Below are 57,671 nucleotides of genomic sequence, written 5' to 3'. Positions count from 1 at the left end.
TGCTCGGTCTCGGGGGCCACCATGACGTGCTCGCCGTCGGGGACGATGCGCACCCGTACGCCGTAGACCCTGTCGATGACGTCGGGGCGCAGGACCCCGGCGGGCGGTCCCTCGGCTCGGACCCGTCCGTCGCCGAGGACGGCCAGGCGGTCGCAAAAGCGGGCGGCCAGGTTGAGGTCGTGCAGGGCGACGACGGCGAGGCGATCGGTGTCGCGATGGCAGATGCGCCGCACGTGGGAGAGCACCGCCACCTGGCGGCGCAGGTCGAGGGCCGATGTGGGCTCATCCAGCAGGAGGAGCGTCGGTTCGCGCACCAGGGTCTGGGCCAGGGCCACGAGCTGGCGCTGACCACCGGAGAGCTGCCCGAGAGGCCGATCGGCCAGGTCGGCGACCCCGATCTCGTCGAGGGCGCCCCAGGCCGAGTCGATATCGGCTCGGCTGGTGTGCCAGGCCACTCCGCGCCTGGAGGCGGTCAGCACCGATTCCAGAGCCGTCAGGGCGGCGTCGCCGGGCAGACCCTGGGGCATGTAGCCGATCATCTCGCGCAGATCGCGCCCGGTGCGGTCGGCGAAGCTCACCGTCCCGGTGTAGCGGCGCAGTTGGGCGATGCAGGTCACCAGAGTGGATTTGCCGGCTCCATTGGGTCCCAGGAGCCCCACCATTTGACCGGTGTCCCACCGGGTGTCCACGCCCTCCAGCACGGTCCGCTTGCCGTAGGCGAAGTGCAGGTCCTTCAGATCCAGACTCATGATCCGCTCCTCGCCGCGGAGCGCCGCCGTCCGAAGATGATGAGCAGGAACACCGGCACTCCCACCAGGGCGGTGAGGATGCCGACGGGTACGGAAACCCCCGGGATGATCACCTGGCTGATGGCGTGGGCGGAGGTCAGCAGCGCGGCCCCGGCCAGAATGGAGGCGGGGACCAGGAACCGCTGGTCCTCCCCCACCAGGCCCCGGGCCATGTGCGGACCCACCAGGCCCACGAAGCCGATGATCCCCACGAAGGCCACGGACAGTGCAGCCAGCAGGGACACGCCCACCAGGCTCCACGAGCGCAGACGCGAGACATTGATGCCCATGGCGGCGGCTCGCGCCTCCCCCAGACTGATCGCGGTCAGACGCCAGCCGTTGATCCAGAACACGGGGGTGGCCGCCACCAGCGCCACTGCTGCGGCGCCGACCGCCGGCCAGGTGGCGCGCATGAGGGAGCCCATGGACCAGAAGACGATCTGCTGCAGACTCTCGGTGGAGGCCCGGTACTGCACGAGGGCCAGCAGGGCCTGGCAGCTGAAGACCAGCGCGATACCCAGGAGAATGGTGGTCTCCTTGGTGACCGAGGGCAGACGCGAGATCAGCGCGATGGACAGGGAGGCTGCCAGTCCGGTCGTCATGGCGGCCACTGCCAGGGTGGCCCCGGGTGCGATGGGCAGCGCCAGCCCCGTCACGATCGCCACCGCCGCGCCGAGGGCCGACGCGGCGGAGATGCCCAGGGTGAAGGGCTCGGCCAGGGGGTTGTCCAAGATGGTCTGCATCTGCACGCCCGCCAGGGACAGAGCCCCTCCCACCAGAACCGCCAGGAGCGCCGGCGGCAGGCGCAGGTTGACGACCACGTCGGCGATCCGGGGGTCGTAGCCGGGCTGGATCAGCGCGGAGAGCACCTGGCCGGGGGTGAATCTCAACGACCCCACCATGAGGGCGGCTATGAAGACCACGAGGAGCAGCGCCGTCAGGCCGAGCAGCACGGCCGCGCGCCGCACCGTGCGACGACGATAGGAGGCGTAGGCGGCCTCGCCCCCCGCTGGTCCCGCCGCCCCGTCCTCACCCGTCATCGGACGTCCCATCAGATGCCGGTGATGAAGACGCCCTGGGACTCCCACGGCATGTACTTGTCGTGGAAGTCGTCCCACACGCCCTCAGGATCCAGGTCGGAGAAGAGGTCGGGGTTCTGCCACTTGGCGAAGGCCAGGTAGGCGATGAAGTTGAAGGGGGCGTCGTAGAACTGGTGGTAGACGCCGAAGACGCGGCCCTCGTCGAAAGCCTCGACCTGCTCGAGGCCGGGCTGATCCTTCAGCTGAGCCAGACTGGCCTTGGCGGAGTCTTCGTCGGCCTCGTACCCGAGATGGACGTAGCTGGTCTTGGCGGTGTCCTTGAGCTTCTGGGCGCCCCACTCACCGCCGGTGGCGATGATGTTCTGGGGGGCCGATTCGATGATCTGCTCGACGGTGAGCACCCCCTCCTCGCCCGACAGCAGCGAATCGGCGATGTTGGTGCCCCCGGTCGCCGTGATCACGGCCCCCAGATTGGCCTTGGCATAGGTGGAGCAAGGATCGTTCAGGCCCGGGGCGCGCCACAGGAAGGTGGTGGGCCTGGGGTCGGCCGACGAGGCCCTGCCCACCACCGGGTCCACCTGCTCGTGGTAGAAGTCGAGGAAGGCCTGGGCGTCATCACGCCGGTCCATAGTGTCGCCCAGGAGCTTGACCGACGTCTCGGTGTTGTTCACCGGATCGCGCCGGAAGTCGGTGACCACGTAGCGCAGGCCCTGGTTGTCGAGGTTGTCGATGAACCCCGCCTGCTGACCGGCGTTGTAGATATCCAGGGTCAGGACGACGACGTCGGGCTGGTAGGCCTCCAGCGTCTCCACGCTGAGGTCGCCGTTGCTGACGGAGCCGATCTCGGGGATGTCCTTCGCGGCGGGGAACGCCCCCACCAGCATGTCGTAGAAGTCGGGGGCCGCCTTCTGAAGGTCCTTGCCCCAGGCCACCACCTTGTCGATGGGATTGTCCTTGTTGAGGAACAGCAGGGAGTAGATGTGTCGGGACTCGCCCAGCACCACCTTCTCGGGCTGGGAGTCGAAGCCGACCGTGCGTCCGAGGACGTCGGTGACCTCGAAGGAGCTCCCACCGCCGGCGCTGGCGTTGTCGTCGGAGCTCTTGCCTGCGCGGGAGACGGCCCCGCATCCGGCGAGGGGTGCTGAAAGGGGAAGAGCGAGGAGCAGGGTACGTCGACGCATGCGCATGAGACTCCTTTGCAGTCGGGTGGGATGCCGAATAACGGCGCAAGAGAAGATTAGGGACGGCTCACCTAACTGTTCAAGAGGCGTCAGGTCTCTTCTTCTGGTGTCGTTACGCGGGCCGGCCGCGGGCGAGGCTCCGTGCACCGGTCTGGCGCGGGCGGTCCCATCCGCACCGGTGGACGTCAGCCCGCTCTCATCCGTGCACCGGCCTGGCGCGGTGGTCCTCCTGCGGCCGGAGGCCGACGTCGTGCGCCCCGGCGCGGGCGGACAGCGCACGCCCGCCGACATCGCCGCGGCCGTCGCCTCTCCGCGGTCAGGCGTGCAGCCAGTCGGGCGTCGTCTCGGGGCGGCGCGGGTACAGACGCAGCTCGGTGGCGCAATCGGCGAGCGTGTAGGGCGGGTCGAGAGTGGGCGCGGAGTCGTAGTCGAAGTCGGTGGTCAGACGGTAGTCGTCTGCCTTCATGGCGAAGTGGCCCTTGGTCCAGGCGCCGCCTCCGAGTTGGGCCATGGCCGCGCGCGCATCGGTGGCTTCGCGCACGATGAGGTCGGGTACCTCATCGTCGATCCAGCGTCCCTGATAGAAGGCTCGAGTGCGGAACAGGACGCGCTCACCCAGGGCATCGATATCCATCACGGTCTCCTGCACGCCGGTCTGCTGCATCCACTCGCTCAAGTGGGTGGCGACAGTCTGGATCGCATTCATCTGGTTCTCGAAGGACCAGGTGCTCATGAGGGCTCTCCTTGTCGACGGGGTGCCGCGGAGGCGCCCGCGGCGCTGCGGTGTCAGTCTGCCGGGTCGGCGGGCGGCGGGCCAGCGCGTCACTCTGGCGCGGCGATGTTCGCCCTCCGCCCCGGTCGAACCAGCCCCGACTCGTCGACGGCCCTCGTAGGCGGCGACGAGCCGAGGCGCGGTTGTGCGGCGCCGGCCGGGCCGGCGTCGCGCAACCGCCCCTGGGAGCACTCAGCTCAATGCCGCGATGGCCTCGGTCATCAGCCGCCAGAAACCGGCGTGGTCGAGCTCGGTGGCCACCTGGGTGTGCACGTTCTCGGGAGCCTGACCGCGCAGATCCACCACCGTGGCCCCGGTCGTGTACTGACCGTGCGTCTCGATACGGACGGGGGCGCGGCGCGTGCGCACGATCGCGGGGTCGATGAGGTAGGCGATGGTGCACGGGTCGTGCACCGGCGGGTCATCGAAGTCCTGATTCTCCTTGTAGGCCCTGCGGAAGAAGGCCATGAGGCCGAGGAACGCCTCCGAGAGCTCCGACCCGATTCGCCTGATGCCCTCCTCCGCCTCCGCCGTCGCCAGGGCCTGGTGGGTCAGGTCGAGACCCACCATGGTGATCGGCCAGGACTCCTCGAAGACGATGCGAGCGGCCTCCGGGTCGACCCAGATGTTGAACTCGGCCGCCGGCGTCCAGTTGGCTTCGTGGAAACCGCCGCCCATGACGACCAGCTCGGCGATCCTCCCGACGATCCGCGGCTCGATGCGCGCCGCCAGAGCGATGTTGGTCAACGGACCGGTCGCCACGAGGGTGATCTCGCCGGGTGCGGCGGCCATGACGGTGTCGATGATGAAGGACACGGCGTGGCCGGGGGCGACCGGGACGGTGGGATCGGGCAGCTCGACGCCGTCGAGGCCGGACTCGCCGTGGATCTGCGCGGCGACCTCGACGTCGTGCAACAGCGGCCGGGAAGCACCCTGATGGACGGGAACGTCCTCGCGGTTGCACAGGCGCAGGACGCTGCGGGCGTTGCGGGTGATCTTCTCCACCGTCTGGTTGCCTCCCACGGTGGTCACGCCGAGCAGGTCGATGGCGGGGTTGCCCAGGGCGAGGATGATCGCGGCGGCGTCGTCGTGCCCGGGGTCGCAGTCCAGGATGATCGGACGCAGACGGGCTCGGGAGGCGTCGACCCGGCCGGTCGCTGCGGTTGTGCTGGTCGTGGTGCTGGTGCTCATGGTCAGCATGATGTCAGTCTTTCGCTGCGGGTTCGGCCTTGTTGACCGATGCGGGGGAGGGGATGAGGAAGGATGCCGCCAGGGCCAGGGCGACGACGACGATGGCGGTCACGAGCCCGCCGCGGTAACCGGCGGCCTCGCCGTGGCCCGACGCCAGCGCGGTGTTGACGGCGAACAGCAGCGCGTAGCTCAGGCCGGCCCCAATGTTGAAGGCGCCGGAGTTCATTCCCGGCAGGTAGCCGGCGTTGTCCTTCGGACTGAGGACGACACCCAGCCCGTTGAGCATGATGTTGACGACGCCCGCGTAGGCGATGCCGAGCCACACCGACACGATCAGGAGGGTGACCGCCGTCGGCACGGAGACGACGAGCAGGGAGAAGACGATCCCGCCGACCGTCACGATCATGCCGCCGCGCAGCACCGTCACGTAGCCGTACCGGGCGGCCAGGCGACCCGCGACCGGCCCGAAGACCAGTCCGGCCAGAGCGTAGGGGGTGAGCGTGACCCAGGAGACCGTGCCGGCGTCGAGGCCGGCGAAGGTCTGCGACTGGGCGAGGTTGGGGATCAGGCCGTTCATAATGGCGAACACGCCGGTCATGGTCAGGGTCGTGGTGGCCAGGAGACCCCAGGTGCGGCGCTGCTTGAGGTAGTGGGTCGCCACCAGCGGGGCCGACGAGGTGGACTCGATCCGCCAGAAGGCCGCGAACGCCACGGCTCCGATCACCAGCAGCACCGCGATGAGAACGAAGTCGGCCTCACCGAGCTTGCCGAGCTGGTTGAAGGCGGTGAGCACGGTGCCCAGGGAGACGACGAGCGCCGCCGAGCCCGGCCAGTCCATGGGCAGCTTCTGGGCTCCGCGGGTGTCCTCGGTGCCCATGAGCACGAAGACGACGGCGAGGACGGCGACGGCGGCCATGGCCCAGAAGACCGAGCGGAAGCCGAAGGCCGAGGCGAGCCAGCCGCCCGCCAGGGCGTCGACGCCGGCGATTCCGCCGTTAACGGAGGCGAGAACCGCCATCCACAGGGCGTACTTCTTATCGTCGTTCATCTGGGCCCGCAGCATGATGAGGGCCATGGGGACGATGGGGCCGGAGACGCCCTGAACGACGCGGGCGACGAAGAGCATGCCGACGTTGACGCTCAGCGCCGCGATGATCGAGCCGACCGCGGTCACTGCGACCATGGCGACCATGATCTTGCGACGGCCGACCAGGTCCCCCCAGCGCGGCAGAATGAGGGAGAACAGCGCGGCGGCGGTGAAGAAGGCGGTCTGGGTCAGTCCGATCCGGGCGGTGGTGGTGCCGAGCTCCTGCTCCATGGTGGCCAGCACCGGGGAGAGCATCGACGCGTTGAGTTGGAAGGCGAAGATCGCGAAGAGGAGGGCGAGAATCAGGCCAGCGGTGCTGGACGACTTCCTCATTGAAGTGACCATGCGTGTGTCCTTTGTCGGTATCGGGGTGGTTGGGGACTAGTGACGAGCGGCGGGCCGTCGACGGCGGCGCCGCGGTCGCGGCGCCGCCGTCAGTCGTCGGGCTCGGTGGCGCCGGGACTGGCCAGGACGCGCCTCGACAGGGCGTGCGCGGCTCGGACGTTGCGCTCGGGGTCCGGCCCGTCATTGACGAGGCTCGCGAGGAACCCGGCATTGAAGGCGTCTCCCGCACCGGTGAGATCCTTGATCTCCTCGGCCGGCTCGACGGGCACGGTGCACACGAGGCCGTCGCCGGTCAGGACGTGGGTCGCCTCGGCACCGTGGCGGGCCAGCAGCATCGTCTGCGGCATGCGGGCGAGCGCCGGCCCGGGCCGCTCGCCGTCCGCCAGAGCGAGCCGAACGGTCTCATCGGCGTTGGCCGACAGGTAATCGGGGGCGATGGCCAGCATCGTGTCGCAGAAGAGCTCCTCCCCCAGGGACTCGATGGTGAAGACGCTGGAGACGTCCAGGCACACCCGCCCGCCGTGGGCGTGCACTCGGGCGGCCGCCTCGATGACGGCGTCGCGCGGTCCCGGAGTCTCGAAGGAGTAGGCCGTCAGGTGCAGGAGGTCGACGCCGGCGACCCAGGCCGGATCGATCGTCGTGAGCATGGCGCTGGCCCCGCGCGAGGGGAACATGCTCCGCTCGCCGTCGAGATCGATCTGGAGGACGATCGTTCCGGTCGCGCCGTCGGCGCCGCGGACCTGATTCTTGACCTCAACGCCGTGGCTCTCCAGCTCCCTGGTCAGGACGAGCCCGGCCAGGTCGTCGCCCACGCAGCCGATGAAGCGGGTCGGCGTGCGGGGGCCGGCGAACGCCGCGACGTTAGCGGCCGAGCCGCCGCGCTGGATGAAGATGTCGGAGGCGGTGTCGGTGGCGGGACGCACCTTCTCGCGCTGCCACACGACGATGTCCTGGACAATGTCGCCGATGACCGCGAGCATCACTCGCCTCCATCGGTCAGAGCGCGGGCCACATGGGAGGCGAGCGCGATGTTGTTGCGGTAGAGGGCGACATTCGCGTCCAGGCTGCGGTCGCCGGTGGCCACGCGCAGGTAGTCCAGGAGGTAGGGGGTGATGGCCTGGCCGGTGACGCCGTCGCTGTCGGCTTGAGCCCATGCGCGTTGAAGGATCTCGTCGAAGTCCTCAGCGTTGAGCTGCTCGTCGACGGGCACGGGGTTGGCCAGGTTGATGCCGGCGGGGACTCCCAGAGCGCGTTGGGTGCGGAGCATCTGCGCGGCCTGCTCGGGGGTGTCCACCCGCTGGTTGAGGGTGAAGCCGGAGTCGGCCACGTAGAAGCCGGGGTACGCCGTGGTCCGGTAGCCGACGACCGGCACGGAGAGGGTCTCGAAGCGCTCCAGGGTCGCCCTGATGTCGAGAATGGCCTTGGCGCCCGAGGAGACCAGGATGAAGGAGGTCCGCGACAGGGCGACGAGGTCGGCGGACTCGTCGAAGGTGGTCGCAGCGCCGTGGTGGACCCCGCCCAGTCCGCCGGTGGCGAAGACGTCGATGCCCACGCGGGAGGCCAGGAAGGACGTGGCCGCGATGGTGGTGCCGGCGCTCAGGTCGTGGACGCGGGCGTAGGCGAGTTCCCTGACCGAGGCCTTGAGCAGGCCCTCGGATCCCGAGAGCTCCTCGATCTCGGCCTTCGACAGGCCGACGACCGGTTCGCCGCGGAAGACGCCGATGGTGGCGGGGACGGCCCCGTGACTCCTGGCGATCTCCTCCCCTTCGAGGGCGACCTCGAGGTTGCGGGGCCGAGGCAGCCCGTGGGTGAAGATCGTCGACTCCAGGGCGACGACGGGACGGCCCTCGTCCAGCGCGGCGCGCACCGGCGCGCTGACGCGGATGGGGCTCGTGGTTGCGGCTGTCATGGCGGCACTCCTTCGTGGTCGGCTACTGGAAACACGGTAGCGAGCCCTATATTCGAAAACAATATCAAGATTGGAATTCCAACATAGACTTTTACTATGTCGAGTTGCACCACCAGCCATGTGACCCTCCGCCAGCTCGAGGCCCTCGCCGCGGTCGCCGACGCCGGCGGCTTCACCGCGGCCGCCGAGCTGCTGGGCCGTTCCCAGCCGACGGTGAGCAAGGAGATCCAGACCCTGGAGCGCACCCTGCGCCATGAGCTGGTCACCCGGTCGGGCCGCAACACCCGCCTGTCCGAGGAGGGGCTGCGACTCCTGCCCCGGGCCAGGCGGGTCCTGTCGGAAGTCGCCGAGCTCGAGCTCACGGCGCGCACTCCTCAGCGACGGCAGACGATAACCGTGCGCGTCGCCTGCACCCCGAGTGTCTCCAACCGGCTCCTGCCCGAGCTGCTCCAGGAGATCGAGCGGTCGATGTCCCAGCTGGACGTGACGGTCAAGGAGGTCGAGACCGGCGGCGTCGAAACGCTCGTCGACCAGGGGGAGGCGGACCTGGGGCTGTGCCACCACCCCCGGCACACCCGCTTGACGCGCACCGACGTGCTCGGCTCCGACGAGCTCGTCCTCATCGGGCGCGACGACGTCCTGTCCGGTGTCCCCTCCCCCGATGATCTCAGCGCGCTCGCCCCGATCCCGCTGCTGCTGTGGCCGCGGGACAACCACCCGGAGTACTTCGATTCGCTGGTCTCCCTGTGCCGCACGCGCGGCCTGTCGCCTCTGCTGCTCATCGGAGCGGACCGGCTCTCGGGGGCGCGCCGTTACCTGCTGACGCAGGGCCGCGCTGTCAGCATCGTCCCGCTCGACGCCGCCCAGGCGCTCGAGTCGGGCCTGGCGCGCCTGCGACTCGGCGACGACGCGCGGGCACCACTGGGGGCGGTCCTGCCGCTCTCCCCCGCCCGGGTGGTCCTCGACGTCGTCGACCTGGCGCGCGAGCTGCACGAGGCCGCACGGACCCGGCCCGAGCGCGGGGCGTCTACAGCAGAAAGGAGGCGACGCCGGTGACGACGGCCAGGGACAGGCACGTCAAGCACGACAGCCAGGCGGGGGCCAGCCCCGTGAACTTCGAGCGCACGTGAGCGGCAACGGCGCACAGGAAGTAGCACACGACGCCGATGACGGCGGCCGCGGCGACGCCCGGGACCCGCAGGCCGACCACCAGGCCCGCGGCGGCCAGGATCTTGATGACGATGAGGGCCCACCACCATTCGCGGGGGAAGCCGACCCCCGTGAGGCAGGTGACGATGAAGGCGGGAGGGCGGAGCATGAGGAGGGCGTCGCCCAGTAGGACGACGGCGAGGGTCAGGACGAGCCAGGGCGCGCAGGGCTGCAGAATCATGATCGGTCCTTCTGGAGCGCGGGCATGAGAGGCGGGAGCGCCTCCCGGATCCGGGAGGCGAGGGCGCCGGCGTCGAGCTCGGTACCCGTGGCCCACTCGAAGACGGCCCCGATGTAGAGCAGGTGGATGCTGGCCGCCAGAGCATCGGCATCGACCCGACTCCCGGCGTCACCGCCCGCCGCCCGGGAGAGCACGGAGGCGATCTCAGCGATGAGGAGAGTGCGAAGTCCGCCGAAGACCTCCGAAGCGTGGGCACCGGAGATGAGAGCGGCGGCGTAGGCGCGCGACAGGTCGGGATGCGCAGCGAATAGGGAGATGAAGGGCTCAAGCAGATCGGTCACCTGCGCGGCGAGCGTCTCGGGCGGCACCGGGCCGGCCGCAGATCCGTCCGGCGTCGCAGACTCGACCGGTTCGACCGCCGCCGCATCCCGGGTCGCCGACTCACCGTCCGGAGCACGGAAGGCGCGAGAAGCGTGGACGGCCCCAATGGCCTCGTCGAAGACCTTCACGAGCAGGGTGCGCTTGTCCCCCACCGTCATGACGGTGCCCGCGCTCACGCCGGCGTCGGCGGCGATGGCCCGCACGGTGGTGGCGTTGAAGCCTCGGGCCTCGAAGAGCCGGCGGGCGCTGTCCAGCACGCGCAGACGAGTCGCTTCACGCAGCTCGGACCGTGTCGGCACGACAACCCTTTCACTGAACATGTTTAGTGAACATGTTCAGCGTAGAGGGTCGCCCACCATGCGCGCAAGAGCATCACGGCGATAGGGCCTCCCCGCTGCCGCATTCCCCCGCTCGAACCGAGCGGGCCGGCGCCGGTTCTCCGCCGGCAACCGCGAGCGATGACGGAACGGCGGGCGTGCCCGGCATCGAAGCCCGTGGCAGGATCAGGGCATGACCGAGCGCATCCAGCACCCCGTCGTCCCCTCTCCCGTTCCCGAGGAGTGCGTGCTCGCACCCGGAGACGCGGACCTGCTCTTCGGCGGGGCCCGCACCGCCTACGCCTTCACCGACGAGAGCGTGACCGACGCCGACCTGCACGCCATCTACGAGCTGGCCCAGTGGGCGCCCACGGCGGTCAACGCCCAGCCGCTGCGGGTGGTCGCCGTGCGCTCCGAGCCGGCCCGCGAGCGCCTGCTGGACTGCCTGCCCCGGGGCAACCGCGAGCAGGCGGCCGGCGCGCCGCTGACGCTCGTATGCGCCGCCGACCGCGCCTTCGCCGACGCCCTGCCCCGGCTCCACCCGCGCGGCGAGCGCTACCGGGACCTCCTGGAATCCGGCGGCGAGCAGATGCGGGAACGATGGGCGCGCACGAGCGCCCTGGTCCAGGTCGGCTTCCTCATCATGGCCATCCGCGCCATCGGGATGGCCGCCGGGCCCATGAACGGCGACGACGCCCAGGCGCTCGCGCGCGCCTTCTTCCCCGAGCAGGACGTGGAGATCCTCCTGGTCATCAACGTGGGGCGGCCGAGCGCCGACGCCTTCCAGAAGCGCAACCCGCGGCTGACCTTCGAGGAGGCCTACAAGGTGGAGTGAGGGAGTGAGGCGGAGCGAGACGGTCGCGCCTCCCTCCCCGCCCGGGCGGAGAACGCCGACTCCCCGGGTCGACACCGACGTCGATGACATCGGCCTCGTGAAGCGAGGCGCACCACTCGCAGCGGAGTCGGCCGGAAACCCTATTCTGAGGGCATGCACACGTGGCGCCTCGGCCTGCGCAGGCTGGGCCGCAGCCTCATCACCTTCCAGCCCGCCCCCGGGCGCGCCCGCCGGGCACTGAGGTGGGTGGCCGCCGTCGCCCTCGGCCTGATCGGAACCGTCCTCATCCTGGGACCCGCGCGCGGCTCACTGGGCCTGCTGGGGGCGATGGCGGCCAACGCCGGGCGCGAGGCGCCGCTGCGCCGTCGCGCGCGCATGCTGCTGACCGTCGGGGCCACGACCCTGACCTGCCAAGGCATCGGCATCCTCACCGCCCCGCATCCCGCCCTCATCCCCCCGGTCATGACGGTGATGACGCTGACGGTCGTGTGGGCCTGGCACGCGCTCCAGGCCGGGCCGCCCGGGCCGATCAACACAGTCTTCGCAGGAGCCTTCGGCACCTACATGGGCTCCCAGGGCTGGACGATCCCGACCCTCGTCCCGATCACCGCCCTGGCCTGGGCATTGGGGGCGACGGCGTCCCTGCTGCTGCTCGCCCTGGACCCGCACGCGCCCGAGCGCGAGAGCGTGGAGGTGGCCGAGCGGGCGGTCGACACCTACTGCGACCCGCCCGAGCCCGCCGGTGGCGGCGGCGAGGCCGCCGGGACCGCTGCCGCCGGGGACCCCGCGATCGGCCAGCGCGCCATCGCGCGCTCGCGGGCCTGGATCGACGTCGATGACGCCTGGCACGTCCTGCGCACCGGCCGCACCCCGGGCACCGTGCCGCTGAGCGCCCAGGGGCGGGACCTGGAGGAGAGGCTGCGCAGGGCCCACCTGCGACTGGTGTCGACCCTGCACGACCAGTCCTTCCCCGGCGATCACCTCGACATCACGAAGAACTTCGACCTGGTGCCCATGGGGCTGCCCAGCGCTCGCTACCTGCTGCGCACCGCGGCCCAGCGCGGCTCCCGCCCGCGCCTGGTGGCGGGACGGGCGGCGACGGCGGTGCTCCTGGCCTCCTCGGCCGCTCTCCTGTCGCCGGTGGGTCACCCCTACTGGGCGATCCTGTCCTCGCTCATCGTCCTGCACATGGGGGCCTCGCGCGCGGACCTGACGGTCCGGGCCGCTCACCGCGTCGTGGGCACGGCCCTGGGCACGCTCGTCTACATGGGGATCATCGCGCTGGAGCCGCCGGTCTGGCTCCGTCTGTGCCTGGTCATCGCCGCGGTCTACGGGCTGGAGAGCATCGTGACGCGGAACTACGCCGTCGCGGTCGTCTTCGTCACCGTCTTCGCGCTCATGCTCACCCCCACGGCCTCCTCTGCGCAGATCGCGGTTCTCATGCGCGACCGCGTGCTGGAGACCGCCATCGGTGCGGGGGCGGCGGTACTCGTGACCTGGTCCATGGGGCGCAGGGCGCCGGTGCTGCTCGTGCGCAGGCAGTATCGACTCACTCTCGATTCGATCGTCACGGTGCTGGCGGATCTCGCCGACGGGCTGGAAGACACCACTGTGCGCACCGGGGAGGCGGTAGGAGCGGGTCGCGACCGCCGATGGCGACCGGTCGGGCTGCTCGGGGCGGCCGGCCGAGTCGAGCGGCATCCGCTGACCTCCCTGGTGAGGGAGCATCGCCGCCACCTCGTGTTCGAGCTGGGGCGGGCCGGAGCGGTGCTGTCCTCCGCCCGGCCCGACGACCCCGCCGCCCTCGGGCCATGGCGGGGCGTCCAACGGGAAGTCTCCACCCTGGGCTACGACGTCGTCGCGGCCACGTGGCGGGACCCGGGCGCGAACCGGCGAGCGGCGGCCAGAGCGTACACCGAGCTCGTGTTCCTCATCGCGACGCTGCCGCCGATCTCCTCGAGGAACATCGCGCCCGGGCCGCTGGCGTCCAGGGTCGCCGCGGTAAGAGCGGTCTTCCTGACGTGCGGCTGACGAGTCGGGCGGCGTCGGCCAGACGGGCAGCGCGGGTGGGAACGGCGCCCCCGGAAGAGGAGCCCGCCGCACGCCCGAGCGTCCACGATGAGTCGCGGGGCCCCGTCCGCGCCGCACTACTGTTCGACGCCCGGCCGTCCTCACGCCGGCCGGTACGTGAATCTCTCCCAGCCCAGGGACCGGATCTCGCCGGCCATGCGCTCGCACTCGGCGTCCCAGCCCGGGACCGTCACCGCGAAATCGCCGCTCGTGCCCTCGGACCGCGCCTGCTGGAGGGCGTAGACCCGCGCCCCCGCCTCGTGCACTCTTCGAGCGACCTCGACGGCGTCGGCGGCGGTCATGTCCCCGGGCACGACCGTTGTGCGCACCTCGAACGGGACCTCCGCCTCCAGCAGCACCTGCAGACTCTCCCAGGCCTTCGCACCGCCGGAGGGACGGCCGACCACGGCCCCGTAGTGCTCGGGCAGAGCCTTGACATCGAGCCCCACCCAGGAGATGAGCCCGGAGTCGAGCAGGTCGCGCAGGCGCCGCGGATACGCGCCGGCGGTGTGGAGCCCCACGCGGAATCCCGCCTCGGCGACCTCGCGAGCGGCGTCGGCGAGCGCATCCTGGCGCAGCGCCTCGCCACCGGTGAAGACGACGCCGTCGAGTAGCCCGCGGCGCCGCTCCAACAGGGCGCGCACCCGACCCCAGGCGATCACCCCGGGCGTGCGCGTGGGAATGAGCGCCTGATTGTGGCAGTAGAAGCAGTTCCACGGACAGCCCTGCAGGAAGACCGTCGCGGTGAGATGGTCGGGCCAGTCGACGGTGCTCATCGGGACCAGCCCGGCGATGACCAGGGCATCAGCAGGACCAGTCGACCGGGTTCCCGCCTCCTCAGCCTCAGGCATCGAGGCCGAGGGCCGCCGCGATCTCATCAAGACGGCGCGTCTTGATCTCACCGCGCCGCACCGCCTCCGCGTCCGCCTTCAGCGCGTACGCGTACTCCAGGTCATCGATGGAGGACTCAACGGCCTCGCGCACATAGAACGTCGCCGGACGACCGGTCCGACTCCCCAGGTCATCGAGCCGGCGCTTGAGCTCCTCGGGCAGCCGAACGCTCAGAACCGCTGTAGACATGTTTACAGCGTAGGTGCCGGTCATTCACACCACAACTCCTCAGCTCAATATGGAATGGAGTCCGGGCATCCCCTTGCCCCTTTACGCAGAGGCGCCGGGGCGCCCACCGCGGAAGCGGCAGGCGCCCCGGCGCTTCTGCGGCCAGCTTCGCGAGCAGGCCCGGCATTATCACCGGTCATAGACATCCGCTGCGAGTCCTCAGGCGCTCACGGCGCTCAGCCGGGAGGTGGCGGCCCCGTGGGCGCCGGCGGCGTCCTCGGTGAACATCCGCCGCTCCATGTACTCGCCCTTCTTGCCGATGTTGAAAGACTTCACGGGGCGGAAGTAGCCCATGACTCGAGTCCATACCTCGCACTCGACCGGCTCGGCGTCCGGGTGCAGCTCGGCGCACTTCTCGCAGGTCAGGTGCTCCCCGACCAGATAGCCGTGAGTGGGGCAGATCGAGAAGGTCGGAGTGACGGTGATGTAGGGGGTGCGGAATGCCGTCAGACTGCGCCGCACGAGCTCCTTGCAGGCTGCGGCCGAGGAAATCCGCTCATTCATGTACAGGTGGAGGACAGTGCCCCCGGTGTACTTGGTCTGGAGCTCCTCCTGCATCTCCTGGGCCTCGAAGGGGTCGTCGGTGTGGCCGACGGGCACCTGCGAAGAGTTCGTGTAGTACGGATTGGACTCGGTGCCGGCCTGGAGGATACCGGGGAAGCGCCTGCGGTCCTCCTTGGCGAAACGGTACGTGGTTCCCTCCGCCGGAGTCGCCTCGAGGTTGTAGAGGTGACCGGTGGCCTCCTGGAACTCCACCATCTTGTCACGCACGTGATCCAGGATCCGCACGCACATGGCGTGGCCGCGCGGGTCGGTCAGATCGAACTCGTCACGGGTGAAGTTGCGGACCATCTCGTTCATGCCGTTGACACCGAGAGTCGAGAAGTGATTATCGAGCGTGCCGAGCCACCGCTTGGTGAAGGGGAAGAGACCGGCATCAATGTGGTGCTGAATAACCGTGCGCTTGAGCTCCAGACTGTCCCGCCCGATGGCGAGCAGCCGGTCGAGGGCGGCGGTGAGCCCGGCCTCGTCGCCGGCGTGCAGGTACCCCAGACGCGCCATATTGACGGTGACGACGCCAACGCTCCCGGTCTGCTCGGCGGATCCGAACAGGCCGTTGCCGCGCTTGAGCAGTTCGCGCAGGTCGAGCTGGAGACGGCAGCACATGGAACGGATCATGCCGGGATCCAGCTCGGAATTAATGAAGTTCTGGAAGTAGGGCAGCCCGTACTTCGCGGTCATGGCGAACAGGCGGTCGCAGTTCTCCGACTCCCAGTCGAAGTCCTTGGTGATGTTGTACGTGGGGATGGGGAAGGTGAAGACTCGCCCCTCGGCGTCGCCGGTGGTCATGACCTCCATGAAGGCGCGGTTGATCATCGCCATCTCGTCGGCCAGGTCCCCGTAGGTGAAATCGCACAGCTCGTCGCCGACGAGCGGGTGCTCGTCGGCGAGGTCGGCCGGGCAGGTCCAGTCGAAGGTGAGGTTGGTGAACGGCGTCTGGGTGCCCCACCGGGAGGGGACGTTGAGATTGAAGATGAGCTCCTGCATGCACTGGAGAACCTGGTCGTAGGTCATCGAGTCCAGGCGGACGAAGGGCGCCATGTAGGTGTCGAAGGAGGAGAACGCCTGGGCGCCGGCCCATTCGTTCTGCAGGGTGCCCAGGAAGTTGACGATCTGCCCGACGGCGGAGGAGAAGTGCCTGGCCGGCGCGGAGGCGGTCTTGCCGGGCACCCCGTTGAAGCCCTGCTGGAGGAGGTTCTTGAGCGACCATCCGGCGCAGTAGCCGGCGAACATGTCGAGGTCGTGGATGTGGAAGTCGCCGGCTCGGTGGGCGTCGCCCGCCTCCTGGGAGTAGATCTGGCTCAGCCAGTAGTTGGCGATGATCTTCCCCGAGGTGTTGAGAATCATCCCGCCCAGCGAGTAGCCCTGATTGGCGTTGGCGTTGACCCGCCAGTCGGAGCGGTCCAGGTACTCGGTGATGGTGGAGACGGCGTCGACCGTGGGCCGCGAGCCGTGGGCGACGGCGGAGTCGGCGGAGCCCCGCGCGACGAGCTCGGGGTGCGCGGCGGCGAGGTGCGCGGCGGTGGGGATCTGACTGCTGTCTGACACGGGCGTCTCCAGTACTTCGCTGAACGGATGCGGCCGCCGTCATCACGACGGCGGGTGCTGCCGCTCCGGTCCCGGACGGGGCGTCCGGAGCAGCACCACCAGGACCGACAGTACAACCGAACGACAGCCATGCAACACATCATGTAGGTGTATCACCCTTTTCCGACCACAATATGTTGTGGTTACAACGGCTCTCATCGATCCCATCGGTGGGTGCTTTCGGCACGATTCCGCCGCTCCCCGCGGCCCGACATATGTGTGTGCGGGATCACAACACCTGCATGTCGTGCACCGCGTCTCGCGTGTCGTCGGCGTGCGGCACGTGAGACGCACGCTCCGCCCGCGGCTCCGCCCCGCATCCCCCGCCGAAGACCGGGCCGCTCGGGCCGTCCGGCCCTGTTCGGCCCATACCGGCCCCGCCCGCCGCCTACCATGGCCGTATGGGGACGAAGGGGCTCGGCGCGGACCAGCTGCACCACGACCACGACGTCCCCGCCCGCGGCCTGCGCGCGAGCCAGTACGTCTACGCCATCGGCTCCTACCACTACAACTGGCACACGGCCCTGGAGCTGCTCGCCGTCGTCTCCGGGGAGGTCGACGTCTGCGCCGCCGGGAAGGTCGACCTCCTCGCGCCGGGCGACGTCGTCGTCATCAACGCCAACGACGGGCACGCCACGCTGGCCACCCAGCCGGGCACCGCCGTCATGTGCCTGCACGTCGAAGCCGACTACCTCGCCTCCTTCACCGGCGACGGCGCCATCCCCCGCTTCGAGTGCCGCTCCGCCGCGGCCACCCGCGGCGAGCCCGGCTTCGTCCGCCTGCGCGCCCTGCTGGCTCGCATGATGCTCGCCGCCCACCGCACCGGCCCGGGAGCGAGCGCCTCCTGGGAGGCCCGCCTGCTCGACGTCGTCGCCACGCTCTTCGACCACTTCCCGCCCGAGCCCGCGGCCGCCGGCGCCCCCGAACTGCCCGCGGCGATCGAGAACCATCGGGCGCTGCGCCGAGCGGTGGCCTACATCGACGCCTCCTTCCGCGAACGCATCACCCTGGAGCGGCTGGCCCGGCACGTCGGATTCTCCCCCGGCTACCTGTCCCAGGTCTTCTCGCAGCAGGTCGGCATGACCTTCTCGGAGTACCTCGCCCGGGTGCGGTTGCGGCAGGCGACCCGGGACCTGGGCGAAACCGATCGCCGCATCGCGGCCATCGCCGCCGACGCCGGCTTCCCCGACGTCAAAGCCTTCAACACGGCCTTCCGCCGCACCTTCGGACGCACGCCGTCGGCCTACCGGCGTCTGCTCACCGCCGAGACGGCCGCTGCGGACGAGGTCTTCCACCGGCGTTACATCTCCCGCGCCGACGAGGGGGTCATGCGGGTGCTGCGCGCATGGGCGTCGCGCGACGTCGTCGGCGGGATCCACGAGCCCTGCACTACGGCGGCGCGGCTGTCCCGGCCCTCCCCCGCCGAGGAGGCGCTCGACCTCACCCGGTCGCTGACGGCGCGCCTGGAGGAGATGGTCGACACCGGCGCCCGGTGAGCGCGAACGCCCGGCGACCGGCCGCGTCGCGAGGAGCTGCGCGGCGCGCGGAGCCGTCGGACCCGGTGTGCGGAACGCGGAGTGCGGCCGGCGCGCCGGGCGGATCTGCAGGCGCGCACCGGCCCGACGGGGCGGCGGAGCATCCCGCCGCCCCGTGAAAACCGCGTGACCGCACGGGTTCCTCGAATGGCCGCCATCGGGTGAATACCCAGGTGAGTGCGCACCGAGCGCCGGTCTCGCGACGGACGGAATGGGACGTGGGTCCCAGCAAGAATGCTGAGCTCGTGGACAGACGGCGACCGGTCTTCGGCGGAGCCTTGATCACAACGCACTCGATCACCGCGCACGCCGAAGGAGGACCGCCGTGACCGCCACACCCGCCGCCGGCACCACGGACGCAACCCAGGACACCAGCATCCCCACCCTCTCCGCCACCGCCCCGGGCGCCGCCGGACTCGCCGAGCTGGCCGACGTCGTCGCCCGCTTCACCGCCGTCATCTCACGTCGTCTGCCCGACGACGTCACCGCCCGCCTCAAGGAGCTGGCCGAGGAGGAGACCAACCCGATGGCGACGATGATCTACCGGACCATGCAGCGCAACCAGTCGTTGGCGCTCGAGCTCAAGCGGCCCTCGTGCCAGGACACGGGCCTGGTCCAGATCTTCGCCACCGTCGGCAGCCACTTCCCCTGCACCGACGGTCTGGCCGAGGCGCTCAAGGCCGCCATCGCCGAGGCCACCCGACTGGCCCCGCTGCGGCACAACACCGTCGAGACCTTCGACGAGTACAACACCGGCACGAACATCGGCACGAAGTCGCCCTGGATCTACTGGGACGTCGCCGAGGGCCGCGACGACCTCACCCTGCACGTCTACCTGGCCGGCGGCGGATGCACGCTGCCGGGTCAGGGCAGGACGCTCATGCCCGGTGAGGGCTACGAGGCGGCCATGAAGTTCGTCCTGGACGTCATGACCTCTACGGGCTCAATGCCTGCCCGCCGCTGCTGGTCGGGGTGGGCATCGGCTCGTCCATCGACGCTGCGAGCTACATGTCCAAGCTGGCCCTCATGCGGCCGGTCGACTCGCATGCGACCAACCCGAAGGTCGCCGAGTTGGAGACCAACCTGCAGGCGGCCATCGACTCCATCGGCCTGGGGCCGCAGGGGCTGGGCGGGACCCGCTCGACCATGGGCGTCAACATCGAGAACGCCGCCCGCCACCCCTCGGTGCTATCGGTCGCCGTCAACACCGGCTGCTGGTCGCACCGCCGCGGCACCATTCATTTCGATCATGACCTGAACTACGAGCTCATCACGCACAAGGGAGTCACACTGTGAGCACCACCGACACCACCGACGCCGCCAGGACCGGCGCCCGGACCGGCGCCACCCAGAGCGCTGAGCAGGCCATCGAGCAGGCCGCCGACGCCGAACGGCACGAGGCCGAGGCCGTTGAACGGACCGGCTCCGGTCGGGCCATCACCCTGAGCACGCCGATCAGCCGCGAGGACATCGAGGACATACGGGTCGGCGACGTCATCTTCCTCGACGGGCACATCACCACCTGCCGCGACGTCGCCCACCGTCGCCTCATCGAATACGGTCGCGATCTGCCCGTGGACGTCCGCAACGGCGCCATCCTTCACGCCGGCCCCATCATCCGGGTCATCGACGAGGAGGCGGACCGCTTCGAAGTCGTGGCGGTGGGCCCGACCACGTCGATGCGCATGGAGATGTTCGAGGAGGAATTCATCGCGCGCACCGGCGTGCGCCTCATCGTCGGCAAGGGCGGTATGGGTCCGGGCACCGAGGCGGGCTGCAAGAAGTACGGCGCCCTGCACTGCGTCTTCCCGGCCGGTAACGCGGTCATCGCCGCCACCTCGGTGGAGGAGGTCGAGGGGGCGCAGTGGCGCGACCTGGGCATGCCGGAGACGCTGTGGACCTTCCGGGTCAAGCAGTTCGGCCCGCTCATCGTCTCCATCGACGCCCACGGCGACAACCTCTTCGAACAGCAGAAAGTCGTCTACAACGAGCGCAAGGAGGCCGCCCTGGCCGCGCTCAACGAGAAGGTCCGGTACATCAGATGAGCGCCGACGACGTCCGCCGACCCACCCGGGACGCCGCCGATACGGGTGCCGTCGTTCTCGACGCGCGCGCCCCCCGCGACGCCGGCAAGGACGACCCGGCCTCCGCCGGCGGGAACGGCCCGGCCTCCGCCGGCGGGAACGGCCCGGCCTCCGCCGGCGGGAACGGCCCGGCCTCCGCCGGCGGGTCCGGAGCCGGGAATCACCGGCCCGCCGCGCCGGCGTCCTCGTCAGCCCCGCAGCAGGCGCCGTCGTCCGCCCCCGGACGGCCGGGCCTGGGACGCGAAACCAGGCCGACGGCACTGGCGGCGTCCCTCCTCGTCGGCGCGGCCGTCTGGATCATCCCGACACCGCAGGGCCTGGAGCCCGGCGCCTGGCACTTGTTCGCCATTTTCCTGGCCACCATCGTGGGGATCATCGCCAAGGCCGCGCCCATGGGCGCGCTGTCGATCATCGCCATGGCCGTCTGCGCCGCCACCGGCGTGCTGGCCCCCGACGGCGAGGCCGGGGACAGGGTCTCGGCGGCGCTGTCGGGCTTCTCCAACTCGACGATCTGGCTCATCGTCTCCGCCTTCTTCGCTGCCCGAGCCGTCATCTCCTCGGGGCTCGGCGAAAGGCTCGCCTACCTGTTCGTCAAGGTCTTCGGGCGTTCGAGCCTCGGCCTGGCCTACGGGCTGGGACTGGCCGACCTCGTCACCTCGCCGGCGATCCCGTCGAACACGGCGCGCTCCGGCTACGTGTACCCCGTCATGATGAGCGTGGCCAAGGCCTTCGGCTCGGAGCCGGAGCGGCCTGGCACCCACCGGCGGCTCGGCTCCTACCTGGCACTGACCACCTACAATCTCAACCTGGCCGTCTCGGTCATCTTCTTCACCGGAGCCGCGCCCAACGCCATGTCCGCGCGACTGGCGGCGGCCTCCGGCGTCGGCGTCGACTGGCCCGGGTGGTTGGCGGCCTCGGCAGTGCCCGGGGTACTCGGCGTCATCGCCGTGCCGTTGGTCGTCTACGCCCTCAACAAACCCGAGATCCGCCGCACCCCGGACGCTTCCGCCATGGCCTCGCGCGAGCTGGCTCGGCTCGGACCGGTGACGGCGCACGAGCGGGTCACATTAGTGGTCTTCCTCATGATGATCGTCCTGTGGATGATCGGCGAGTCCCTCATGAGCGCGACGACGGTGGCCCTGCTGGGCCTGGGCGTGCTGCTGCTGACCGGAGCGCTGACGTGGGAGCAGATGAAGGCCGAGCGGAGCGCATGGGACACCCTCACCTGGTTCGCGGCGCTGGTCATGATGGGCACCTACCTCAACAAGCTCGGCTTCATCGGGTGGTTGGGAGACCAGATCGGCGCGCGCATGGGAGGGCTCGGCACCGTGGCCGCCTTCGCCGCCCTGACAGGTGTGTACGCGCTGACCCATTACCTGTTCGCCTCGGGCACCGCTCACACGGCCTCCATGTTCGCGGTGTTCCTCGGGGTGGGGCTGGCGCTCGGGCTACCGGGGGTGCCGCTGACCGTGTTCCTCGGTGCGATCCCGACCCTCATGGGATGCCTGACCCACTACGGCAACGGGCCGGCGCCGCTGTACTTCGGATCCGGGTACGTGGAACTCGGGGCGTGGTGGCGGACCGGGCTCGTGCTGGGAATCGTGCACATGGCCATCTGGCTGGTGGTCGGGCCGATCTGGTGGAGCATCATCGGGGTGTGGTGAGCGGTGAGTGGTGCGGGGTCGGTCGGGTCGGAATGTGCGCGCCCCCGCCTCCGGCGGGTCCCGGACCGTGGCGGGTCCCGGCCTCCGGGGCCCCGGCGCGCCCAGGCCTCCAGGGCGCCCCGGAACGTGGCGCGCCCAAGCCTCCGGGGCCCGGGCTCCGGCGCGCCCAGGCCTCCAGGGCCCGGTCGGCTCCAATGGCCTCCGCTGAAGAGGCATCCATGTCCAAATCTGTCACAAAAGGGCTCACGAGCCCCTCACGTCGCCGGCAGAACCGCGGAATCATGCGGTTTCACATCGCCCGCCCGCGCCCAACCGCGGCCTTTGTGACAGATTTGGACATTCTTCAGCGATTGAGGGTCTTCAGAACGTCCGGAACGACCTGATGCGCGTAGACCTCCTTCCGCGTGAAGCGCAGAGGCAGGTAGCCGCGGGCGACGAGCCGGCGGTCGCGCCACCTATCGAGGGTGAATTGATACTCGTCGCAGTGATAGGTGTAGCCGTCGAGCTCCACGACAATCCGCCCCTCGACCACCAGGTCCACCTCACCGACACCCTCGACATCCACCCCGTCCTCGAGAGTCAGACCTGCGGCCTCGAGGTCTATTCGCGCCAGCGTCTCCAGGGGAGATCGCGACCGGGCACTCGCGCGATCGAGTCGGGCGAGCGCCCTGACCGAGCCGGGACCGCGCAGCAGCGCGCGGACCTGCTCGGCCGTGACCCGCTCGTCATGGAGGGCGGCGTCAAGAGCGATGAGCGGGGAGTCGTCCCGGGCATGGCAGCGCAGGAAACGCGCCAGGGCCTCGGGAAGCGACTGCACCGGGAAGGACGTGGGCGACGGCTGGGACTGGTTCCGGTCGGCATGGAGAACCTCGCGCCCCAGTGCGGCGAAGCGTCCCCTGCCCGGGACGACGAGATGAACTTGCTCGCGACCCTGAGCCACCGGCAGGCCGTAGTGGCTCATGGCGGCCTGGCAGGTGAGAAGTCCGCCATGAATACGGGCTAGAACGAGGGCGCGGTCGGTGCCCGGAATGCTGATGACGCCGTGCTCGTGGGCGGTGAGATCGCCCGCCTCGACGAGAGCGGCAAGGTGACGCCGTTGGGTGCGATTCAGTCCGAGGTCCCGTATGCGCACTGCGCCGTAGCAGCCGCGCACGAGGGCGAGGAGATCGTCGTGCATGAGTCCATTGCTGCGCACCGGGTAAGGGAGCGGCAATATTCCGGATCGAGCCCTGTGAACAGGTGGCGCGGAGCCCTGCTTGTGGAGCCCGGCTCGTCACACCAATCCGGGGATCGAGCCGCGCACACGCGGTTCAGCGACCGGCGGCCCCGGCTCAGGGCCCTCTCCACGAACCGGCGCCGGGCCCGAATCGGACCCCGGACTCACGCACGATGTCCAAATCTGTTGCAAAGGCGCCCGCGAACCCCATGCACTGGTGACAGAACCGCGGAATCATGCGGTTTCATCTCAGCCACCCGGACCCCGCAACGGCCTTTGCAACAGATTTAGACAACCGGCGACCCTTTCGGCCATCCACAGCACGCGACCCGCGACCTTCAACGAGCCCGAGCGCACCCGCTCCGGTCACCGCCCCGACCACGGGGCGGTGCGGGAGGAGAACGCTAGCCGCCCGGCCATCACTTGGCCGCCCTCGGGCCGGGGAGCGCGGATGAGCAGGGCCGCGAGCGCCGCGGCGACGAGGAGATGGCCGACGAGGCCCAGAACGCGACGCTGTAGCCGTGGACCGTCCCCGCGGCGGAGCCGCCGGACTGCCCGGCCCCCGCCGGGTGGCTGAGGAGCCAGGCGGCGGTCGCCGAGGTCGCGATGGTGTTCATCAGCGCGGTGCCGGTGGCTCCGCCCAGCTGCTGGAAGGTGCTGTAGACCGCTGCGCCGATGCCGGTGTCCGATGTCGCCAGACCGAGGGGTGGCGGTGTTGGACCCGGAGTTGAACATGATTCCCAGCCCGATCCCCGTGAGGGCGTGGGCCGGGACGACGAGGGCCCAGTACGAACTGTCCGGTCGCATCTGAGCGAACGGTGGCCTCGGTCTCGGGCTCGGGGATCTGGAAGACGCCGAGGCCCAGGATCGGCATCTCACGCCGTTGTTCAGGGTGACGTCCTCCGTGGGCGGTTCCTTTCAGCGGTCGGGCGACGGCCGAAACAGTCAGTGGGCGGAAGCGGGTCACCGGGCCGCGACGACCCGCCACCAATAACAGACCTTCGGTCTATTGAAGGGCAATGCAGCACGTTATGGAACCGCCGATCCATTGAGGAGAGGTGTAGCTTGCGCCGGGCGGGTGAGCGACCTCCGCCGCCTCGCCCTCACCGATCTCCGCCGACCCTCACCGACCCGTGCTCAGCCTCCCGCCTCCGGGGCCGCGCCAGGCTGACGGCCGAGCGCGGCGGCGAGCCCGTTGAAGTAGGGGTACGGCGCCCAGGCCGCGCGGTCGCCGATGACGTAGAGGCGCCGCTTCGCCCGGCTCACGGCGACATTGACGAGGTTGACGGTCGACGAGGCCCAGCCTTTCGCCCCGGGGGCGCTCGGGTCCCCTCCCAGAACGAGGAACACGACGTCGGCCTCCCTGCCCTGTGCGGTGTGGATCGTGCCGCCGCGCAACCCCGGGTACTGCCGCCCAAGGGACTCCAGCTTGTCGGCCACCACCCGGAAAGGCGAGATCGCGATCATCTGCGAGGTGGCGATGCCCTGATCCCCGAGGTCCTCGAGCAGGCGGCGCACCTGCACGATCTGTTCGTCCTGAAGATGTGTCCCGGACGTGGTCGCCGGGACATCGAACCACTGGCTCGCCAGAATCCTCGGCTCGCCGTCCGGCCCGTCGAAGAGGTCGGGGTGCTCGGGGTCGTCCAGACGACGATGGACCGCGCTGACCATCATGCCGTCATAGGCCATCCTGTTGCACAGGCTGAACATCGGGTCATCGCATCGGCGGTGCACCGTCAGCGGCATGCTCACCCACACCGACTCCTCGCCCTGACGCAGGGCGGTGCCGTCGCGCGACATGCGGTCAGCCAGGGTCTGGACCGACGCCCGCGGCGGAATCCATGTCGGGGAGACGTGGAAGGCGGCGGCGATGTCGCGCTGGGCCTTGCGCGGCATGGTGACAACCGGCTGCAGCTGCAGCGGGTCGCCGACGGCGATGACCCGCTGGGCGCGCCAGATCCCCCCGACGGCGTACTGCGGGGGCGCCTGCCCGGCCTCGTCGATGAGCAGCCAGCCGAGGGACTCGGCCCCAAGACCCGCGAACATGCGGCCGACGGAGGCGAAGGTCGTCGAGACCATCGGCACGGCCAGGAAGAAAGTCTGCCACGCCGCCAGTAGCTTCTCGGGCTCCAGGTTGCGCGGGTGGGCGCCGGACACCACCTCGATGGCCGCGCGCAGCCCCTTCAGCATGTCACCGGCCGCGTTGGCCAGGAAGTCCTCGTGGAGACGCATGGCCGCCAGGAACAATTCAGAGCGAGCCTCGTCGAGCCGGGCGTCGAGCCACGGGGTGCTCTTCTCACGGGCCTTCCCCGCCCGGGTCCGCTCAGGGTATGCGGGCCCGTACGCATCACGGTCCGCGGCCACCCGCGAGCGCAGTTCGGTCGCCTCCCGGACCGCCTGCAGGCGCCTTGCTTCGAGAGTCGTCACTTCCTCCGACAGCCGGCGCGCCCGTCCGTCGAGGTACTGCGCATGGTCGCGCGTCTGCCGCCAGTGCTGCTCCGCCGCTCGCAACCGGCCCTCAAGCGGCTCCAGCCGCGCCCTCCACTCGCGGACGGCGCGTCCCAGGGTGAAGAGCGTCTCGAGCGCCCCGGGCCTGGTCTCGACCTGCCGGTCCCGGACCGTGCGCGCCTCGGAGCACTCCGCCGCCGCGCGCTCGACGGCGGCCGCGTACGCGCGGCTCTCGCCAACAGCCGCGGAGACCTCGGCCCCCCGCCCCTGCGCCTGCGCGGCGAGCTCGTCCTCCTCCCGGAGGATGGCCTCCAGACGGTTCAGGCGATCCTGGGCGGCCCGCCGCTGCGCGAGGAGCTCATCGACGCGCCGCTCGGCCCGGCGGAAGTCCTCCCGCGCCCGCGACCAGTCGGTGCGCGGCGCCGTCCCATCCCGCCACTGACTCAAACGCGTCTGCATGCGCGGGGCAGCTGCCGGGACGCGCTGCCTCGTGCGCGGGTCGACGGCGTCGAACCAGAACGCCGACCGGAAGTCTGCCCGGTTCCGTTTGTTGCCCAGTCGGGCGGCGACCAGTCCCCAGGCCCTCCGGTCTGATCCTTCTGCTCCTTCTGTCCGCTCTGCTCCTTCCGGCGTCTCCCCCTCTTCTGCACCGGCGACGGCGGTCGCCAGGATCGCGGAGGCGATATCCGCGAAGTAGTCGGCGTCGTCCCTCCACCGGGCGGCGATCGCCTCTCGGGCGGGGATCTCGACGCTGATGTTCTCGACGGCGGCGTTGTTCGCCGAGGCGACGACCATCTCGAATCCGGTGAGCTCCGGGCGCAGCTGGCGGATCGTGCGCGAGTATCCGTCGCTGGACGACCACCGGTGCGTGGTCGCCGTGAAGGCGTGCTCGGGGCGCTGCAAGGAGGCGAGACGTCGTGCGCGCTCAACGACGTTGCCGGCGAGGATGTCGCGCAGCATCGTCGTCTTGCCGGTGCCGGGCGGCCCGTTGACGCCCATGAGGCCGCGAGTCCCGGACAGGTCGTCCAATGCCCGGTTGACGGCGAACTGCTGCCGCAGCGCCAGTCCGTGCTCGGGGTTGGAGGGCCATCGCCCCTTCGGCAGCCGGTCGATCCCGACCCCGGCGTCGACGACGGCGTGCTCCGTCATGACGTCCGACCGCAGATCGGTGGGGAGCAGGGCGTCGGCGGTCAGGTACTCCGACAGCGCCGGCGAGCAGCGGCCGTTCGTCAGGGCCACCTGCACGGCCGCGAGGTCGTCGAGGAAGAAGCTGTTGAGGAAGTCGATGTCCGCAGCGGCGCCGCCGGTGCGGCGATCGGAGACGGCGACCGATGAGATGACGATCCGCTGGCCGGCCAGCCGGGGCGTGCCGGCGATCCCCGAGGCCTCGTGGGCGATGTGCAGCAGCGTCCACAGAGAGTCCTCGTCCTGGGGCGGGGCCTTCTCGGCCCGGGCCGCCTCGCGGCGGAGTCCCTCGACGACGTCCACCTCCTCCTTGAACTCCTGGGCGGCCAGGGAAAATCCGCCCGCCCATTGCGGGCTCGGCGCCGCGCCGGAGTCCCTGATCCGAGCGACGGCCCACAGCGCCGAGGAGAGCGTCGCGGAATCGACCATCAGCACCCCGCGGTCGTCGAGCATGACCGCCGCGCAGGCGCTGACCCCGGCACGGCGCTCGTCGTAGGCGTCCCGGTCCTCGGCGAAGGCGTGATGCAAGTACTGGTAGACGTCCTCGAGGTCGTACAGGCCGAGGTAGACGGTGTGCTGCCACCTCCGTCTCGTTCTGCCCACCGGTGCCGGCGGGCGCAGGGACCACCACGGCAAGGGCTCACCTGGCCGCCACTCGATGACCTGGCGGCCTTCCGGACGTGTCGATTGTTTGATTGGCTTCGGCACCTTCTGCGGGCTGAACAGCTCGAGCATCCACCAGTACTGCAGGGTCCGAAGGCGGTCATCAGGGGCAGGGTCCATTCCCATACCAGGATTCTGCCTCGCGACCCCGGCCCGAGGGGACGATTCGCGTGGTTCGGATGCACTGGACCGCATGATGACCGGCCCGGGGATGACGACCGGCCCGGGGCGGAACGATGCACCGCTCGTCGCCGCCCATCGACGCCGCCCGCCAGGCAGGCTGTGCTCGCCGTCCAGGAGCCGGGAATAGATGGCCGCCAGATCGCCTCCCGGCTCAATAGACGTTCGGGCTACCCCTTCCCGCCGACCCGCTCGTAGATCCTGACGTCCTCCAGGGCGCGCATCTGGTCCTCGACTGCGCGAGCGAGGAGCGGATCGTCGATCCGCAGGCCCAACTCGACGTTGCGCTCCTCTGCGCTCAAGGAGAGATTGGCGCTCGTCACGACGAGGATCTGGTGGTCGACGACGAGGAACTTGGCGTGGTTGCGCATGCGCCGGCCCTTGTCATCGACGGCCGGGCGTAGGATAACGGCCTGCTGCATCGGTTCGGGGCGAGGCGCACGCCTGCAGCTCTGCGGCGGCGAGCCCTCGAGGGAGAGGCACTGGCGGTAATCCGGCCCCGAGGCCGCATTGGGCGCCAGAATCGCTCTGGTGTCCAAATCTGTCACAAAGGCCACGATTGGGCGCGGGCGGACGACGTGAAACCACATGATTCCGCGGTTCCGTCGGCGACATGAGGGGCTCGTGAGCCCCTTTGCGACAGATTTGGACAATCACCGTCTAATCACCGCCTGCACGACGAGGCACGGCTCGACGGCACGCGACTCGTAGCACGAGTGCGAGCGCTCCCGACCCCGATCGGAAGCAGAAACCACCGCCGACTCCTCTTCGCCGACCCCCGCCAGTTCTCACCGACTCGGAGAGCACAACCACGCAGACGACCTCGGTGCCACGCTCCTGCGCATAGGATCCCTCGCCAATCCGACGGAAGCCCGCACTAAACGGCCCGCACTAGTCTTGAGTCTTCATGATTGGCGGAAGACCCGCGCCCCGAGGTCACGGATCGGTTCCGCCTCAGCAGCGGCTCCGCCGTGTCGGTGGTCCTCTCTAGGATCATGCCTGTGACTACAGCCGTCCCTCCCAACGCCGCCTCCACTGCGCCGTCCCCCGCAGCTCCGCCGGCGCCCGGCCCGGCTGCGCCCGCTTCGCCGTCGCCGGAGACCCCGTCCCTCGACGTCGCCCCGGGTTCGGTGGTGCGAGTGCGCGATGAGGACTGGCTCGTCACCCAGATCTCGCAAACCAGCGACGGCACGCTCATCACAGTGCAGGGCCTTTCGGAGCTGGTCCAGGATACGACCGCCCAGTTCTCCGCTGGCATCGACCGCATCGAACCGGTCGATCCGCGCCGCACGCGCGTCGTCGCAGACACCTCCACTCGCCACCGCCTCTCGCGCCTGTGGCTGGAGGCGACGTTGCGCAAGACGGCACTGCCCGCTTCGTCCACCGATCTGGCGGTAGTCGGCGGCGTCCTGGCGGACCCGCTCCCCTATCAGCTGACAGCCGTGCGCCAGGCGCTGGACCCGGCGAGCCTGCGCCCGCGCATCCTGCTGGCCGACACCGTCGGCCTGGGCAAGACCCTGGAGATCGGGATGATCCTGGCCGAGCTGGTACGCCGCGGCCGGGGCGAGAGAATCCTCATCGTGACTCCCCGCCATGTGCTGGAACAGATGCAGCACGAGATGTGGTCCCGCTTCGCGCTGCCCTTCGTGCGCCTGGACTCGCTCGGCATTCAGCGGGTGCGCCGCTCGGTGCCGGCCACCCGCAACCCCTTCTCGGTCTTCCGCCGTTCGATCATTTCGATCGACACCCTCAAGTCGGACCGCTACCTGAACCACCTGCGCCGTCAGCGGTGGGATGCCGTCGTCATCGACGAATCTCACAACGTCACCAACCGCGGCACCCTCAACAATCGTCTGGCGGACATCCTGGCGCGCCAGACCGACGCCCTCGTCCTGGCCTCGGCCACGCCTCACAACGGCGACCCCACGTCCTTCGCCGAGCTCATCCGCCTCCTGGAGCCGACGGCGGTGCACGCGAACGGCACGCTGGATAAGGAGGCGGTCCGCCGCCTCGTCATCCGCCGGCACCGTCACTCCGATGAAGTGCGCGACGTCGTGGGCGGCCGGTGGAGGGAGCGGTTGGTCCCGGTCAACCGGCTGGTGATGCCGTCGCCCGCGGAGGATGCGGTGGCCAGTGAGCTGTCACGCGTGTGGCTGCACCGGCCCGACGGCGCGGCGGCCCCGGGCGCGGTTCCCGGCGCCACCGCCCGGGCCGGCGACGCTCTGTTCTCCTGGACATTGGCTAAAGCTTTCTTGTCCTCACCCGCGGCGCTCATCGAGACGATCGACCAGCGTGTCAACCGACGCCGGCAACGGGCAGCCAGTGAAGAGGACCTGACCACCTCGGAGCAGACCCGGGCGCTGACCCGCCTGCGCGCCCTCGCGGCTCGGGCGGACGCCGCCGACTCGGGCAAGTACCGGGCCCTGCTCGCCGAGCTGGCCCGCATCGGGATCGGGCCGCGGTCCACCGAGCGTGTCGTCGTCTTCGCCGAGCGCATTGCGACATTGACCTGGTTGGCGGAGCATCTGCGAGCGGACCTGGGGCTCCCGGAGGAGGCGGTGCGCATCATGCATGGAAGCCTGTCGGACGTCGAGCAGCAGGAGGTCGTCGAGGATTTCCGCCAGTCGCACACCCCGGTGCGCATTCTTGTGACCGGTGACGTGGCCTCGGAGGGCGTCAACCTGCACGCTCAGTGCCACGAGCTCATCCACTACGACATTCCGTGGTCGCTCATCCGCATCGAGCAGCGCAACGGTCGCATCGACCGCTACGGCCAGGAGACGAGCCCGCAGATCACGACTCTTCTGCTCAGCCCCTCGGATCCGGGCTTCTCCGGCGACGTACGCGTGCTGACCCGTCTTATGGAGAAGGAGGATCAGGCGCACCGGGCGCTGGGCGACGCGGCCTCTCTCATGGGCCTGTACTCGGGCGAGAAGGAGGAGGCGGCGATCCGCGAGGCTCTCGCAGCCGGCACGGACATCGACGAGGTCGTGCCGGATGCGGACGAGAGGTCGGCCCTGGATCCGATGGCGGCGTTGTTCGCCACACTCACGGGCACGGCCGAGGCCAGGGCCGACGGTGCAGCCGTGGCGGGCTCTGACATCGGGGCACGCCCTGGCGCCGCGGCGGACCTCGGTACTCCAGCGGGCCGCGACCAGGCCGGCCCCGGAGCCCCGGCCGACTCCCTCCCGACGGCGCCGGGCTCCGGGTCTGCCGCCCCGCTGCCGACCTCGACGCTGTACGCCACCCAGCTGGACTATCTGCGTCAGGCCCTCATCGAGCTCTACGAGCGTCCGGAGGAGAAGGAGCTCGCCCGCTCCGATGGTGGCGGCGTCTCCTGGCGGGAGCACCCCACCCAGCACATTGCGGAGCTGGTGCCGCCGGCGGGTCTGCGTCGCCGCCTGTCGGTGCTGCCGCAGTCCTATCTGCGTGAGCGCCGCGTCCAGGAGCACCTGTTGCTGGCGACGACGCAGAAGAAGGGCGCGCGCCTGCTGGCCGACGCGCTGCGGGACTCCTCGGATTCTTCCTGGCCGGAGGCTCATTACCTGGGGCCCCTGCACCCGGTGCTGGAGTGGGCGGGCGACCGCGTCCTGGCCAGGCTCGGGCGCTCCTCGGTCTTCGCGGTGCGCGGCGAGGTCGAGGCTCCGACGGTGCTGCTCATGGGGACGCTGACGAACCGTGCGGGCCGGATGGTCTCTCTGGTGAGCGTGAGCGCCGCCTTCCCCTTCCTGGATCTGGAGGCCGCACGGGCGGAGCTAGCTGCGGGGCGTCGGCCCGAGGCGGTGGCGATCGCCCGGGTGCATTCCTCTCCCGCGGACATGTTTGAAGCGGCGGGGGTGACTCACGAGCTGACGAACTCGGGTGTCACCGCGGACCCCGCCCTGCTGGAGTCGCTCATCGCCCCGGCCGTGGATGGGGCCGAAAGTCAGATGCGGCTGACCGTGGAAGCGGCACGAACTCAAGCGCAGGTCCGGGTGGAGGCGTGGGCGAGCCATGCGGACGCCTGGGACGACGAGGCCGGTTCCCTCATTCAGAATCGCCAGCTGCGTGCACAGCGCAGCATGGTCAAGGAGGAGCAAGAACTGATGACCCAGCACCTGCCGGCGCACACGCTCGTGCGGCCGCTGCTGGTCGTAGTGCCAGCGGACTTCGGGACGGAAGAGGAGCGCTGATGGCGACGTCGGATGCGCTCGTTGTGGGCGAGGACTGGATCAGCGAACACTACGTCACCACCGACGCCACCAAGGAGTCCTTCCTGGCGCGGGTGCTGGAGCGCCGCAAGGAATGGGAAGCTCTGGAGAAACCGGCTGACCCTCGGACTGCGCCGGTGGCGACGCCGCGGTCGCGTTTCCGCGCCGAGCGGTCCCGTCTGGAGGCGCTGCTCGCAGCGCTTGCGGCAGCGGAGGAATCGACAACAGGGGCGGCCTTGGAGGCGACGGCCGAGCTTGATGCGCTCATGCGCGAGATCCTGGGCTTCGCCTCGGCCGAGTACCGCCTGACCGAGCGCGGGCCGGTGACCCTGGTTCGCCCAGTGGGGGATGAGGGACCGGCGCCTGCGGCGCTGCTTCGGGCCCGCCCCGCGGCGACCATCGAGGACCTGCTCGTCAAGGACGCGTGCACGCTCGCGCAGGCGTGGGAACCGGTGGACCTGGCCGAGCCGGCGGCCCAGCCGGTCGAGGGCGCCGAGCCAGTGGAGTCGGTCTCCCGGGCGCTATCGGCCCTCATGACCGACGAGCACGGCCCGGCTTTCGCCCTGGTGCTGGCCGGCCAGTGGGCGCTGGTGGTGGACAAGGAGCGGTGGCCGGAGGGTCGGTGGCTGGCGGTGAATATCCAGCTCGTCGTCGAGCGCAATGAGACCACGCGCGGCGGGGAGGTGGAGCGGACCCTGACCTGCCTGGACGCCGCCTCCCTCGTGCCGGGCCCGGAGGGCGAGACCTGGTGGGCGGCCACTTTGGAGGACTCGGCGGCCCACACGGTGGGCGTCTCGAAAGACCTGCGTGAGGGCGTGCGCGCCTCGATCGAGATCATCGCGAACGAGGTGGTGCAACGCCACGCCGCCCGAGGCCTGGGCCCGCTGCCGCAAGAACAGGCCCAGCCGCTGGCGCTCCAGGCACTGCGTTACATCTACCGGATCATCTTCCTGCTCTACGCCGAAGCGAGCCCGGAACTGGGTGTCCTGCCGGTGGGCGCGGCCGAGTACGACGCCGGCTACGGCCTGGACCGCCTGCGCGAGCTGGCGCTCACGGAGCTGCACGAGGAATCGGCACGCGCAGGCATCCACATCTACCAGTCCCTGGACACACTATTCCAGCTCGTCAACCGCGGCCTCAACGCACTGGTGGACCCCGAGGCGGAGGAAACCTTCGACGGGCTGGTTTTCCAGCCGATGCGCGCCGACCTGTTCCGGCCTGAGGCGACGGCGCTCATCGACGAGGTGGGCCTGGGCAATGCGGCGCTGCTGCGCGTGCTGCGCCACCTGCTGCTGACCACGGAGAACGGGAAGACCGGCCGCGGTTTCATCTCCTATGTGGAGCTGGGCATCAACCAGCTGGGCGCCGTCTACGAGGGCCTCATGAGCTACTCGGGCTCCTTCGCGACCGAGCGCCTGTGGGAGGTGGCGCCGGGCGGGGACGCCTCGAAGGGTTCCTGGGTGGTGCCCGAGGACGTCATGAAGGGCCTGAAGGCGAAGGATTTCGTGACGGCGGAGGATGAGGTGACGGGCGAGCGCCGCAACGTCACCTATGAGAAGGGCGAGTTCGTCTTCCGCCTGTCGGGCCGGGAACGGCAACGGTCGGCCTCCTTCTACACCCCGGAGGTGCTCACGCGGTTCACGGTGCAGCAGGCTCTGGCCGAACTGCTCGACCAGAACGGTCACGTGACGGCAGCCGAGGAGATCCTCCGCCTGACGGTGTGCGAACCGGCGCTGGGGTCGGGGGCCTTCGCGATCGAGGCGGTGCGTCAGCTGGCGGAGCAGTACCTCTCCCGGCGGGAGAAGGAGCTGGGGCGGCGGGTGGATCCGGAGAAGCGGCCGCGTGAGCTGGCGAAGGTGAAGGCGTATCTCGCCCTGCACCAGGTCTACGGGGTGGACCTCAATGCGACGGCGGTGGAGCTGGCGGAGGTCTCCCTGTGGCTGGACACGATGGTGAAGGGGCTAGCGGCCCCGTGGTTCGGGCTGCGGCTGCGCCGCGGCAACTCGCTGGTGGGGGCGCGCCGGTCACTGTACTCGGTCTCGCAGCTGAAGAAGCGGGCGTGGCTGACGGCTGCCCCGGTGGCCGAACCGCTGAGCCAGGTGGCGGCCGCGATCGACGACGCCGATGAGGGCTCACCGCACCGCATGGGCGGGACGCTCGACGTCTCCGGCAGGATCCATCACTTCCTGCTACCGGCCAAGGGCTGGGGCAGCGCGGTGGAGGTGCCCAAACACGTGCGCGACCTCGTGGACGCCGACCGGCTCAAGGCGCTCAAGACCTGGCGCAGGGAGATGACCAAGACACTGAACGCCACCCGGACCAAGCGGCTGACGGCCCTGGCCCGGCGGGTGGAGGTGCTGTGGGAACTGACCCTGCGGCGCCTGCAAGTGGCGGAGACCGAAGCCTCGCGGCGTATTGATTTGTGGGGCTGGGAGGCGCAGGCCGACGCCGGTTCGACGGTGTCTCGTGAGGAGATCGAGGCGTATTTGGCGGAGCCGGGCTCGGCGTACCGGCGGCTGCGGCTCGTGATGGATGCGTGGTGCGCGCTGTGGTACTGGCCGCTGACCACACAGGTGAGGCCGCCGAGCCTCGATGAGTGGCTGGGCGCCCTGGAGGGACTGCTGGGCAAGCGGGTCAAGGACGCCAAGGGCACCGACGGGACCCTGGTAGATGCATCCTCCTGGGCGAAGCTGGAGACCATGGAGGAGGTTGAGCTCGGCCTCGCCGGGGCTCGCCGAGTGGAGGCGGTGATCTCCGAGCACGAGTGGCTCACCGTAGTCCAGGAGGTGGCGGAGGCGCAGGGCTTCTTCCACTGGGAGCTGGACTTCGCCACCGTCTTCGCCCGCGGCGGCTTCGATCTCCAAGTGGGAAACCCGCCGTGGGTGAGGCCCGATGTCGCAGTCGAGACGCTTTTGGCCGACGGCGATCCCTGGTGGATGCTGATGAAGAAGCCGTCGGTGACGGATCGGAAGCAGCGTCTACCGCGCACTCTGGCACGTCCCGGCGTCCTCACTACAGTGCTCGATGGCGCCGCCGAGACTGAGGTCCTCGGAGAGTTCATCAGCGATCAAACGGTCTACCCCGTCATGGAGGGACGCCCCGACCTCTATCGGGCCTTCATGTGCCAGGTCTGGGCTCACCAGAGCAAGCACGGTATCTCGTCCCTCATCCACATGGAGACCCACTTCACTGACGCCAAGACTCCGGGACTCCGTGCCGCTACGTACCGGCACCTGCGGCGCCACTGGCAGTTCAGCAACGATCTACTTCTATTCGACGTCGACAATCACATCCGCTACGGTGTTCACGTGTACGGTTCAGAGCGGCCACCATCATTTCTTCACACGACGTCGCTCTATCACCCGGACACCGTCCTGCGCTCGCTCCAGCATGATGGGAGTGGCGAGGAACCCGGTCTCAAGGATCCACACACAGGCACCTGGGACCTGCGGCCGCACGCGGCGCGAATCCAACACGTCGATGAGTCAGTCCTCCGAACGTGGCAGGCAGTGACCGAGGTGGATGACTGGCGTTCGACCCCCATGGTCTCGACGGTCAACTCGGCTGCAGCCCACACTCTGACTGCACTGGCCACCCGACCACGTATCAGCACTCTCAACCTCCAATTCTCAACTGGCTGGAACGAAACAACCGATTTCCAAAAGGGATTGTTCTCAAAAGAATGGGGGCCAGTCTCCTGGACCGACGCTATTCTCCAGGGGCCACATCTTCACGTCTCGACGCCGCTGTACAAACAGCCGAACGAAACTATGCGCAGCAACAAGGACTGGACGACGACCGATCTGGAGGCCCTGCCCGCAGACGCTAATCCGATTACCCAGTACAAGCCCGCCGACGACCGCGCCACCTACGACCGCCTCTACACCCACTGGGATGGTTCTCCTGCTCGCGACCACTACCGCATCGCCTGGCGCGCCATGGCGGCCAATACCGGAGAAAGAACCTTCGCTCCGTCCATCATTCCACCAGGATCGGCACACGTTCACGGCGTCTCTTCAGCAGGATCCAATAGCATTCCACTTGGCTCACTGATAGAAACCCTGGGACTGGCGTCCACCATCATCGCAGATTTCTTTATTCGTTCTTCATCAAAGTCAACCATACAGTTTTCCACATTTAATTGGCTTCCGCGCCTGGACAGCAGTAATCTACTTGCTCGAAAAATCGTATTTCGATGTCTTCGCCTGAACTGCCTCACCGACGTTTATGCGGATCTTTGGGCCGAGTGCTGGGATGAGTCGTTTGTGACTGACGCTCCGATCTTGGAGCGTTATGACGAGCATCCGGTTGGTCCGGAGTGGACGGCGGATACGCCGTTGCGTCGGGCGGAGGATCGCCGTAATGCGCAGGCAGAGATCGATGTTATGGTGGCGATGATACTGGGCGTGCCGATCGAGGACCTGTGCATAATCTACCGCACCCAGTTCGCTGTCCTCTACGACTATGACCACGGCCGTGGCCAAGGCGCCTACGTCTATGACGCGAACGGCCGCCAGGTGCCGACTCCGGTCCGTCGGGCCTGGGAGAAGCGCCAGCGCCCGACCTCCAACGAGGAAATGCCCCTATCAGAGCGCACTCACACTCACCCCGGCTCCGGCGTCTCCTACGTCTACGACCTCCCCTTCCGCATCCGCAACCGCGAGTCCGACTTCCGCCGCATCCACGCCACCCTCACCCAGTCCAGCCTCGGCATGGGAATGCATACAACCTCCGTGTAAGCACAAAGTCTTACCATCACCTCCCTCGAATCAACCACTCCCCACCACATCCCATCTCATCAAAAACATGAGGAGACTCCCATGACGACACTAGCCACCAAAACACGCCATAAGTGCTTCATCTCGTACCACCGGGACGACGAGCAAGAGGTCAAACAGTTTATTGATACCTTTGACCACGACCATGACGTGTTTATTGCGGATGGAATCGGCGCTGGCATGCCTGGCGACATCATCAACAGTAACGACGCCGACTACATTAAGCAACAGATTCGCCAAAGGCACTTGCGAACCACCACCGTAACAATCGTGATGATCGGCAGAAAAACTTGGGGAAGAAAATTCGTTGACTGGGAGATCGCTGCCTCCCTTCGTAACACCACAACCACCGCAGCAAGTGGACTTCTTGCCATCAGCCTCCCCTCAGTGCAATATTACTCCGACCTGCAGATCCCAGCACGCCTTCGAGACAATATAGACGGCGACCATGGTTACGCACGCTGGTGGCAGTATCCATCCAACTCCGACATTTTGGCGAATTTAATCGATATCGCCCACTCTGACCGAATCAAAAAAAGCCATCTTCGCAACAATAGCCGCCTACTCCGTCAGCGGAACGCATGATTAGAGGAAGTATGACCTTAACAGACGCTGATCTACCCGGCGCTTGGAGGAATGCGGACGATGAATCTAAGCGAGGTCAGCTGCTGACGCTATGGCTTACAGGAATCAAGATCGTAGGTGGCTTAACTGCCGCTATTGGAGGAGTATTTTCCTGGCGCCTTGGCCACATCGACCTTGCCGCATGGTTGATCCTTGCTGGATTTTTCTCAGCTTTTGTCTGCGAACTATTCTTTTTGAGACTTAAACCGGAACGCACATGGTACGAAGGAAGAGCTGTAGCAGAGTCTATCAAAACTCTTGCATGGCGATACGCGGTATGCGCAGACCCATTCCCAAAACGAATGACTCACTCAGAAGCAGAGACCATGTTTCGTCAGCGTATTTCCTCGATCGTCAACCAGATGTCAGACAGCATCATCTTCGATCGCTCAGATTCGGTAATCAGCAGCGGTATGAACACACTACGGCACCTTAGCTTCCCTGAGAGGCGCGACGCATACATACGAGGGAGAACTCTCAATCAACAGAAATGGTATTCAAAGAAGGCACACATCAATCAACACCGAGCCACCGCATCGTGGACACTACTCACCCTCATAGAGGTTTTAGCCATCGTGCTTGCTTCCGGACGTGTATTCGGAAAATGGGACATCGATTCAGCCGGACTGCTGGCCGCCACAATCTCTGCTGGCACGGCATGGGCGTCAGTCAAACAATATTCACCCTTAGCTTCTGCTTACTCGATAACCACAAAAGAGCTAGGGATTCAGGCTTCTAAGTTGAAAACTGTCCGCGAGGCAGACTGGGCTCTCGTGGCCGCAGACGCAGAGGAAGCGATTAGTCGAGAGCATACAACGTGGCTAGCATCTCGCACTGGACGCTTCTCCAGCTGGAAAGAAATCTAAGTTTTTTCATTATTCTTTTCTCACGTTCAAGTGGCCAAGTTCGAACGAATTTTGAATACAAACCCATGGCGACCTGAAACTTCCGCGAAAGTTGATGCGCCACTTAAGGTAGGAAGACCTGCATCCATTACAAGAACAGAGTCCCACAAGTCTCTGCGTGGCCGCATGGAAATGCACGACTCTTCAGGCGGCATGGAAGCGCTTGTTCGCGCCCTGTCGAGTCATGCCCAGCACACCCTCGACGACTTGCCATGACAGGCCGACATCACGTGTATCCATCACGGCCTCATCGAGCGCACACTCGGCGGCACGGAAGTGTATCTGCGCGACCACGATCTTTGCGAGGGCAGGATCATCGACCGTGGCCACAGGATCCGGGCCCTCCCCATTGTTGGCGTTCTCGATCTCGCAAGCATCTCTTCGGCAGTCCTCCTACTTCACTTCCTCCTCAAGAACTTCTCGCGCGCGGGCGAGCACCTGCAGCTACCTTCGGCGGTAGACCTCGCGGCGGTGGCCAACAGCGAGGACGAGGACTACCAGCGCCCCGTCGTCGATCTCGTAGATGATGCGGTAGTTGCCGGTGCGCACGCGCCACTCACCGTGCCCTCCGACAAGCTTCTTGGCACCAGCCGGGCGGGGCTCCTGGGCAAGCAGCTCCACGACAGCCTGAACCCGGCGTTGAGTGCGGCCATCCAGCTTGCGCACCTGACGGGCCGCCGCCGGGCTGATCCGGATCCGGTGAGTCATGCGAGCCCGAGGTCAGCCTTGACCTCGTCCCAGGGGATGGTGCCGTGCTCGGCGATCTCGGCACGGGCGGCGTCGGCGGCCTCAATGTCCGCCAGGTCCTCCGCCGCCTGGGTGAGGCGCTCCAGGTCATCGGCGTCGATCACCGCGGCGACGCGACGGCCCCGGCGGGTGAGGAACACGGGCGCGTGGGTCACCCGGGCGTCGTCGATGACATCGGCGAGCTTGTTGCGCGCATCGGTAACAGTCATTTCGGTCATAACGGACATTATGGACGAAAAGTGCGGAAACGTACATTACGTTACTTACAAGAGCCTCAGCCCTCACGCAGCCTGCGGTAACCTCTGGTCAGCGGGATCATGTTCCCGGAACGACGGCGATCCGCACGAGGCCGTGCCGGCCCCGGCCGACGCCGCTCCCGTCCGACATCCGAGTCCCACCACCCACAACCAGCGTGCTTCAGTCATGACCCTCCTGCTCCCGTCCCTCCAGGCCGAGCGCATCCGCACCTCGATCGTCGACTACCTATCGACGACCTTCGCATTGACGGATGCGCAGCCGCGGCGCGCTCTCGCGGACTTCCTCGAAGACTCCGAGCAGGGGGTCTTCGTCGGGCCCTTCGTCCGCCTGCGCCTGCCCTACCTGGCCGCGAGCGCTCGCTCCGGCATAGCCGACCAGCCCCTCGACTGGGACCCGGGCCTGGCCCCCTACCGGCACCAGGAGGACGCCTACCGCCGCCTGACCACCAAGAACGGCCACCGCCCCCAGCCCACGATCATCACCACCGGCACCGGATCGGGCAAGACCGAAGCCTTTCTCCATCCCATCCTCGACCACGTGCTGCGCGCCCGCGCCGCCGGCGTCACCGGCCTCAAAGCCCTCATCCTCTACCCGATGAACGCCCTCGCCACCGATCAGGCCGGCCGTCTCGCCCACCTTCTGACCACCGACCCCGCCCTGGCCAGCGTCACCGCAGCCCTCTACACGGGCGACTCCACCACCCAGGCCAGCAAACGCGTCACCGCCGACTCTCTTATCACCGACCGCTACGTCGTCCGCGATCATCCGCCCGACATCCTGCTCACCAACTACAAGATGCTCGACCAGCTCCTCCTGCGCCCTGAGGACCGCCGGCTCTGGGAGGTCTCGGCCGGCTCCCTCACCTACCTCGTCCTCGACGAGTTCCACACCTACGACGGTGCCCAGGGCACCGACGTCGCCATGCTGCTGCGGCGCCTCGGCCTGACCCTGCGCGCCCACCTGCCCGTCGACGACCCGCGCCGGGAAACCTTCACCGCCTCCCCGCTAGGGCCCGTGTGCCCCGTGGCCACGTCCGCCACCCTCGGTGACGGAAGTGATTCCTCCCGGATGCTCGCCTTCGCCCGTGACGTCTTCGGGACTGACCTGGCCGCGAACGCCGTTATCACTGAGACGCGCGCCGACCTCGCGCAGTGGGCCGAGACCCACAGCCGCGCCGCTGAGGCCACTGGGCTGGCCAGCCGCGCCCTGCGCCTGAGGTCCCTGACGGCCGAGAATCTGCAGGCCCTCGCCCGGTTCACCGAGACCGGCTCCCCCGAACCCGAGGCGCTTCTGCGCGGCGTCGTCGCCCGCCTGTACGACCTGTCCGACAGATCCGACGACGACACCGACGCCTCGCGCCTCGCTTCCGCCCTCCAATCCCACCCCGATGTCCTCGCCCTCATCCGCGCAACCGGGCGCGCCACCGCCCTGGCCGAGCTCGCCCGCACACTCATCGGCCCGGGCTACGACCCCGGGCTCGCCCGCCGAGCGCTCGCCGCCATCCTCGCCGCCCTATCCGCCATCCGCGCCGGCCTGAACGAGATACCGGACCGCCGCGCCGTCAGCGTCGAAATCACCCTGTGGGTCCGGGAGGTCACCCGTGTCGACCGGGCGCTGGACGCCGGGCCCGCCTTCCGCTGGGCCGACGCCGCCGATCGCGCTGCCGAGGACGACGCCCCCGCACGCCCCGCCCTGTATTGCCGCTCCTGTGGACGCTCCGGGTGGGGCATCGTCCTGGCCCCCACCGGCCAGGGTGAGAAGGACGACCAATCCGCCATCCGCCGCGACCACCTCCTCGGCGACACCCGCTTCCGCGCCCTCTTGGCCGCCCCCGGCGAGGACGCCGACTACCGGGGCCACCTCGCCGAGGGCGAGACCGGTCTCGAAGCCCGCTACCCCGGGCTGCGCTGGTACTCCGTCAACAACCGCGAACTACTGGCACATCCACCGCAGGACGCCGACCTGGAGACGAAGGAGGGCCGCATCCTGCCCGTCCTCACCCTCACCGGGGACGAACGAACCATCGCCGAGGACACTACCGACGACGTCTGCCCCTCCTGCGGCGCCCGGGACTCGATCCGCTTCCTCGGCTCCGCCGTCGCAACCCTCCTGTCCGTCACCCTCACCACCCTCTTCGGCGACGATGCCCTCGACGAGACCGACAAACGCGCCCTCATCTTCACCGATTCCGTCCAGGACGCCGCCCACCGGGCCGGATTCGTCGACCAGCGCTCTCACACCATGAGTCTGCGCTCGGCCCTGCGCAGCGCCCTCACCGCCGACATGCCCATCGACGCCTGGATCGACGCCGCCCTCGCCGCCGCACGCGGCAGCGCCTTCGACCGCTACCGGCTCGTCCCCTCCGCCCTCACCGAGCACGAGCGTTTCAAGCCCTACTGGGACCCGGACGCCCCCGCCCGTCGGCGCCGCACCGCCGAGAAGCACGTGCGCCGTCGGCTCCTGTTCGACACTGCCCTCGAAGTGGGCCTCCAATCCACTTACGGACGCACCCTGGAAGCCACCGGCTCCCTCACCGTGCACGTCGCCGGGGGCCGCGCGAGCGCTCTGATCCGCCTCGCCCGGCGGGCGCTCGGCAACAGCACCCAGGACACCCTCCCCGGCTTCGAGGGCCTCACCGAATCCACTCTGCTCACCTGGGTGCGCGTCACCCTGGAGCGCATGCGCCGCGACGGCGCCATCGACCATGAATGGCTTACCCGCTACAAGCGCAACGACGGCGCACGCCTGTGGATCTGGTACAAGCGCAACCGCCACCAGGGCCAGCCCGCCTTCCCCGCCGGCCGCACCGCCCCCGCTTTCCCGCAAGTCGGCGGACGCCTCAACACCCGCCGCTCCGCCTCCATCCCCGTGGCCTCCCCCCGCTCCTGGTACGCCGCCTGGACCGCCAAGTGCCTGCGAGTGACGCCCGCGCACGCCGCCCGCCTCGTTGCCGCGCTCCTGCACCACCTCGCCGAAGCCGATATCCTCACCGCCACCCGCACCGACTCCGGCGGCATCGTCTACGGCCTGCCCGCCGGTCGCGTCGTGGTCTCCCCGCTGCACGACGCCACGAGCGACGACCTCCTCCTCGTGTGCGACACCTGCCGCACCCAGCTGCCCGCCGCCGTCGCCACCGTCGACCAGCTCGACAACGCCCCGTGCCTGACCGCCGCATGCCCCGGGCGCCTGGCGGCCGAACCGCACCAGGCGGAAAGTTTCTACCGGGACATGTACTCCGGCGCCCATGTGCGCCGCGTCGACGCCCACGAGCACACCTCCCTGCTCGACGCCGCCGAACGGGCCGATGTCGAGACCGGATTCAAACGCCCCGAGCAGCGGCCCGGGGACCCCAACGTTCTCGTCGCCACCCCCACGTTGGAGATGGGCATCGACATCGGGGACCTGTCCACCGTCATGCTCGGCTCCTTGCCGAACACGGTCGCCTCCTACGTGCAGCGGGTCGGTCGCGCCGGCCGTCGAAGCGGTTCCGCTCTGGCGCTCGCCTACGTGCCCGGACGCCGCGACCAGCTACCGATCCTGAAGAACCCCGGCCGGCTCCTCGACGGAAGCGTCGCCCCGCCGTCGACCTACTTGGGGGCCGAGGAGATCCTCCGCCGCCAGTTCCTCGCCTCCGTCCTCGACGCCCTTGCCCGTGAGAACCACCCCGCCGTGCCCTCCGGGGGACGCGGGGGCGGCACCGCCCGCTCCGCCCTGGGGAACAACGGCGAGGGTTCCCTCATCGCCGCCATGTGCGAGCGAATCGTCCGCGACGGGGCGCTCCTCGTCGCCGTCTTCACCGCAACGTTCACCGCCGCTTTCGCCGACCGCACGCCCGCGCTGGAGCGTCTGGCCGCCTGGGTTCTTCATGACGACGGCGCCGGCCCCCGCGAGATGCTCGAGCGGGCAGTCGCCGAGCACCGCGGAGAGGCCGAGCAGCTGCACATCCAGGAACGACAGATCCGCGCGGCCCTTCCCGAGCTCATCGCGGCCGCGGACCGCCCCAACGCCACCGAGGAGGACGAACGGGCCCGCCGCGCCGCCGAGGGCGCTCGCAAGGCCGTCACGCACCGACTGCTCGATCTGGAGGAGGAGCACTGGGTGGCCGCCCTCGAACGCCACGGCATCCTGCCCAACTACGCCCTCATCGACGACACCGTGCGCCTGTCCGCCCGCGTGTCCTGGCGCGACCCCGACACTGACGACTTCCGCTCCGAGCCCTACGACATCTCCCGCGCCTCCGCCCACGCCCTGCGCGAGCTGGCGCCCGGGGCCACCTTCTACACCCGTGGCCTTCAGATGCGGGTCGACGGAATCGATTCCTCCGCTCTAGCCGGTCAAGCGCAGTGGTGGTTGACCTGCGAGTCCTGCGGCTACGTCGACGTGCACGATGCGCAGGAGAGTGCACCGGCGCCGCCGCGTCAGTGCCCCCGCTGCCGCTCCACCACCATCGCCGACGTCGGACGGGCCCGACGGGTCCTGCACCTGACCCGAGTCTTCGCGGACGTGTCCAAGGACGACGCCCGTATCGGCGATGCCAATGACGAACGCGTGCGCACCCGATTCGAGGTCCTCCCCTTGGCCGATTTCGACCCGAGTCGGGCGTCGCGTCAATGGAGCGTCCACGCCTCCGGATTCGGGTTGACCCGGTACCGCGGGTTGAACCTGCGCTGGCTCAACACCGGCAGGGCGCTCGCCGGGCAATCGGTCGACACGGTGGCCGGTGCGCCCGTCTCCTCACGCGACTTCAGACTCTGCGATGCCTGCGGCAAGCTCGACACGGACACCGGGGTCTCCACCGCCCGTGAGCACCGGCCTTGGTGCGAGCACCGCAACGACCCGGCCGAGCACGTCATTCAGACCGACCTCGCACGCGAGCTCACCACGGAAGCCATCGCCTTCGTCCTGCCCGCCGGTTTCGGCACCGACCCGGTCGGCGTGGCCTCTTTGGCGGCCGCCATCCTCCTCGGTCTGGAGATCACCACCGGCGGAACCCCCGACCACCTCGGCATCATCAGCGTTCCCCACCCCGTCACCGACGGGGACCCCGGGGAGATCCGCCCCGCTCTCCTCCTGCACGACACCATTCCGGGCGGCACGGGCTATCTCACCGATCTCGGCGGACCCGCTAGCCTCTGGGATCTCCTCGTGCGCACCGGCCAACGGCTCGAGGACTGCCCGTGCCGCGACGAGAAGGCGGTCATGTGCCACCGCTGCCTCCAGCCGCACGCCACCGGAGACCAAGTCACGCGCGCCGCCGCCCTGCACGCCATCCGTCAGCTCTTGGATCTCAACGAGAGGGACCTCTTCGCCGAGCTCGACCCGGCCGTGCCCACCTGGGCGGTCACCGACGAGGCCGTGCACGCCTCCAGCGGCGAGAGCCCGCTGGAGGTGCGCTTCCGCTCCGAACTCGCCATGCGACTGGGAACGGAGATGGCCGTACGCACCACCGGTGACCCCTCGGGTGCTCCCGCGCTCGAGATCGACGGCGGCCGCTGGAGGATCCGCCCTCAGCTCGACGCGGCGGGCGCCCGCCCCGACTTCACATGTCTGCGACCAGGAGGCCAGGTCCCCATCGCCATTTTCACCGACGGCCGCACCTACCACGCCACTCGCGCGCACAATCGCCTCGCCGATGATGCTACGAAGCGAGCCCGGCTGCGCGCCTCCGGCTACCGCGTCATCATGCTGGGCGCCGACGACCTCAACGATCCGTGGAATCCCGCCTGGCTCGACGAGGAGGCCGTCACCAGGCTCAAGAACGGGTCCCTCGGCCCGGCGCGCGCCGGCGGCATCACCGACCAGGCTATTGCCAGCTGGCGGGGCGGGCCCATGGCTCTCCTTCAAGCGATGCTCCTCAACGACACGGGCGGCCAGGACCTCGACGCCTCCGCCAGCAGCGCCCTGGCCGACTCCGTGTGGGGCCCGCTCGTCCTCGGCGCCGCGCGCGGAATCCCCATGAGCGCCACCGCCGCTCTGAGGTACGCCCCCGCCGCACGCGTCGAAGCAGATCCGCTCTGGGAGGCCCTGCGGGCGCTGCGCCCCGACGAGGACCTTCCCGATCCCGCCGGCACCGACGCCCAGACGTCCGGCTCCGTCTTCACCAGTCCCCACCTCGCCCTTGCAGTCCAGCTCACTGGGACGTCCACCACCGGTATGGCGCTCGTGCTCGACGACTCCAACGAGGCACTCGAGTCCCCCGATCATGCCGAGGCCTGGCTGGCCTGGCTGAGGTTCAGCAATGTGCTCGCCCTCGCGCAGGCGCCCGTGGACATCACGACCACCAGCCTCGCCCTGAACGAGCTCCGCGACCGCGCCGCCGCCGAGGCCGTCGCCACCGCCGCCGGAGCGAGCCCCGAGGCGATGAGCGACCTCGGGTGGAACGACGTCGACCGTGAGTTGACGCCACCGGCCGTCCTCGCGCTCCTGCCCCACCTCGCCACCGCCGGCGTCGCTCACGGGGAGGACGGCGTCGAGGTCGCCGGCGGCATCATGACGGATCTGTCGTGGCGGGACCAGCGAGTCGCCGTCGTCGCCGATCCGCTGGACGAGGACGTCAACGCCCTCACGACCTCCGGTTGGCGTGTCGTAGGGGTCGGGGACAATACCGGTGAGAACCCCGCCGAGCTCGCGGCCCGCATCACCGCGCTCCTGGAAGGACACTGAGGACACTGACATGGCTGCGATCGTCTGGCCCAGCAGCAAGACCAAGGACGCCACCACCAGGGACCCGTCGCTGAGGGCGAAGATCGGCCCTTTCATCACCAAGCTCTCCACCATGAGCACGAGCGCCGGCCTGCACCTGGAGCACATCCGAGGCGCCGCCGACCGGCGCGTGCGCACCGCCCGCGTCACCGGCTCCTACCGGGCCGTCCTCTTCCAGATTGACACCGAGGGCGAGCCCGTCTACGTCATCCATGGAATCTGGCCGCACGACGAGGCCAACAGGATCGCCGAGTCCATCACCGTCGGCGTCAACCCCTACAACGGAGCCACCGAGGTCACCCGCATCCAGGACTGCGTCCAGCAGGACGCGAGGGCCGTCGAGCAGGCACGACGCACGGCCCGGGCCGAGCTCGCCGCCGCCAGACGCGAGGCCGACGAGCTCGCCCGTGAGACGGCGCGGATTCAGGCGGCCAACGTCAAGACGCGCCGCAGGAACGCTCGGGCGAGAACCGCGGAGGCGGACGGCGGCGCGCCCGTCGCGACGCGACCGCGCAACGTCACGGCGTCGGCCGTGCCCGGGGCCGTCGCCGCTCCCAGACGCGACCAGGCCCCCACCTGGCCCGAGGGGCTGACCGTCGAGACGCTGCGCGACGAGCTCGGCATCGACGTGCGGCTGGGTGCGGCGGCGCTCGCCGCCGCCCACGAGTCCCAGCTCCTCGACCTCGTCGCCACCGCCCGGGTCGCCTGGCAGGGCGAGGCGCTCCTGTGCCTAGCGACGGGCGGCACGATCGAGAGCGTCCGCGAGGACTTCGAACTCCTGCACCCGCAGGACGTCGCCTCCGACCCCACTGACGCCGACCTCATCGCGGGCCTGCGCACCCGCGCCGCTCGCTCCACCTTCACCTGGCTCGAGACCGACGACGACCTGCGCCGGGCGATCGAGGGACTCACCTTCGACGAATGGCAGGTCTTCCTCCACCCGCAGCAGCGCGCCCTCGTGGACCGTCGCACCAACGGCCCCATGCGCATCTCGGGCGGCGCCGGAACCGGGAAGACCGTCGTCACCGTGCACCGTGCCGTGGCCCTGGCCGAGCGCGACATCGCAGCCGGTGAGAAAACGCAGATCCTGCTGACGACCTACACGCGCAACCTCGCCGACGACCTGCGCCGTCAGGTCTCTCAGCTCGACCCGGAGATCCCCATCGCCGACAGGATCGGTGAGCCCGGCGTCCTCGTCAGCGGCCTGGACAAGGTCGCCCGCGCCGTCCTCCAACGCGCCGGCGACTCCATCGCGGCGACGGCGGAGCAGGTCATCGGCCGGCACCGCACGCGTATCCTGTCCTACTCCGGGGACAACCTGTGGCAGGAAGTGCTCACCCTCGTGGGCGGGGAGCTTCCCGAGGGGCTCCGGTCCGCCGACTTCCTCGCCTCCGAGTACGAGCTGGTCATCCTGCCGAACCACATGACGAGCCTGCGCCAGTACTTGAGGGTCCGCCGTCCGGGGCGCGGCGTGGCCCTCGATCGACGCAAGCGCGCCGCCGTCTGGAAGGCCATCGAGAGGTACCGGGACCGCAACGCCGACCTCGACGCCGCCTCCTTCTCCGAGCAGCTGGCGCTGGCCGCCGCCTGGCTCGACCGTCAGGCGGCGCAGGGCGCGGACCGACTGTTCCGGCATGTGCTCGTCGACGAGGCGCAGGATCTCACGCCGGCGCACCTGCTTCTACTGCGGGCCCTCGTGGAGGACGGGCCGGACGACCTGTTCCTGGCCGAGGACTCCCACCAGCGGATCTACGGTAAGAAGATCACGCTCAGCCATTACAAGATTCATGTGCGGGGGCGCTCACGGCGGCTCACGCGCAATTACCGGACGACCCGCCAGAATCTCAACCTCGCCTTCGAAGTTCTTGAGCCGGGCGCGTACGAGGACATGGAGGGAGAAGCCGAGGAGCACCGGTACGTCTCTCCGAGGTCGGGGCCGGAACCCGTCATCATTCACGCGCGAGAGCGGGCCGACGAGCTTGAGAAGGCCTCCGAACTGCTGCGCATATGGCTGAAGGAGGACCAGGAGAACGGCGAGAGCGCCCCGGAGACCATCGCGATTCTGGTGCGCGACCGCTACCAGCGCGACGCCGTCGCCGCCGGGCTCGCCCAGCACGGTATCGACGTGCGCGCCGTCGACCGTGAGGCGGTCAGATGCGGCCGGCCGGTCGTCATGACCATGCACCGGGCCAAAGGACTGGAATTCCGCAAGGTCCTGCTCTTCGACGTATCCGCGACCGCCATCCCGCGCTCGCTTCGGGACCAGCAGTATTCCAAGGCCGACCGGGCGGACGCGATGCTGCGCGAGCGCTCGCTCCTGTACGTGGCGGCCACGCGCGCCCGCGACCAGCTCGCCATCTCCTGGAGCGGGGAGGCGAGCCCGTTGCTGGAGGGGATCGTCTCGTAAGCGCATCGGGACGAGCACGCGGACGTCCAGCATCGACGCAGCCGGCTCGGCCGCCTGCTCCAAGAAGCGGCGCGGGGCGCCGCGCGGACGTGGTGGCCGACTTCCAGTCCGGCGGAAACGACGGCAGCACGATCCATGTCAGAAGGTTGACACTCTTTTACATGTCAGTATATTGACATGTTGAGGATGGATCTCACGGAAGGACACGACCATGACCGTCACCGGCCCGGACTTCGTCAGCCTGCAGGTGCGCGATCTCGAACGCGCCGCCCGGTTCTACCAGGACGGGCTCGGCCTGTCCCGCGCGCCGCAGGCGCCGCCCGGAGCCGTCGTATTCGCCACGACGCCGATCCCCTTCGCCGTCCGCGAGCCCCTGCCGGGCACCGACCTGGACGCCGGCCCCGGACCGGGGACCGGCGTCGGCCTGTGGTTCCGGTGCGATGGCGTCCAGACCCTTCACGCGAAGCTCGTCGAGCTCGGTACGCCCATTCTCAAGGGCCCGGTCCCGGGCCCCTTCGGAACGACCTTCACCCTGTCCGATCCGGACGGCTACGCCGTCACCATCCACGGCGAGGACTGAGACCCGCGCGCTGCGGCACCGATCCGCTCAGTCGCGTCGGAGACGACGGCGGCGGCACGGCCGCGCCCGCGCCCCGGAGAGGGTCCGGCAGCCGGCGATCGCCGTCGTGTCACCGCACGCCGCGCCCGCACCCTGAGGAGGGTCGCAGTCCCGCCCCGCCGCCCCGGCCCTGCGGCACACTTGGCCCCGTGCCCGACCAGCCGCTCCACGCCCCCGTCCGCGACCTCATCGGACTCCTGGAGTCCATCGGCGCGCGCGAAGAACGGCTCGTCCACCTCCAGCGCACCCCCGCGCGCCCCGCCCGCCACAGCGACTGGCCGACCTGGGCCGACCCCGACCTCGTCGCCGCCTGCGCCCGCCTCGGCATCGCCCGCCCCTGGACGCACCAGACCGAGGCCGCGGAGTCCCTGCACGCCGGCCGTCACACCGTCATCTCCACCGGCACCGGCTCCGGCAAGTCCCTGGCCGCCTGGCTGCCGGCCCTCTCCGACAACCTGACCGCGCAGGGCGGTCCGGACGACGTCCCCGGTACCGGTACCGCCCGCGCCCGCATCTCCGCCGTCGGCCGCCGCCCCACCACCCTCTACCTCTCCCCCACCAAGGCCCTGGCCGCCGACCAGGACGCCTGCCTGACCCGCCTCGTCGCCGAACTGGAAGCCGTGCAGCGCGAGGCCGGCGCCCCCGCCGGCTCCCTGCGCACCGTGCGCACCGCCACCTGCGACGGCGATACTCCGCTCGCCGAACGCGATTGGGCGCGCGCCCGCGCCGACATCGTGCTGACCAACCCCGACTTCCTCCACTTCTCCCTCCTGCCCGGCCATGAGCGCTGGACCCGCTTCCTGCGTTCGCTGCGCTACATCGTGGTCGACGAGTGCCACGCCTACCGCGGGATCCTGGGCGCGCACGTGGCTCTCGTCGTCCGCCGTCTCCTGCGCCTGGCCCGCCGGCTCGCCCCCGACTCCCCCGGACCCGCGGTTCTGTGCGCCTCCGCAACGGCGGCCGAACCCGCCCTCACGGCCGCGCGTCTCATCGGGGTCGCACCGGAGGCGGTGACCGCCGTGACCGACGACGCCGCCCCCGCCGGCGAACGCATTCTCGCCCTGTGGCAGCCGGCCCTGCGCGACCCGCGGACCGTCTGGGAGGGGCCCGCCTCACCCGGGGTCGAAGCCCCGGACCCGGCCGCCGACGCCTCTGCCTCGAACGGCTCGGGCCCGGCCGGCCCCGGCGCGCTCGACCTGGCGGAGGATCCGGAGCAGCGGCGCTCCGCCGTCGTCGAGGCCGCCGAACTGCTCGTCGACCTGCTGAGCGCAGGCGCTCGCGCCCTGGTGTTCGTGCGCTCGCGCCGCAGCGCCGAGGTCGTCGCCGAACGCGCCCGCCGCACTCTGGAGCTCCGCCTGCCCTCCCTCGTCGACACCGTGGCCGCCTACCGGGGCGGCTACCTGCCCGAGGAGCGCCGCGCCCTGGAGTCCGACCTGCGTCGCGGGCGCCTGCGCGCCCTGGCGACCACCAATGCGCTCGAGCTCGGCATCGACGTCACCGGGCTGGACGCCGTCATCATCGCCGGTTGGCCGGGAACGCGTGTGAGCCTGGGCCAGCAGGCGGGGCGCGCCGGCCGGGCCGGCGACCGCGGCGTCGCCGTCCTCATCGCCAGCGACAACCCGCTGGACGCCTACCTCGTCCACCACCCGGAGGCCGTCTTCGCCGCTCCGGAGGCCACCGTCTTCGACCCGGCCAACCCCTACGTGCTCGCCCCTCACCTGTGCGCGGCCGCATCCGAGGCGCCCCTGCGCGAGGCCGACATCGCCCTGTTCGGCCTGGAGGACGAGTCCCTCCTGACCGACCTGGTCGCCCGCGGCGCCCTGCGACGCCGGCCCGCCGGCTGGTACTGGAACGCCTCCCTGCCCGGCCGCCCGCAGGATCTGACCGCCCTGCGCGGGGACGGGCCGCCCGAGGTGCCGGTGGTCGAGGCCGCCACGGGCGCGGTGGTCGGCACGGTCGACGGCGCCGCCGCGGATTCGACCGTGCATCCCGGCGCCGTCTACATCCACCAGGGACGCTGCTACGTCGTGGACGAGCTGAGCGAGGAGGCCGCGATCGTCACCGAGAAGGCGGCCGTCGGCTATCGGACCCGTTCGTGCGCGACCTCGAGCGTGCGGATCATCGCCGAGCGCGAGACCCGGCAGTGGGCGGACGGGATCCGCTGGTCCTTCGGGTCGGTGGAGGTCACCAGCCGGGTGACGGGCTACATGAGGCTCGCCCTGCCGGGGATGGAGGTCGTCTCCCGGCATCAGCTGGACATGGCCGAGCATATCCTGCCGACGGCGGCCGTGTGGTGGACGGCACCGGAGGCGGCCGTCGAGGCGGCCGGGATCGCGCCCTGCGACATGCCGGGCGCGCTGCACGCCGCCGAGCACGCCTCGATCAGCATGCTGCCGCTGCTGGCCACCTGCGACCGATGGGACATCGGCGGCCTGTCGATCGCCGTGCACTCGCAGACGGGGGCGCCCACGGTCTTCGTTCACGACGGCCACGCCGGCGGCGCGGGCTTCGCCGAGCGCGGCTTCCGGGCCGGGCGCCAATGGCTGGAGACGACCCTCGCCGTCGTCGAGGGGTGCGGGTGCGCGACCGGATGCCCCAGCTGCGTGCAATCGCCCAAGTGCGGCAACAACAACGAGCCGCTGAGCAAGACCGGAGCCATCGCCCTGCTGCGGCTGCTGACCCGGGCGGCGCCCGATCCCGCCGCCGAGTAGCACGCGTCGGCGCCGGGCCGCATCCGACGACGCGACCGCGCCGTCGGGCAGCAGATCCTGGCGGCGGGGCGAAGATCCACGCGCCCCGCGCGCAATCGGTCCGACCCCGGCCAGGACCCCGGGGCCGCACCCACTGCACCACCGCCTGCGACACTGACCTCGTGCTTCTGATCGTCCTCCCGCTCCTCCTCGCTCTGGGCGCGGCCGCCGCCCTGGCCGCGATCGCCCGGCACCGCGCCCGTCTGGCGCGCGCCGAAACGCAGCGCCTGCGCACCCGAGTCGCTGAGCACGCAGCCCCGCGCGACGCCCTGGCCCACGAGATCCGCACTCCGCTCAGCCTCATCCGCGCCTCGGCCGAGCTGCTCGCCGAGGAGACCCCCGGCGATCTCAACGAAGTGCAGCGCCGCTTCGTGGCCACCATTCTCGACAACACCGAGCAGGCCATCGGCATGGCGGAGGATTTCCTGACCCAGGCCCGCCTGGACCATGAGCTGTTCACCCTCCATCTGGAGTCCGTCGAGCTGCGCCGCCTCGTGCGCACTCTCATCCAGGAAATGCGCCGCACCGTGGCCGCACCGATGCGATTGCAGGAGCACGGCGCCCCCATCCGCATGGTCGCCGACCGCAGACTCCTGCGCCAGGCGATCGCCAATACGGTGACCAATGCCGTGCGCCACGCGGGAGAGCACGCCACCATCACCATCTCGGTCAGCAGCGAGGAGGACACCGCGCTCATCACCGTCGCCGACAACGGACGCGGCATGACACGGGCCCAGCGCGAAGCGCTCTTCACCCCCTTCCGCTCCCAAAACTCCCTGGAGGCGCCTGTCAGCCGCGGCGTGGGACTGGGCATGGTCGTCACCAAGCAGATCCTCACCCTGCACGGCGGCAGCGTCCTGGTGGACTCCCTGGCCTCGCGCGGGACCTCCGTCTACCTCACACTGCCGATCCGCCCATCCGTATCGAACGGGCTCGAGCCGGGCTCTCCCGGCGAGGGCGGCCGTACGACTCCCGATGCGGACCCGGCGTCGAAGCATGAATAGCGGGGCATGATAGGAACGGAAGGAGGCATCGTGGATACGACCGCCGGCACCTCGCGTCCCCTGGGGCTCGTCGTCGATGACGAGCCTCAGATGCGCTACGTCATCACCTTCGCACTGGAGACCCAGGGCTTCCGGTGCGTGAGCGCCGCCGACGCCGAATCGGCCTGGGAGCTGCTGAGTGAGGAGTCATTCGACCTGGTCGTGCTCGACGTCATGCTCCCAGGGCTGGGCGGGGTGGAGCTGTGCCGGCGGATCCGCGCCGCCGCAGCCGTCCCCATCATCCTGCTGACGGCTCTGGGGGATGAGGAGGACCGAATCGCAGGCCTGGAGGCCGGCGCGGACGACTACGTCACCAAGCCCTTCTCGCCGCGCGAACTCGCCCTGCGAGCCAGCGCCGTCGTGCGCCGCACCGCTGCGGGGACGGGCGACGTCGTATCCAACGGAGCGCTGAGCGTGCAGGCCGCCACGGGCGAGGTCGCCTGGGAGGGCCGGCCGATCCCCCTGCCCGACACCGAGGCCCGCCTCCTGGCCGCCCTGGCCCGGCACGCCGGCTCCGTCCTGACCTGGGCGGACCTGCTCAACGAGGTGTGGGGAACAGCGGAGTCCGCAGGAGGGCGCGAGATGGTGCGCACCACCGTCTACCGGCTGCGCCGCCACCTCGGACGCCGGAACGCGCCCCCCGACCTGGTCGTCGCCGCGCGGGGGCAGGGCTACACCATGCCGCGGCTACCCTGAAACGCCCGAGGGGCGGCCGGAGGACGTACAATCCGATCGATTAATAACAGGGTTGTCATCACTCGTCACCGACGTGACCGGCTCAGCATCCGCCTTTCGAGCGATCATAGGACCAGCGGCGCGACGCGGCGCCGCCATTGCGAAAGGTTCCCCATGTTCTCCCATCGCAGGGCGGGCGCCCTTCTCGTCGGCGCTCTCTCCTTCAGCCTCGCGCTGGCCGGATGCGCCGGCAAGACGAACTCCTCCGACGCCGACGGGGCCGACGACGGCCCCATCACCATCGCGTGCGGCGCCATGGAGGACCTGTGCAAGGCCTGGACCGACGCCTTCACCGAGAAGACCGGCATTCCGGCGACCTATGTGCGCCTGTCCTCCGGCGAGACGGTCGCGCGCCTGGCGTCCGCCAAGGACAATCCCGAGTTCGACGTGTGGCACGGCGGTCCCGTCGACGGTTACGGGGAGGCCGTCAACCAGGGACTCATTGAGTCCTACTCCTCGCCCGAGGCCGCCGCCATCCCCGACAAGTACAAGGACCCGGACGGCAACTGGACCGGCGTGTACGTCGGGGTCCTCGGCTTCTGCTCCAACAAGAGCCGTTTGGACGCTCTCGGCGTCCAGGCCCCCGATTCGTGGGACGACCTGCTCGATCCGGCTCTCAAAGGTCAGATCTCCACCGCCCACCCCTCGACCTCCGGCACCGCCTTCACCACCCTGTGGACTCAGGTCACCCGTCTCGGCAGCGAGGACGCCGGTTTGGACTACATGCAGCGGATGCACTCCAACGTGCTCCAGTACACCAAGTCCGGCACCGCCCCCGGACAGATCGCCGGGCGCGGGGAGGCCGCCGTCGGGCTGGTCTTCTCCCACGACTGCGTGAAGTATCAGGAGGAGGGGATGAGCGACCTGACCGTCTCCTTCCCCTCGGAAGGCACCGGCTACGAGGTCGGCGGCGTCGCCCTGGTCAACGGCTCCAAGCACAAGACGGCCGCCCAGAAGTACATCGACTTCGCGATCTCCGCCGACGGGCAGAACGTGGGGCAGACGGTCGGCTCGTACCAGGTCCTGACCAACCCCGAGGCCGACCATTCCGACAAGATGGTCGACCTGGACTCCGTCAACCTCGTGGACTACGACTTCACCGCCGCCGCGAAGGCCAAGCCGAGCCTGACGGCCCGTTTCGACGACGAGATCGCCACGGCCCCCAAGGAGTAGATCAACCAGACCCGGCGTCCGGTGCGCGGCGGACGGAATGATCGCCGCGCGCCGGACGCATTCGCCAAGCGCACCGCCCCGGCCGCTCCGGTCAGCGACGGATTCCGTCGCCGACCGGGAGACGGCCGCCCGCCGCCGACCCCATCGACCCGCCCCTCCCACTGATCCGAGGCCCCATGTCCGCCACCGCCCCGTCCTCCGACGCACCGGCGCAGCCCCGTCGCGGGATCGCCCGCAGCCGGTCCCGCGACCGCACGAAAGTCCGTCAGGACCCCGTGACGCTGACCATCACCGGCATCGCCACCCTCCTCCTCATCCTGCTCGTCGGGCTGCCCCTCATCAGGGTGCTCGCCGAGGCCTTCTCCGGGTCCGGCCTCGACGTCCTCACCGGCCTGTTCTCCTCGAAGACGAACCGCACCATCGTGGTCAACACGCTCGTCCTCGGCGCTGTGGTCGGGGCGCTGGGCACCGCCGTCGGGTTCGCACTGGCCTATGTCCAGGCCCGCGTCGCCTTCCGGGGGAAGCGTCTGTTCCACCTCGTATGCCTCATCCCCATCGTCTCCCCGCCCTTCGCGGTGGCGACGGCGTCGATCACGCTATTCGGGCGCAACGGCATCATCTCCAAGCAGCTGCTGGGTCAGGAGTGGAACATCTACGGGCTCAGCGGACTGACCCTGGTGCTGACGCTGTCCTTCTTCCCCGTGGCGTACATGAACCTCCTGGGCATGTTCCGCAGCCTCGACCCGGCCATGGAGGAGGCCGCCTCCTCGCTGGGGGCGAGCCGCTGGACGATCTTCCGCACCGTGACCCTGCCCATGGTGATCCCCGGCATTGCCGCCTCCTTCCTCCTGCTGTTCGTCGAGGCGATCGCGGACCTGGCCAACCCCCTGGTCATCGGCGGCGACTACACGGTGCTGGCCTCGAGGGCCTATATCGCGATCACCGGCGACTACAACACGGCTGCCGGGGCGGCCTACTCCCTCGTGCTGCTGGTCCCCTCGCTGCTGGTCTTCCTCCTCCAGCGCTATTGGTCCAAGCGCACCTCCACAGTGACAGTGACCGGAAAGCCCGCCGGGTCCGTCAAGCGGATCCGCGACAACCGGACCCGCATCCCGCTGCTCACGCTGGCGGTGCTCATCCTCGCTCTGGTCGTCATCGTCTATCTCGCGGTCATCGCGGGGGCATTCGTGGAGATCCTCGGCGTCAACAACTCCTTCACGCTGCGCCACTTCGACTACATCCTGTCCGGAATCGGCAACGACGCCATGATCGACACCACGATCCTGGCGCTCATCGCCACCCCGATCGCGGGGGTCCTGGGCATGGTGATCGCCTGGCTGGTGGTCGTCCGTCTGCGCCGCGGCGCCGGGATCATGGACTTCATCGGCATGCTCGGCCTGGCCGTGCCCGGCACCGTCATCGGCATCGGCTACCTGGTGACCTACAACGTGCCGGTGGCCATCGGCCCGATCAACGTCATCCCGCCGCTGGCCGGAGGCGGTGCGGTCGCAGCCGGCGCCATCGCCATCGTCATGGTCTACGTAGCCCGCTCGACGCCGGCCGGGCAGCGCTCGGGCGTGGCCAGCCTGCACCAGATCGACAAGGCGATCGACGAGGCGTCCACATCCCTGGGCGCCTCGGGGCTGGCCACATTCCGCCGGGTCACCCTCCCGCTCATCCGTCCCGCCTTCCTGGCGGGCCTGACCTACGCCTTCTCCCGGTCGATGACGACTCTGTCACCGATCATCTTCATCACGACCCCGCACACGAAGATCATGACCTCGCAGATCCTCGCCGAGGTCGATGCCGGACGCTTCGGCAACGCCTTCGCCTTCTGCACGGTCCTGATCCTCATCGTCATGACCATCACCGGGGTTATGAACCTGCTCGTCAAAGACCGGCGGGTCCGCGAATCGGGCGCGACGCTGTGAGCGGAACCGTGAACAGGACACCGCGCAACCGCACCGCCGACTCGAGCCGCACCGCCGCAGGACGGTCAGACCATCGGGCCATCCCACTTGCCACCAGGACTACGAAGGACCACCAGGACCCAACCATGAGCACCATCAACGACACCGCGACCGCCGGCCACCTCCAGCTGTGCGACGTCACGAAGGTCTTCGCCAACCGGGGCAAGGACGTCACCGCCGTCGACCGCATCAGCCTCGACATAGCACCGGGCGAGTTCATCACCCTCCTCGGCCCCTCCGGCTGCGGCAAGACCACGACGCTGCGCATGGTCGCGGGCTTCGAGGACACCACCTCCGGACGGGTCGTCCTCGACGGGGAGGACATGGTGACCCTGCCGCCCAACAAACGCCCCATGTCCATGGTCTTCCAGTCCTACGCCCTCTTCCCCCACCTGAGCGTGCGCGACAACGTCTCCTACGGCCTCAAGCTGCGGCACCTGTCCGCCGACGAACTCCGTGAGCGCGTCGACGTGGCACTGGCCTCGATGAACCTGACCGTGCTGGCCGATCGCGCTCCCAACGAGCTCTCCGGCGGCCAGCAGCAGCGGGTGGCGCTCGCCCGCGCCATGGTGGTGCGCCCCAAAGTGCTCCTGTTCGACGAGCCGCTGTCCAACCTCGACGCCAAGCTGCGAGTGCGCATGCGCCTGGAGATCCGCCGCCTGCAGCAACGCATGGGCATCACGTCCATCTACGTCACCCACGACCAGGCCGAGGCCATGACCATGTCGGACCGGATCGTGGTGATGAACGCCGGGCGCATCGAGCAGGTGGCCACCCCCGAAGAGATCTACCGCCGCCCCGCCAGCGTGTTCGTGGCCGACTTCATCGGACGGGCCAACTTCCTGGAGGCCACGGCCGGAGCCGTCGTCGACGATGCGGTCGGGGTGGACGTCCTGGGACAGCACCTGGAAGTACCCGCGCATCCCGACATCCGCGAGGGCGACGAGCTGAGCGTGGTCGTACGGCCCGAGTCGGTGCGCCTGACCCGTGCTGAGGCGGGGGACGACGCGGGCGGCCGGAGCGGTGAGCTCGCCGGTAAGCGGGGCACCGTGCTGACCTCGGTCTTCTACGGCGACCACGTCGAGTACTCCGTGGAAACAGCGCACGGCACGCTCGTGTGCGTCGAGTCCGACCCGGAGGCGGAGGACATCCACACCGAGGGCGACGACGTCGAGATCGGCGTCGAAGCGCGTCGCGCCTGGGCGCTGCCCGCCGCCGAGGG

The 57,671-nt window shown here is 69.4% G+C and carries 37 protein-coding genes and 1 pseudogene (1 of these 38 cut by a window edge); 20 read left to right on the top strand and 18 right to left on the bottom strand.

Features of this window, described 5'->3' with window-relative positions; translation table 11 throughout:
- The 8 genes from HMPREF9062_RS02795 to HMPREF9062_RS02760 all read right to left on the bottom strand — a co-directional run.
- Positions 1–749: the 5' portion of an ABC transporter ATP-binding protein gene (locus tag HMPREF9062_RS02795; RefSeq protein ID WP_009748509.1), read on the bottom strand. 13 nt of this gene lie to the left of the window's left edge; the window shows 749 of its 762 coding nt (coding positions 1–749); its start codon is at positions 747–749; its stop codon lies off the left edge, out of view.
- A complete protein-coding gene (locus tag HMPREF9062_RS02790) occupies positions 746–1,828 on the bottom strand; it encodes a FecCD family ABC transporter permease (RefSeq protein ID WP_009748508.1) in 1,083 nt (360 codons plus the stop codon). Before HMPREF9062_RS02790 ends, HMPREF9062_RS02795 begins: the two co-directional genes overlap by 4 nt.
- 11 nt (positions 1,829–1,839) lie before the next feature.
- Entirely contained in the window at positions 1,840–3,009 is a 1,170-nt protein-coding gene (locus HMPREF9062_RS02785; RefSeq protein ID WP_034254596.1) for an ABC transporter substrate-binding protein, read from the bottom strand.
- 316 nt (positions 3,010–3,325) lie between these two features.
- Positions 3,326–3,742 (bottom strand): hypothetical protein, encoded by a 417-nt coding sequence (locus HMPREF9062_RS02780; protein ID WP_009748506.1) that lies wholly within the window; start codon positions 3,740–3,742, stop codon positions 3,326–3,328.
- A 231-nt stretch (positions 3,743–3,973) separates the two neighbouring features.
- Positions 3,974–4,972 carry a uridine-preferring nucleoside hydrolase UriH gene (gene uriH / locus HMPREF9062_RS02775; RefSeq protein ID WP_156789942.1) on the bottom strand — a complete coding sequence of 333 codons (999 nt, stop codon included), beginning with the start codon at positions 4,970–4,972 and terminating at the stop codon, positions 3,974–3,976.
- Positions 4,973–4,985: 13 nt separating this feature from the next.
- Positions 4,986–6,392 (bottom strand): uridine transporter UriT, encoded by a 1,407-nt coding sequence (gene uriT / locus HMPREF9062_RS02770; protein ID WP_034254590.1) that lies wholly within the window; start codon positions 6,390–6,392, stop codon positions 4,986–4,988.
- Positions 6,393–6,493: 101 nt separating this feature from the next.
- Entirely contained in the window at positions 6,494–7,384 is an 891-nt protein-coding gene (locus HMPREF9062_RS02765) for a carbohydrate kinase family protein (RefSeq protein ID WP_009748503.1), read from the bottom strand.
- Complete coding sequence (locus HMPREF9062_RS02760; RefSeq protein ID WP_009748502.1) at positions 7,384–8,313, bottom strand: pseudouridine-5'-phosphate glycosidase; 930 nt, start codon at positions 8,311–8,313, stop codon at positions 7,384–7,386. The genes HMPREF9062_RS02765 and HMPREF9062_RS02760 overlap by 1 nt, the downstream gene beginning before the upstream one ends.
- Before the next feature lie 96 nt (positions 8,314–8,409).
- Here HMPREF9062_RS02760 and HMPREF9062_RS02755 point away from each other — a divergent pair, with 96 nt between their 5' ends.
- Positions 8,410–9,369 carry a LysR family transcriptional regulator gene (locus HMPREF9062_RS02755; protein WP_083820008.1) on the top strand — a complete coding sequence of 320 codons (960 nt, stop codon included), beginning with the start codon at positions 8,410–8,412 and terminating at the stop codon, positions 9,367–9,369.
- Here the strand turns inward: HMPREF9062_RS02755 and HMPREF9062_RS02750 are convergent.
- Together HMPREF9062_RS02750 and HMPREF9062_RS02745 are read right to left on the bottom strand one after the other, a co-directional pair.
- Positions 9,341–9,703 (bottom strand): DoxX family protein, encoded by a 363-nt coding sequence (locus HMPREF9062_RS02750; protein WP_009748500.1) that lies wholly within the window; start codon positions 9,701–9,703, stop codon positions 9,341–9,343. The genes HMPREF9062_RS02755 and HMPREF9062_RS02750 overlap by 29 nt on opposite strands.
- On the bottom strand, positions 9,700–10,383 hold the full coding sequence (locus tag HMPREF9062_RS02745; protein WP_050795245.1) for a TetR/AcrR family transcriptional regulator: 684 nt from the start codon (positions 10,381–10,383) through the stop codon (positions 9,700–9,702). The genes HMPREF9062_RS02750 and HMPREF9062_RS02745 overlap by 4 nt, the downstream gene beginning before the upstream one ends.
- A 211-nt stretch (positions 10,384–10,594) precedes the next feature.
- Here HMPREF9062_RS02745 and HMPREF9062_RS02740 point away from each other — a divergent pair, with 211 nt between their 5' ends.
- Together HMPREF9062_RS02740 and HMPREF9062_RS02735 are read left to right on the top strand one after the other, a co-directional pair.
- Positions 10,595–11,236, top strand: coding sequence for a malonic semialdehyde reductase (locus HMPREF9062_RS02740; RefSeq protein ID WP_009748498.1), 642 nt, complete (start codon positions 10,595–10,597; stop codon positions 11,234–11,236).
- 153 nt (positions 11,237–11,389) lie between these two features.
- Positions 11,390–13,267 carry an FUSC family protein gene (locus HMPREF9062_RS02735; protein WP_009748497.1) on the top strand — a complete coding sequence of 626 codons (1,878 nt, stop codon included), beginning with the start codon at positions 11,390–11,392 and terminating at the stop codon, positions 13,265–13,267.
- A 140-nt stretch (positions 13,268–13,407) separates the two neighbouring features.
- Here HMPREF9062_RS02735 and HMPREF9062_RS02730 read toward each other — a convergent pair whose 3' ends face one another.
- From HMPREF9062_RS02730 to HMPREF9062_RS02720, 3 genes are all read right to left on the bottom strand, one after another.
- On the bottom strand, positions 13,408–14,157 hold the full coding sequence (locus HMPREF9062_RS02730) for an anaerobic ribonucleoside-triphosphate reductase activating protein (RefSeq protein WP_009748496.1): 750 nt from the start codon (positions 14,155–14,157) through the stop codon (positions 13,408–13,410).
- The gene (gene relB, locus HMPREF9062_RS02725) at positions 14,150–14,386 is read right to left on the bottom strand and encodes a type II toxin-antitoxin system RelB family antitoxin (protein ID WP_034254585.1); all 237 of its coding nucleotides are present in this window, start codon (positions 14,384–14,386) and stop codon (positions 14,150–14,152) included. The genes HMPREF9062_RS02730 and relB overlap by 8 nt, the downstream gene beginning before the upstream one ends.
- A 198-nt stretch (positions 14,387–14,584) precedes the next feature.
- A complete protein-coding gene (locus HMPREF9062_RS02720; protein ID WP_009748494.1) occupies positions 14,585–16,534 on the bottom strand; it encodes a ribonucleoside triphosphate reductase in 1,950 nt (649 codons plus the stop codon).
- 440 nt (positions 16,535–16,974) lie between these two features.
- Here HMPREF9062_RS02720 and HMPREF9062_RS13445 point away from each other — a divergent pair, with 440 nt between their 5' ends.
- From HMPREF9062_RS13445 to HMPREF9062_RS02700, 4 genes and pseudogenes are all read left to right on the top strand, one after another.
- Positions 16,975–18,069, top strand: a complete 1,095-nt coding sequence (locus tag HMPREF9062_RS13445; protein ID WP_009748492.1) for an AraC family transcriptional regulator — start codon at positions 16,975–16,977, stop codon at positions 18,067–18,069.
- A gap of 364 nt (positions 18,070–18,433) precedes the next feature.
- A pseudogene (ttdA, locus tag HMPREF9062_RS02710) lies at positions 18,434–19,404 on the top strand (L(+)-tartrate dehydratase subunit alpha).
- Complete coding sequence (gene ttdB / locus HMPREF9062_RS02705; protein WP_009748489.1) at positions 19,401–20,153, top strand: L(+)-tartrate dehydratase subunit beta; 753 nt, start codon at positions 19,401–19,403, stop codon at positions 20,151–20,153. The pseudogene ttdA and the gene ttdB overlap by 4 nt, the downstream one beginning before the upstream one ends.
- The gene (locus HMPREF9062_RS02700; protein WP_009748488.1) at positions 20,150–21,856 is read left to right on the top strand and encodes a DASS family sodium-coupled anion symporter; all 1,707 of its coding nucleotides are present in this window, start codon (positions 20,150–20,152) and stop codon (positions 21,854–21,856) included. Before ttdB ends, HMPREF9062_RS02700 begins: the two co-directional genes overlap by 4 nt.
- 343 nt (positions 21,857–22,199) lie before the next feature.
- On the opposite strand, the gene HMPREF9062_RS02695 is transcribed toward HMPREF9062_RS02700, so the two are convergent.
- From HMPREF9062_RS02695 to HMPREF9062_RS12410, 3 genes are all read right to left on the bottom strand, one after another.
- Positions 22,200–23,033 (bottom strand): DUF559 domain-containing protein, encoded by an 834-nt coding sequence (locus HMPREF9062_RS02695; RefSeq protein WP_009748486.1) that lies wholly within the window; start codon positions 23,031–23,033, stop codon positions 22,200–22,202.
- Between the two features lie 1,176 nt (positions 23,034–24,209).
- Positions 24,210–27,494 (bottom strand): DEAD/DEAH box helicase, encoded by a 3,285-nt coding sequence (locus HMPREF9062_RS02690; protein WP_009748484.1) that lies wholly within the window; start codon positions 27,492–27,494, stop codon positions 24,210–24,212.
- Positions 27,495–27,718: 224 nt separating this feature from the next.
- Complete coding sequence (locus HMPREF9062_RS12410; protein ID WP_253270641.1) at positions 27,719–28,096, bottom strand: phospholipase D-like domain-containing protein; 378 nt, start codon at positions 28,094–28,096, stop codon at positions 27,719–27,721.
- A gap of 453 nt (positions 28,097–28,549) precedes the next feature.
- Here HMPREF9062_RS12410 and HMPREF9062_RS02680 point away from each other — a divergent pair, with 453 nt between their 5' ends.
- The 4 genes from HMPREF9062_RS02680 (at position 28,550) to HMPREF9062_RS12400 (ending at position 38,006) form a co-directional block, all read left to right on the top strand.
- Positions 28,550–31,720 carry a helicase-related protein gene (locus HMPREF9062_RS02680; RefSeq protein ID WP_009748482.1) on the top strand — a complete coding sequence of 1,057 codons (3,171 nt, stop codon included), beginning with the start codon at positions 28,550–28,552 and terminating at the stop codon, positions 31,718–31,720.
- On the top strand, positions 31,720–36,477 hold the full coding sequence (locus HMPREF9062_RS02675; RefSeq protein WP_009748481.1) for a hypothetical protein: 4,758 nt from the start codon (positions 31,720–31,722) through the stop codon (positions 36,475–36,477). Before HMPREF9062_RS02680 ends, HMPREF9062_RS02675 begins: the two co-directional genes overlap by 1 nt.
- A gap of 81 nt (positions 36,478–36,558) precedes the next feature.
- Positions 36,559–37,101 carry a TIR domain-containing protein gene (locus HMPREF9062_RS12405; RefSeq protein ID WP_009748480.1) on the top strand — a complete coding sequence of 181 codons (543 nt, stop codon included), beginning with the start codon at positions 36,559–36,561 and terminating at the stop codon, positions 37,099–37,101.
- 11 nt (positions 37,102–37,112) lie between these two features.
- Positions 37,113–38,006 (top strand): DUF4231 domain-containing protein, encoded by an 894-nt coding sequence (locus HMPREF9062_RS12400; protein ID WP_083820005.1) that lies wholly within the window; start codon positions 37,113–37,115, stop codon positions 38,004–38,006.
- Positions 38,007–38,489: 483 nt separating this feature from the next.
- Here HMPREF9062_RS12400 and HMPREF9062_RS02665 read toward each other — a convergent pair whose 3' ends face one another.
- Together HMPREF9062_RS02665 and HMPREF9062_RS02660 are read right to left on the bottom strand one after the other, a co-directional pair.
- Positions 38,490–38,753 (bottom strand): type II toxin-antitoxin system RelE family toxin, encoded by a 264-nt coding sequence (locus tag HMPREF9062_RS02665; RefSeq protein ID WP_009748477.1) that lies wholly within the window; start codon positions 38,751–38,753, stop codon positions 38,490–38,492.
- The gene (locus tag HMPREF9062_RS02660) at positions 38,750–39,010 is read right to left on the bottom strand and encodes a type II toxin-antitoxin system Phd/YefM family antitoxin (RefSeq protein ID WP_253270640.1); all 261 of its coding nucleotides are present in this window, start codon (positions 39,008–39,010) and stop codon (positions 38,750–38,752) included. Before HMPREF9062_RS02660 ends, HMPREF9062_RS02665 begins: the two co-directional genes overlap by 4 nt.
- 205 nt (positions 39,011–39,215) lie before the next feature.
- Here HMPREF9062_RS02660 and HMPREF9062_RS02655 point away from each other — a divergent pair, with 205 nt between their 5' ends.
- From HMPREF9062_RS02655 to HMPREF9062_RS02615, 9 genes are all read left to right on the top strand, one after another.
- Positions 39,216–45,713 (top strand): DEAD/DEAH box helicase, encoded by a 6,498-nt coding sequence (locus tag HMPREF9062_RS02655; protein ID WP_009748475.1) that lies wholly within the window; start codon positions 39,216–39,218, stop codon positions 45,711–45,713.
- Positions 45,714–45,723: 10 nt separating this feature from the next.
- The gene (locus HMPREF9062_RS02650; RefSeq protein ID WP_009748474.1) at positions 45,724–48,159 is read left to right on the top strand and encodes a 3'-5' exonuclease; all 2,436 of its coding nucleotides are present in this window, start codon (positions 45,724–45,726) and stop codon (positions 48,157–48,159) included.
- Positions 48,160–48,370: 211 nt separating this feature from the next.
- On the top strand, positions 48,371–48,739 hold the full coding sequence (locus HMPREF9062_RS02645) for a VOC family protein (RefSeq protein WP_009748473.1): 369 nt from the start codon (positions 48,371–48,373) through the stop codon (positions 48,737–48,739).
- A gap of 188 nt (positions 48,740–48,927) precedes the next feature.
- The gene (locus tag HMPREF9062_RS02640; RefSeq protein ID WP_009748472.1) at positions 48,928–51,489 is read left to right on the top strand and encodes a DEAD/DEAH box helicase; all 2,562 of its coding nucleotides are present in this window, start codon (positions 48,928–48,930) and stop codon (positions 51,487–51,489) included.
- A gap of 161 nt (positions 51,490–51,650) precedes the next feature.
- A complete protein-coding gene (locus HMPREF9062_RS02635; RefSeq protein WP_009748471.1) occupies positions 51,651–52,532 on the top strand; it encodes a sensor histidine kinase in 882 nt (293 codons plus the stop codon).
- Positions 52,533–52,538: 6 nt separating this feature from the next.
- A complete protein-coding gene (locus HMPREF9062_RS02630) occupies positions 52,539–53,267 on the top strand; it encodes a response regulator transcription factor (RefSeq protein WP_009748470.1) in 729 nt (242 codons plus the stop codon).
- 153 nt (positions 53,268–53,420) lie between these two features.
- The gene (locus HMPREF9062_RS02625; protein ID WP_009748469.1) at positions 53,421–54,479 is read left to right on the top strand and encodes an ABC transporter substrate-binding protein; all 1,059 of its coding nucleotides are present in this window, start codon (positions 53,421–53,423) and stop codon (positions 54,477–54,479) included.
- 176 nt (positions 54,480–54,655) lie between these two features.
- Complete coding sequence (locus HMPREF9062_RS02620) at positions 54,656–56,410, top strand: ABC transporter permease (RefSeq protein ID WP_009748468.1); 1,755 nt, start codon at positions 54,656–54,658, stop codon at positions 56,408–56,410.
- Between the two features lie 125 nt (positions 56,411–56,535).
- Positions 56,536–57,671: ABC transporter ATP-binding protein (locus HMPREF9062_RS02615; protein ID WP_009748467.1), on the top strand; the 1,136-nt coding region annotated here is incomplete at its 3' end.

Origin of the sequence: Actinomyces sp. oral taxon 448 str. F0400 (assembly GCF_000220835.1) — a bacterium.
Lineage (GTDB): Bacteria > Actinomycetota > Actinomycetes > Actinomycetales > Actinomycetaceae > Actinomyces.
This window is presented reverse-complemented; position numbering and strand designations above follow the sequence as displayed.

Bases quoted from the DNA above. Each gene is read 5' to 3' on its own strand.
- HMPREF9062_RS02630 (WP_009748470.1), top strand. From the start codon at position 52,539: ATGATAGGAACGGAAGGAGGCATCGTGGATACGACCGCCGGCACCTCG.
- HMPREF9062_RS02700 (WP_009748488.1), top strand. From the start codon at position 20,150: ATGAGCGCCGACGACGTCCGCCGACCCACCCGGGACGCCGCCGATACG.
- HMPREF9062_RS02650 (WP_009748474.1), top strand. From the start codon at position 45,724: ATGGCTGCGATCGTCTGGCCCAGCAGCAAGACCAAGGACGCCACCACC.
- uriT (WP_034254590.1), bottom strand. From the start codon at position 6,392: ATGAGGAAGTCGTCCAGCACCGCTGGCCTGATTCTCGCCCTCCTCTTC.
- HMPREF9062_RS02750 (WP_009748500.1), bottom strand. From the start codon at position 9,703: ATGATTCTGCAGCCCTGCGCGCCCTGGCTCGTCCTGACCCTCGCCGTC.
- HMPREF9062_RS02735 (WP_009748497.1), top strand. From the start codon at position 11,390: ATGCACACGTGGCGCCTCGGCCTGCGCAGGCTGGGCCGCAGCCTCATC.
- HMPREF9062_RS02730 (WP_009748496.1), bottom strand. From the start codon at position 14,157: ATGCCTGAGGCTGAGGAGGCGGGAACCCGGTCGACTGGTCCTGCTGAT.
- HMPREF9062_RS02690 (WP_009748484.1), bottom strand. From the start codon at position 27,494: ATGGGAATGGACCCTGCCCCTGATGACCGCCTTCGGACCCTGCAGTAC.
- HMPREF9062_RS12400 (WP_083820005.1), top strand. From the start codon at position 37,113: ATGACCTTAACAGACGCTGATCTACCCGGCGCTTGGAGGAATGCGGAC.
- uriH (WP_156789942.1), bottom strand. From the start codon at position 4,972: ATGAGCACCAGCACCACGACCAGCACAACCGCAGCGACCGGCCGGGTC.
- HMPREF9062_RS02785 (WP_034254596.1), bottom strand. From the start codon at position 3,009: ATGCGTCGACGTACCCTGCTCCTCGCTCTTCCCCTTTCAGCACCCCTC.
- HMPREF9062_RS02790 (WP_009748508.1), bottom strand. From the start codon at position 1,828: ATGACGGGTGAGGACGGGGCGGCGGGACCAGCGGGGGGCGAGGCCGCC.
- HMPREF9062_RS02655 (WP_009748475.1), top strand. From the start codon at position 39,216: ATGACCCTCCTGCTCCCGTCCCTCCAGGCCGAGCGCATCCGCACCTCG.
- HMPREF9062_RS02620 (WP_009748468.1), top strand. From the start codon at position 54,656: ATGTCCGCCACCGCCCCGTCCTCCGACGCACCGGCGCAGCCCCGTCGC.
- HMPREF9062_RS02780 (WP_009748506.1), bottom strand. From the start codon at position 3,742: ATGAGCACCTGGTCCTTCGAGAACCAGATGAATGCGATCCAGACTGTC.
- HMPREF9062_RS12405 (WP_009748480.1), top strand. From the start codon at position 36,559: ATGACGACACTAGCCACCAAAACACGCCATAAGTGCTTCATCTCGTAC.
- HMPREF9062_RS02765 (WP_009748503.1), bottom strand. From the start codon at position 7,384: ATGCTCGCGGTCATCGGCGACATTGTCCAGGACATCGTCGTGTGGCAG.
- HMPREF9062_RS02740 (WP_009748498.1), top strand. From the start codon at position 10,595: ATGACCGAGCGCATCCAGCACCCCGTCGTCCCCTCTCCCGTTCCCGAG.
- HMPREF9062_RS02665 (WP_009748477.1), bottom strand. From the start codon at position 38,753: ATGACTCACCGGATCCGGATCAGCCCGGCGGCGGCCCGTCAGGTGCGC.
- HMPREF9062_RS02755 (WP_083820008.1), top strand. From the start codon at position 8,410: ATGTCGAGTTGCACCACCAGCCATGTGACCCTCCGCCAGCTCGAGGCC.
- HMPREF9062_RS02645 (WP_009748473.1), top strand. From the start codon at position 48,371: ATGACCGTCACCGGCCCGGACTTCGTCAGCCTGCAGGTGCGCGATCTC.
- HMPREF9062_RS02675 (WP_009748481.1), top strand. From the start codon at position 31,720: ATGGCGACGTCGGATGCGCTCGTTGTGGGCGAGGACTGGATCAGCGAA.
- HMPREF9062_RS02625 (WP_009748469.1), top strand. From the start codon at position 53,421: ATGTTCTCCCATCGCAGGGCGGGCGCCCTTCTCGTCGGCGCTCTCTCC.
- HMPREF9062_RS02760 (WP_009748502.1), bottom strand. From the start codon at position 8,313: ATGACAGCCGCAACCACGAGCCCCATCCGCGTCAGCGCGCCGGTGCGC.
- HMPREF9062_RS02660 (WP_253270640.1), bottom strand. From the start codon at position 39,010: ATGACCGAAATGACTGTTACCGATGCGCGCAACAAGCTCGCCGATGTC.
- relB (WP_034254585.1), bottom strand. From the start codon at position 14,386: ATGTCTACAGCGGTTCTGAGCGTTCGGCTGCCCGAGGAGCTCAAGCGC.
- HMPREF9062_RS02695 (WP_009748486.1), bottom strand. From the start codon at position 23,033: ATGCACGACGATCTCCTCGCCCTCGTGCGCGGCTGCTACGGCGCAGTG.
- HMPREF9062_RS13445 (WP_009748492.1), top strand. From the start codon at position 16,975: ATGGGGACGAAGGGGCTCGGCGCGGACCAGCTGCACCACGACCACGAC.